Source organism: Calderihabitans maritimus, from assembly GCF_002207765.1.
Taxonomy (GTDB): Bacteria; Bacillota; KKC1; order Calderihabitantales; family Calderihabitantaceae; genus Calderihabitans; species Calderihabitans maritimus.
In genome coordinates, this window is the sequence record NZ_BDGJ01000168.1 from 1 (window position 1) to 57,671 (window position 57,671).

Annotated in this window: 59 protein-coding genes, 7 tRNA genes, 1 other RNA gene and 2 other annotated features (1 of these 69 running past the window's edge); of the genes, 35 read left to right on the forward strand and 32 right to left on the reverse strand. The window is 43.2% G+C overall.

What is annotated here, in order from left to right; translation table 11 throughout:
* Positions 1 to 271: 271 nt before the first annotated feature.
* From KKC1_RS12175 to dnaA, 29 genes are all read right to left on the reverse strand, one after another.
* Entirely contained in the window at positions 272 to 526 is a 255-nt protein-coding gene (locus KKC1_RS12175) for a 4Fe-4S dicluster domain-containing protein (RefSeq protein WP_088554717.1), read from the reverse strand.
* A gap of 30 nt (positions 527 to 556) precedes the next feature.
* Complete coding sequence (locus KKC1_RS12180; RefSeq protein ID WP_088554718.1) at positions 557 to 1,123, reverse strand: 2-oxoacid:ferredoxin oxidoreductase subunit gamma family protein; 567 nt, start codon at positions 1,121 to 1,123, stop codon at positions 557 to 559.
* A 3-nt stretch (positions 1,124 to 1,126) separates the two neighbouring features.
* A complete protein-coding gene (locus KKC1_RS12185; protein ID WP_088554719.1) occupies positions 1,127 to 1,885 on the reverse strand; it encodes a thiamine pyrophosphate-dependent enzyme in 759 nt (252 codons plus the stop codon).
* Between the two features lie 18 nt (positions 1,886 to 1,903).
* Positions 1,904 to 2,989: a ferredoxin oxidoreductase gene (locus KKC1_RS12190; protein ID WP_088554720.1), complete on the reverse strand. Its 1,086-nt coding sequence runs from the start codon at positions 2,987 to 2,989 to the stop codon at positions 1,904 to 1,906.
* 42 nt (positions 2,990 to 3,031) lie between these two features.
* Entirely contained in the window at positions 3,032 to 3,718 is a 687-nt protein-coding gene (locus KKC1_RS12195; protein ID WP_238134304.1) for a hypothetical protein, read from the reverse strand.
* A gap of 316 nt (positions 3,719 to 4,034) precedes the next feature.
* The gene (locus KKC1_RS12200; protein WP_088554721.1) at positions 4,035 to 4,310 is read right to left on the reverse strand and encodes a pro-sigmaK processing inhibitor BofA family protein; all 276 of its coding nucleotides are present in this window, start codon (positions 4,308 to 4,310) and stop codon (positions 4,035 to 4,037) included.
* 14 nt (positions 4,311 to 4,324) lie between these two features.
* Positions 4,325 to 4,597, reverse strand: coding sequence for a YaaL family protein (locus tag KKC1_RS12205; RefSeq protein WP_088554722.1), 273 nt, complete (start codon positions 4,595 to 4,597; stop codon positions 4,325 to 4,327).
* Between the two features lie 131 nt (positions 4,598 to 4,728).
* Positions 4,729 to 5,334 (reverse strand): recombination mediator RecR, encoded by a 606-nt coding sequence (gene recR / locus KKC1_RS12210; RefSeq protein ID WP_088554723.1) that lies wholly within the window; start codon positions 5,332 to 5,334, stop codon positions 4,729 to 4,731.
* Between the two features lie 12 nt (positions 5,335 to 5,346).
* Positions 5,347 to 5,655, reverse strand: coding sequence for a YbaB/EbfC family nucleoid-associated protein (locus tag KKC1_RS12215; RefSeq protein WP_088554724.1), 309 nt, complete (start codon positions 5,653 to 5,655; stop codon positions 5,347 to 5,349).
* A gap of 25 nt (positions 5,656 to 5,680) precedes the next feature.
* A complete protein-coding gene (gene dnaX / locus KKC1_RS12220) occupies positions 5,681 to 7,225 on the reverse strand; it encodes a DNA polymerase III subunit gamma/tau (RefSeq protein ID WP_088554725.1) in 1,545 nt (514 codons plus the stop codon).
* A 117-nt stretch (positions 7,226 to 7,342) separates the two neighbouring features.
* Positions 7,343 to 7,606: signal recognition particle sRNA large type (gene ffs, locus KKC1_RS12225), an RNA gene on the reverse strand.
* 76 nt (positions 7,607 to 7,682) lie between these two features.
* Positions 7,683 to 7,779: transfer RNA gene (locus KKC1_RS12230), tRNA-Ser, on the reverse strand.
* 69 nt (positions 7,780 to 7,848) lie between these two features.
* Positions 7,849 to 7,945, reverse strand: a tRNA-Ser gene (locus KKC1_RS12235).
* Positions 7,946 to 7,966: 21 nt separating this feature from the next.
* Positions 7,967 to 8,413 carry a tRNA adenosine(34) deaminase TadA gene (gene tadA / locus KKC1_RS12240; protein ID WP_088554726.1) on the reverse strand — a complete coding sequence of 149 codons (447 nt, stop codon included), beginning with the start codon at positions 8,411 to 8,413 and terminating at the stop codon, positions 7,967 to 7,969.
* A 45-nt stretch (positions 8,414 to 8,458) separates the two neighbouring features.
* Positions 8,459 to 8,535 (reverse strand) — tRNA-Arg (locus KKC1_RS12245).
* 39 nt (positions 8,536 to 8,574) lie between these two features.
* Positions 8,575 to 8,651 (reverse strand) — tRNA-Arg (locus KKC1_RS12250).
* Positions 8,652 to 8,654: 3 nt separating this feature from the next.
* Positions 8,655 to 8,750: transfer RNA gene (locus KKC1_RS12255), tRNA-Ser, on the reverse strand.
* A gap of 106 nt (positions 8,751 to 8,856) precedes the next feature.
* Positions 8,857 to 8,945 (reverse strand) — tRNA-Ser (locus tag KKC1_RS12260).
* Between the two features lie 86 nt (positions 8,946 to 9,031).
* Positions 9,032 to 10,315 (reverse strand): serine--tRNA ligase, encoded by a 1,284-nt coding sequence (gene serS / locus KKC1_RS12265; protein WP_088554727.1) that lies wholly within the window; start codon positions 10,313 to 10,315, stop codon positions 9,032 to 9,034.
* A gap of 57 nt (positions 10,316 to 10,372) precedes the next feature.
* Positions 10,373 to 10,623: a binding site (T-box leader), on the reverse strand.
* 56 nt (positions 10,624 to 10,679) lie between these two features.
* Positions 10,680 to 12,260, reverse strand: a complete 1,581-nt coding sequence (serA, locus tag KKC1_RS12270) for a phosphoglycerate dehydrogenase (RefSeq protein ID WP_088554728.1) — start codon at positions 12,258 to 12,260, stop codon at positions 10,680 to 10,682.
* The gene (locus KKC1_RS12275) at positions 12,241 to 13,419 is read right to left on the reverse strand and encodes a pyridoxal-phosphate-dependent aminotransferase family protein (protein WP_088554729.1); all 1,179 of its coding nucleotides are present in this window, start codon (positions 13,417 to 13,419) and stop codon (positions 12,241 to 12,243) included. The genes serA and KKC1_RS12275 overlap by 20 nt, the downstream gene beginning before the upstream one ends.
* 66 nt (positions 13,420 to 13,485) lie before the next feature.
* Positions 13,486 to 13,721 (reverse strand) — a binding site (T-box leader).
* Positions 13,722 to 13,798: 77 nt separating this feature from the next.
* A complete protein-coding gene (locus KKC1_RS12280) occupies positions 13,799 to 14,863 on the reverse strand; it encodes a glycoside hydrolase family 15 protein (RefSeq protein ID WP_088554730.1) in 1,065 nt (354 codons plus the stop codon).
* A gap of 74 nt (positions 14,864 to 14,937) precedes the next feature.
* Positions 14,938 to 15,519 (reverse strand): pyridoxal 5'-phosphate synthase glutaminase subunit PdxT, encoded by a 582-nt coding sequence (gene pdxT / locus KKC1_RS12285; protein WP_088554731.1) that lies wholly within the window; start codon positions 15,517 to 15,519, stop codon positions 14,938 to 14,940.
* 15 nt (positions 15,520 to 15,534) lie between these two features.
* Complete coding sequence (gene pdxS / locus KKC1_RS12290) at positions 15,535 to 16,419, reverse strand: pyridoxal 5'-phosphate synthase lyase subunit PdxS (RefSeq protein WP_088554732.1); 885 nt, start codon at positions 16,417 to 16,419, stop codon at positions 15,535 to 15,537.
* Between the two features lie 135 nt (positions 16,420 to 16,554).
* Positions 16,555 to 18,996 carry a DNA gyrase subunit A gene (gene gyrA, locus KKC1_RS12295; RefSeq protein WP_088554733.1) on the reverse strand — a complete coding sequence of 814 codons (2,442 nt, stop codon included), beginning with the start codon at positions 18,994 to 18,996 and terminating at the stop codon, positions 16,555 to 16,557.
* 38 nt (positions 18,997 to 19,034) lie between these two features.
* A complete protein-coding gene (gyrB, locus tag KKC1_RS12300; protein ID WP_088554734.1) occupies positions 19,035 to 20,951 on the reverse strand; it encodes a DNA topoisomerase (ATP-hydrolyzing) subunit B in 1,917 nt (638 codons plus the stop codon).
* Positions 20,952 to 21,177: 226 nt separating this feature from the next.
* Positions 21,178 to 22,305 carry a DNA replication/repair protein RecF gene (gene recF, locus KKC1_RS12305; protein ID WP_088554735.1) on the reverse strand — a complete coding sequence of 376 codons (1,128 nt, stop codon included), beginning with the start codon at positions 22,303 to 22,305 and terminating at the stop codon, positions 21,178 to 21,180.
* Between the two features lie 106 nt (positions 22,306 to 22,411).
* Positions 22,412 to 23,536 carry a DNA polymerase III subunit beta gene (dnaN, locus tag KKC1_RS12310; protein ID WP_088554736.1) on the reverse strand — a complete coding sequence of 375 codons (1,125 nt, stop codon included), beginning with the start codon at positions 23,534 to 23,536 and terminating at the stop codon, positions 22,412 to 22,414.
* 188 nt (positions 23,537 to 23,724) lie between these two features.
* The gene (gene dnaA, locus KKC1_RS12315; protein ID WP_272946676.1) at positions 23,725 to 25,083 is read right to left on the reverse strand and encodes a chromosomal replication initiator protein DnaA; all 1,359 of its coding nucleotides are present in this window, start codon (positions 25,081 to 25,083) and stop codon (positions 23,725 to 23,727) included.
* A gap of 614 nt (positions 25,084 to 25,697) precedes the next feature.
* Between dnaA and rpmH the strand changes: the two genes are divergently transcribed.
* The 16 genes from rpmH to KKC1_RS12395 all read left to right on the forward strand — a co-directional run bounded on the left by rpmH (position 25,698) and on the right by KKC1_RS12395 (position 37,578).
* A complete protein-coding gene (rpmH, locus tag KKC1_RS12320) occupies positions 25,698 to 25,832 on the forward strand; it encodes a 50S ribosomal protein L34 (protein ID WP_088554737.1) in 135 nt (44 codons plus the stop codon).
* A gap of 85 nt (positions 25,833 to 25,917) precedes the next feature.
* Positions 25,918 to 26,262 (forward strand): ribonuclease P protein component, encoded by a 345-nt coding sequence (gene rnpA / locus KKC1_RS17625; RefSeq protein WP_088554738.1) that lies wholly within the window; start codon positions 25,918 to 25,920, stop codon positions 26,260 to 26,262.
* A 6-nt stretch (positions 26,263 to 26,268) separates the two neighbouring features.
* Positions 26,269 to 26,478, forward strand: a complete 210-nt coding sequence (yidD, locus tag KKC1_RS12330) for a membrane protein insertion efficiency factor YidD (RefSeq protein WP_088554739.1) — start codon at positions 26,269 to 26,271, stop codon at positions 26,476 to 26,478.
* Between the two features lie 145 nt (positions 26,479 to 26,623).
* Positions 26,624 to 27,304, forward strand: a complete 681-nt coding sequence (locus tag KKC1_RS12335) for a YidC/Oxa1 family membrane protein insertase (protein WP_238134305.1) — start codon at positions 26,624 to 26,626, stop codon at positions 27,302 to 27,304.
* Positions 27,301 to 27,924: an RNA-binding cell elongation regulator Jag/EloR gene (gene jag, locus KKC1_RS12340; RefSeq protein WP_088554741.1), complete on the forward strand. Its 624-nt coding sequence runs from the start codon at positions 27,301 to 27,303 to the stop codon at positions 27,922 to 27,924. The genes KKC1_RS12335 and jag overlap by 4 nt, the downstream gene beginning before the upstream one ends.
* Positions 27,925 to 27,988: 64 nt before the next feature.
* Positions 27,989 to 29,374, forward strand: a complete 1,386-nt coding sequence (gene mnmE, locus KKC1_RS12345; RefSeq protein WP_088554742.1) for a tRNA uridine-5-carboxymethylaminomethyl(34) synthesis GTPase MnmE — start codon at positions 27,989 to 27,991, stop codon at positions 29,372 to 29,374.
* Between the two features lie 11 nt (positions 29,375 to 29,385).
* Positions 29,386 to 31,281 carry a tRNA uridine-5-carboxymethylaminomethyl(34) synthesis enzyme MnmG gene (mnmG, locus tag KKC1_RS12350; RefSeq protein WP_088554743.1) on the forward strand — a complete coding sequence of 632 codons (1,896 nt, stop codon included), beginning with the start codon at positions 29,386 to 29,388 and terminating at the stop codon, positions 31,279 to 31,281.
* The gene (gene rsmG / locus KKC1_RS12355; protein ID WP_088554744.1) at positions 31,278 to 31,997 is read left to right on the forward strand and encodes a 16S rRNA (guanine(527)-N(7))-methyltransferase RsmG; all 720 of its coding nucleotides are present in this window, start codon (positions 31,278 to 31,280) and stop codon (positions 31,995 to 31,997) included. The genes mnmG and rsmG overlap by 4 nt, the downstream gene beginning before the upstream one ends.
* A gap of 128 nt (positions 31,998 to 32,125) precedes the next feature.
* Positions 32,126 to 32,887 (forward strand): ParA family protein, encoded by a 762-nt coding sequence (locus tag KKC1_RS12360; RefSeq protein ID WP_088554745.1) that lies wholly within the window; start codon positions 32,126 to 32,128, stop codon positions 32,885 to 32,887.
* Positions 32,880 to 33,770, forward strand: a complete 891-nt coding sequence (locus KKC1_RS12365; protein WP_088554746.1) for a ParB/RepB/Spo0J family partition protein — start codon at positions 32,880 to 32,882, stop codon at positions 33,768 to 33,770. The genes KKC1_RS12360 and KKC1_RS12365 overlap by 8 nt, the downstream gene beginning before the upstream one ends.
* A 160-nt stretch (positions 33,771 to 33,930) precedes the next feature.
* Complete coding sequence (locus KKC1_RS12370) at positions 33,931 to 34,140, forward strand: hypothetical protein (RefSeq protein ID WP_088554747.1); 210 nt, start codon at positions 33,931 to 33,933, stop codon at positions 34,138 to 34,140.
* A gap of 83 nt (positions 34,141 to 34,223) precedes the next feature.
* Positions 34,224 to 35,360 carry an aminotransferase class V-fold PLP-dependent enzyme gene (locus KKC1_RS12375; RefSeq protein WP_088554916.1) on the forward strand — a complete coding sequence of 379 codons (1,137 nt, stop codon included), beginning with the start codon at positions 34,224 to 34,226 and terminating at the stop codon, positions 35,358 to 35,360.
* Between the two features lie 67 nt (positions 35,361 to 35,427).
* Positions 35,428 to 35,979: a DUF4446 family protein gene (locus KKC1_RS12380; protein ID WP_088554748.1), complete on the forward strand. Its 552-nt coding sequence runs from the start codon at positions 35,428 to 35,430 to the stop codon at positions 35,977 to 35,979.
* The gene (locus KKC1_RS12385) at positions 35,945 to 36,583 is read left to right on the forward strand and encodes a phosphoribosyltransferase (RefSeq protein ID WP_088554749.1); all 639 of its coding nucleotides are present in this window, start codon (positions 35,945 to 35,947) and stop codon (positions 36,581 to 36,583) included. The genes KKC1_RS12380 and KKC1_RS12385 overlap by 35 nt, the downstream gene beginning before the upstream one ends.
* A 42-nt stretch (positions 36,584 to 36,625) precedes the next feature.
* Entirely contained in the window at positions 36,626 to 36,868 is a 243-nt protein-coding gene (locus KKC1_RS12390; RefSeq protein WP_088554750.1) for a YkuS family protein, read from the forward strand.
* A gap of 50 nt (positions 36,869 to 36,918) precedes the next feature.
* Entirely contained in the window at positions 36,919 to 37,578 is a 660-nt protein-coding gene (locus KKC1_RS12395; RefSeq protein ID WP_088554751.1) for an HD domain-containing protein, read from the forward strand.
* 5 nt (positions 37,579 to 37,583) lie between these two features.
* On the opposite strand, the gene yyaC is transcribed toward KKC1_RS12395, so the two are convergent.
* Both yyaC and KKC1_RS12405 read right to left on the reverse strand, forming a co-directional pair.
* Positions 37,584 to 38,225 carry a spore protease YyaC gene (gene yyaC, locus KKC1_RS12400; protein WP_088554752.1) on the reverse strand — a complete coding sequence of 214 codons (642 nt, stop codon included), beginning with the start codon at positions 38,223 to 38,225 and terminating at the stop codon, positions 37,584 to 37,586.
* 139 nt (positions 38,226 to 38,364) lie between these two features.
* Entirely contained in the window at positions 38,365 to 38,805 is a 441-nt protein-coding gene (locus tag KKC1_RS12405; protein ID WP_088554753.1) for an Hsp20/alpha crystallin family protein, read from the reverse strand.
* 140 nt (positions 38,806 to 38,945) lie between these two features.
* Between KKC1_RS12405 and KKC1_RS12410 the strand changes: the two genes are divergently transcribed.
* From KKC1_RS12410 to KKC1_RS12465, 12 genes are all read left to right on the forward strand, one after another.
* A complete protein-coding gene (locus KKC1_RS12410) occupies positions 38,946 to 39,779 on the forward strand; it encodes an SDH family Clp fold serine proteinase (RefSeq protein WP_088554754.1) in 834 nt (277 codons plus the stop codon).
* 174 nt (positions 39,780 to 39,953) lie between these two features.
* Entirely contained in the window at positions 39,954 to 41,141 is a 1,188-nt protein-coding gene (locus tag KKC1_RS12415) for a M24 family metallopeptidase (protein WP_088554755.1), read from the forward strand.
* 79 nt (positions 41,142 to 41,220) lie between these two features.
* Positions 41,221 to 41,598, forward strand: a complete 378-nt coding sequence (locus tag KKC1_RS16875; RefSeq protein ID WP_088554756.1) for a PGRP and LysM peptidoglycan-binding domain-containing protein — start codon at positions 41,221 to 41,223, stop codon at positions 41,596 to 41,598.
* 135 nt (positions 41,599 to 41,733) lie between these two features.
* On the forward strand, positions 41,734 to 43,134 hold the full coding sequence (selA, locus tag KKC1_RS12425; RefSeq protein WP_088554757.1) for an L-seryl-tRNA(Sec) selenium transferase: 1,401 nt from the start codon (positions 41,734 to 41,736) through the stop codon (positions 43,132 to 43,134).
* 35 nt (positions 43,135 to 43,169) lie between these two features.
* Positions 43,170 to 45,092: a selenocysteine-specific translation elongation factor gene (selB, locus tag KKC1_RS12430; protein ID WP_088554917.1), complete on the forward strand. Its 1,923-nt coding sequence runs from the start codon at positions 43,170 to 43,172 to the stop codon at positions 45,090 to 45,092.
* Between the two features lie 224 nt (positions 45,093 to 45,316).
* A complete protein-coding gene (locus KKC1_RS12435) occupies positions 45,317 to 46,555 on the forward strand; it encodes an ABC transporter substrate-binding protein (RefSeq protein ID WP_088554758.1) in 1,239 nt (412 codons plus the stop codon).
* Positions 46,556 to 46,641: 86 nt separating this feature from the next.
* Positions 46,642 to 47,526, forward strand: coding sequence for a branched-chain amino acid ABC transporter permease (locus KKC1_RS12440; protein WP_088554759.1), 885 nt, complete (start codon positions 46,642 to 46,644; stop codon positions 47,524 to 47,526).
* 12 nt (positions 47,527 to 47,538) lie between these two features.
* Positions 47,539 to 48,519 carry a branched-chain amino acid ABC transporter permease gene (locus tag KKC1_RS12445; protein ID WP_088554760.1) on the forward strand — a complete coding sequence of 327 codons (981 nt, stop codon included), beginning with the start codon at positions 47,539 to 47,541 and terminating at the stop codon, positions 48,517 to 48,519.
* Positions 48,476 to 49,261, forward strand: a complete 786-nt coding sequence (locus KKC1_RS12450; protein WP_088554761.1) for an ABC transporter ATP-binding protein — start codon at positions 48,476 to 48,478, stop codon at positions 49,259 to 49,261. The genes KKC1_RS12445 and KKC1_RS12450 overlap by 44 nt, the downstream gene beginning before the upstream one ends.
* Positions 49,254 to 49,958 (forward strand): ABC transporter ATP-binding protein, encoded by a 705-nt coding sequence (locus tag KKC1_RS12455; protein ID WP_088554762.1) that lies wholly within the window; start codon positions 49,254 to 49,256, stop codon positions 49,956 to 49,958. Before KKC1_RS12450 ends, KKC1_RS12455 begins: the two co-directional genes overlap by 8 nt.
* A gap of 108 nt (positions 49,959 to 50,066) precedes the next feature.
* Positions 50,067 to 50,354, forward strand: a complete 288-nt coding sequence (locus KKC1_RS12460) for a hypothetical protein (protein WP_088554763.1) — start codon at positions 50,067 to 50,069, stop codon at positions 50,352 to 50,354.
* Positions 50,355 to 50,448: 94 nt separating this feature from the next.
* A tRNA-Sec gene (locus KKC1_RS12465) sits at positions 50,449 to 50,545 on the forward strand.
* A gap of 889 nt (positions 50,546 to 51,434) precedes the next feature.
* Here KKC1_RS12465 and KKC1_RS12470 read toward each other — a convergent pair.
* On the reverse strand, positions 51,435 to 51,749 hold the full coding sequence (locus tag KKC1_RS12470; protein ID WP_088554764.1) for a DUF6951 family protein: 315 nt from the start codon (positions 51,747 to 51,749) through the stop codon (positions 51,435 to 51,437).
* 194 nt (positions 51,750 to 51,943) lie between these two features.
* On the opposite strand from KKC1_RS12470, the gene KKC1_RS12475 reads away from it, so the two are divergent.
* The 7 genes from KKC1_RS12475 to cooS form a co-directional block, all read left to right on the forward strand.
* A complete protein-coding gene (locus KKC1_RS12475) occupies positions 51,944 to 52,663 on the forward strand; it encodes an ATP-binding protein (protein WP_088554765.1) in 720 nt (239 codons plus the stop codon).
* A 155-nt stretch (positions 52,664 to 52,818) separates the two neighbouring features.
* Complete coding sequence (locus tag KKC1_RS12480; protein WP_088554766.1) at positions 52,819 to 54,081, forward strand: hypothetical protein; 1,263 nt, start codon at positions 52,819 to 52,821, stop codon at positions 54,079 to 54,081.
* Between the two features lie 75 nt (positions 54,082 to 54,156).
* A complete protein-coding gene (gene ilvN, locus KKC1_RS12485) occupies positions 54,157 to 54,651 on the forward strand; it encodes an acetolactate synthase small subunit (RefSeq protein ID WP_088554767.1) in 495 nt (164 codons plus the stop codon).
* Between the two features lie 134 nt (positions 54,652 to 54,785).
* A complete protein-coding gene (locus KKC1_RS12490; RefSeq protein WP_088554768.1) occupies positions 54,786 to 55,037 on the forward strand; it encodes a putative Se/S carrier protein in 252 nt (83 codons plus the stop codon).
* Positions 55,038 to 55,173: 136 nt separating this feature from the next.
* On the forward strand, positions 55,174 to 55,392 hold the full coding sequence (locus KKC1_RS12495) for a DUF1858 domain-containing protein (RefSeq protein ID WP_192868235.1): 219 nt from the start codon (positions 55,174 to 55,176) through the stop codon (positions 55,390 to 55,392).
* Between the two features lie 189 nt (positions 55,393 to 55,581).
* Entirely contained in the window at positions 55,582 to 56,508 is a 927-nt protein-coding gene (cysK, locus tag KKC1_RS12500) for a cysteine synthase A (RefSeq protein ID WP_088554769.1), read from the forward strand.
* A 13-nt stretch (positions 56,509 to 56,521) separates the two neighbouring features.
* Positions 56,522 to 57,671, forward strand: the 5' portion of a protein-coding gene (gene cooS, locus KKC1_RS12505; protein WP_088554770.1) for an anaerobic carbon-monoxide dehydrogenase catalytic subunit. The gene runs 821 nt beyond the window's last position; only the first 1,150 of its 1,971 coding nucleotides appear in the window; the start codon lies at positions 56,522 to 56,524; its stop codon lies off the right edge, out of view.

Below are 57,671 nucleotides of genomic sequence, written 5' to 3' on the forward strand. Positions count from 1 at the left end.
TGCTTCCTTGACTGTTTCTTCGACGTTTAGCGACATTGTTTAATATACCACACCCCCGCTTCTCTTGTCAATAATTAAAATCGGACCGAATCTAGATGGACCAGAGTTTCGTTCACAGAAGTTTAAGAAGTTGAAAAAAGTATTGAAAAAGGTGGGTATCCCTGAGGTATTATTGGTGTGGTACAACAACAAAAACACCTCGAAGGGAGGACCCACCTTACTTGTTACGTACCCTAATAAGTTTACAAGAAGTTTACTCTAAGTTTACCCTTTACTTATTCTTGATCTTTTCAATCATTATGGCACAGTCGGGACATACCAGTTCACATATACCACAGGCAATACAGTCCTTGCCATGGCCCGGTTCCACAGACGGTGTACCGTAGACGCCCAGTTGTTTGGACCATCCAATGGTGTCGACAGGACATTTCTCTATACATAATCCGCAACCCTTACAGAGGTTGGGAAATAGATGAAATCTACCTTTACCGTTTTCGTAAGTTACCGCCTTAAATAAAGTGGTCACAGAACTCCCCCCTTTTTTTCAGGCAGATTATTACAGCAGTTCTTGAACCAATTGAATTCCTCTCTCCAACGCTTTATGATTAAGTTCTCTCAGCTTGGGATCCTGTTCAAATTTGTAGCCTAATTTCTTCTCTAACGCCTCTTTTGCTTTCTCAACACTCACGACACCGGTGGCTCCGATTACCGCTCCCATAATGATAACGTTAAAAACTCTTGGATGCAGTTCATTTTTGGCTACTTCTATGGCCGGAATAGCTAATATTTTACGCGCATTCTTCGGCAAATCTTCTTCTATACCTTCAATATCGGCATCATAGACAAACAAGGTCTGGGGGCCCACATATTTCTGCGTCCTTTTAACCGCCCGATCGCTAAGTGCTACCACTATATCTCCCGTTTTAAATTTGGGGGAACCTATAGGTTCGTCAGATATCTGTACGTAAGCTACAGATACCCCTCCCCGCTGTTCTACTCCAAAGTTCGGTATATACAGGGCCTCTTTGCCTTCTTCATATGCCGCTTCACTGATTATCATGGCCACCGACTGGACTCCTTGCCCGCCTTCACCTGCTATGGCTATCTTGGACCCTTTGGCCATCGTTTAACCCTCCTTCTTTTCGCCAGGCACTTTAAATTCCCCAATCGGAAAATATTTGCCCATCTGGTCTTCGACAAAGGCCCAGGTTTCTGCCGCATTGGTACGCCAGTTAGTGGGACAGGCCGAAAGAGCTTCTACAAAAGAAAATCCATTGCCCGCTATTTGGTTCTCCAGGGCTCTCTTGATAAATTTCTTCAACTGTCTCAGGTTAGCTATACTGCCCCTGGCAACATAAGCACCCTCATGGGCTATAGCCGCTACCATCTCCGGTCCTTTGGTAGGATATCCTGCTTCTTCTACGTCTCTACCATAGGGGGTAGTCTCAGTCTTCTGTCCTGGCAAAGTAGTGGGGGCCATCTGACCTCCGGTCATACCGTAATTGGTGTTATTCACCAGTATTACAGTAACTTTGTCATTCCGGGCCGCTGCGTTGACCAAGTGCTGCGATCCGATAGCGTATCCTCCTCCGTCTCCCATGTAGGCTATGCCTATGAGTTCAGGATTGGCCCGTTTGATACCTACCAGTACCGGCGTAGTCCGGCCGTGGTGTGTCTGAACAGTATCTACGTTGAAAAAGTCCCACGCCAGCAAGGAACAGCCTATGTCACAGCCAAATACTACTTTCCCCTGAATATCCAGTTCGTCTATAGCTTGACCTAAGGCTTTTAATACTAACCCGTGTCCACACCCCGGACAGAATTTATGTGGTTTGGTATCGGTCCGCCAGCTACGCGGCATTTGCGGGTTGATTCCAGCTCCCATTATTATACCTCCTCCCGACTAATCCAACTTCCTAACTTTCTCTACTATTTCTTCTACGGTTACGCCCTCCCCGGGCTTAAGCAGTGTCTCTATAGGAGTCGTGATACCGTATAGGGCATCCGTAACCAGGCGCTTCAACTGCCCTTCCGCCGATTCTACAATTAACAGTTTTTGGACTTTATCGGCCTTCTTCCGCAATTGCTCCACCGGGAAGGGACGCAAAGTCACCGGTCGGAAATGTCCCGCCTTAATTCCTTCTTGACGCAAGACTTTTATTGCCCCTTGAGCCGCCCGGGAAACCACCCCATGGGCCACTACAATTATCTCTGCATCGTCTGTATCATACTCCTTGTATTCTACTATCTCCGGTGCTACTCTCTGATAAGCGGCCACATGCCCTTTAACTACTTCGTACAGTTCATCCTCAAGGTTATAAGTATTCCGTAAGTGCGCCGGATCTCTGTCAATTCCTGGTATCCCAGACTTGCCTACATAAGCCTCAGCCGGTATTAATTCAATACCTTTTGCTTCCGGATCGTATATAGTTAAAGACTCCCTCATCTTGGACTGGTATCCGTCACCCAGTATAAAGGTAGGGAAACGATATTTCCAGGCAGTGTTGAAGGCTTTGATAGTGTAGTCAAAAAGCTCTTGATGCGAAGCTGTAGAATATACTATTCTTAATCCTTCTCCATTACCCCCGTAGCAGGTCATAGTCACTTCTTGCTGCGAGTATATAACGGTAGCGGTAGATGGTCCACCTCTCTGGGTAACTACCAGTACAGTCGGTATACGCATCATCTCGGCCATAGACATGGCCTCCTGCATCAGCGTGTTACCTGGTCCTGCCGTGGCTGTAAAAGCTTTTCTTCCGGCCAGCACGCCACCGACAGTGGTGAAGCCTGCTGAAATTTCATCTTCCGTTTGCAAGAACTTTCTCCCGTATTTAGGAGCTAAACGGGTCCAATAATGCATAATTTCATTTTGCGGAGTAATTGGGTATCCGTACATTATCTCTGCACCGGCAGCTAATGCAGCCCACGCCACTACTTCATTTCCCGTCATAAATACCTTCTTTTCTCCTTGAATAGGCTTATCTGCCATAAAATTACACCTCCTGTTTTTGTTAATAGCCTGAATTACCCGCTACCAAAAAGTTTGGGGCATGTATCGGTGCAATCTTCGCACCGGATTACCCATACAGTCAGAGGATCCTATAAGAGGAGCCAATGTTTCTTCTACTGCTGTAGCAACCACAGGCAAATTAAGTATTTTCGCAGCTTCCGTTACTATTCGAGCTCCGTCCTGCACAAATTCCAAAGTGGTCTCTTCCCCTAAATGGCTATTATTAATAAGTCCATCCGCCCTACCCAAATCTTTAACGTACTGTACAATATCTTCCACCGTACTGGTTAAAGGACGGGCAATATTGACAACTACCAACACTTTTAATTCTTTAGATTCCATGGCTCCTTCTATTAAATTTAGTGTCTTGGCCCCGGCAACTCCATAACCCACATCCAGAATAACATCGCCTTCTCGCCATAATGCCCATCGGCCTTCCGGCTTGATTCCTGAACCTGCTTCCCCTAATCCCATAGTTTCTCTAGTTTCCCATGTAATAACATCTATCCCCATATCAATTAGTTTTTTCTTAATGGGTCTTAACGTGTAAAAAGGTTCCACGATATCTACATCAACCAGGGTAACCCGCCGTCCCTCCCGAACAAGCTCTACCGCACGATTTACCGCATTTTCGCTTTTTCCGCTAGCATATTCTCCTATGTATGCTTCTACTATCCTAGATTGGTCAGGTTTTATTTTCCTCACCACCTGAGGTTATTATATCTTATTTTCCATAACATTTTTCTCTTAAAAAATAAAAATAAAAGACTATAAGCCATCATAATGACTACTATCACACACGTTTAGTATACTTCAACCGACTTAAAGCGTCAAGCAAAATGGGGGGTTACCTAACATTTCTACATTATTCCGCTACAGATGAACATACCACCTCCCTCTTACTTTTCTGGCGCTCATCCTCAATGTAATGCTCTCCCCTTCCAGCGCACAAATCAGTAAGAGCCCTAAACCCTAAAAATAAAAAGAGGCTAATTCGCCTCCTGAAGCAACCTTAGTAAAAATCTTATCCTTTCAACAATACCTGAAATAATAATAACAAAAAGAAACCGGGGATACCTAGAACACCTGTTACCGCAACAGTTGCTAAATTAACAGGTACTTTTATGCCAAAAAACAATCCTAAATAATTGCCTCCCAGTAAGACAATTAAGCCATAGAATCCATTATTGAAAACTTTTACCACTGTTTTTAACGGTTTTATCAACAGATGTCCTACCATAACCGTTACAAAAAGGAGTGCTAATATAACGAAAATTAGCGCTAATGCAAATAGATCCATCTTATCCCTCCTGCCTATTTTACGGAATAAGTCTTAAATATCTGTTCCTGTTTGGCTTGTCGCAGTAAATGCATGTATCTTTTTTCAGTAGCCTCAAGTCGATAAATAGCCTCATCTACTAAATCGGGATCAGTAACCTCTTCAAAAAAATTTTTTGCCGCCAGCCATTCGGCATGGGCTCGTTCGATCACTTCCGTGAGCGGCAGCAACTTTGGTGAAACTGTTTCTTGTTCAAACCCTCCTTTGCCGCCAAAAACTTCAAGCCACCACTTCCAGGTTTTTGCCATGAGGAATTCCTCCTCTCAGGCAATACTTTGGGGACTTTCTCTATTTTAAACTTATTAACCGTGGAGTAAATTATGATACCAACTTTGATATTTGGATAAAAAATAACAGCTTCGAAAGAAGCTGTTACCAATTATCCTTCAATCTCTCTTCTGCCTTCTAAGGCTCTTCCCAAAGTTACCTCATCAGCATATTCCAGGTCACCGCCTACTGGTAAACCATACGCGATCCGAGTAACTTTAATTCCCAAGGGTTTAACCAGCTTGGCCAAATACATGGCTGTGGCTTCACCTTCAATGCTTAAATTAGTAGCTAATACCAGCTCTTTTACTTTCCCCGACCGCAATCGATCCAACAATTCCTTTATTTTCAGATCCTCAGGGCCTATTCCATCCACAGGGGAAATAGTACCGTGAAGCACATGATATAATCCTTTATATTCTCTGGTCTTTTCCAGAGCCACTACATCCCGAGCCTCTTCTACAACGCAAATTATTGACTGATCACGGGTTTCATCTCTGCATATCCAGCAGGGGTCCATGTCGGTCAAGTTGCTGCATATTGAACAATAACTGATTTTTTCTTTAGCCTCTATTAACGCATTAGCCAGAGATATAACTTCCTCCTTGGGAGAATTTAACAGGTGAAAGGCCAGCCTTTGAGCTGTTTTAGGTCCAATACCCGGCAATTTATTTAGCTCGTTGATTAATTTGGCCAACGGGTCGGCAAAATATATCATGTTGGTCAGCCCCTAAAACAGACCTGGTAATTTCATTCCACCTGTTATTTTACTCATTTCTGCCGCTACCATTTCCTGCGCCTTCCGTAAACCTTCATTAACGGCAGCCATAATTAAATCCTCTAAAATTTCAGTATCTTCTGCATTGACTGCATCAGGCTGTATTTTTATAGATACCAACTCCTGTTTGCCGTTGACCACTACCTTAACCGCTCCTCCTCCTGAGCTAGCCTCAACCGTTTTCTCCTCTAACTCCTCTTGCAACTTAGCCATTTGAGCCTGCATTTTCTGTATTTGTTTCATCATTTTACCCATTCCCATACTGCTAAAATCCCCCTTGTTAATTTTAATCTTTAATCTCAACTAAGCTCCCGCCAAAAAGCTCTAGAGCTTTTTGTACCAACTGATCATCTTCGGAAGACTTTTTACTCTCTCTCTGAGGTTTATCGCTATTGATAGTTATACATTGTAACGTCAAATTACGCCCAAACACTCTGTACAACACTTTTTCAATTAGCTCTCTGTTTTCTTTTTCTTCCAATTTCTCCTTGTGAAAAGTACAGTCTTGATTAAACCCCACCAGGACGGTGTTACCTTTTAATTCTTGTACTTTCCCTTCTATTAAAAAGGCATAAACAGTAATTTTGGTTTTGCGGACTACCTCCAAAACTTCAGGCCATCTTTGTTTAATTTCAGCAAACGTTAGAGTTTGTGGATTCTCTTTTATACCGGAGTTGGATTCAACCCCTTTCCCCGGACTGGATTTGATTTTCGGCGAGGTGCTAACCGCACCTTCTACCTCCCCTACGTTCTTAATACCTTTTATTATGGCTAATTCCACCAACAGGCGGGGCTGATTACTCCATTTTATTTCTGCTTCATACTGACGGAATACATCAATTAGCTCAAACAATTGGGTCAAGGAAAACTTTTCTGCCTGCTCCCTAATTTTAGTCATCATTTCCTCGGTGGAAATAATCAGGGCTGAAGGATTCTGAGAGACTTTGGTTACCAGAAGATTGCGAAGATGCTCTAATAAATCCCATAGTAGAAGCCGAGGGTCCTTGCCTTTCTGTAAAACTTCATCCAGCAACTTTAAGGCTTCTCCTGGCCGCTGCTGTATAATTGTATCAACTAGCGCAAACAGAAAACTTTCCCCGGCGCTGCCGATCAATTCAGCTACATCCTCTTCTTCTATCTTATTACTGCAAAAGGCCATACACTGATCCAAAATACTTAAAGCATCTCTTAATCCGCCTGAGGCTGCCCGGGCAATTAAATTCAATGCTTCTGGGGTTATCTCAATCTGATATGCCTTTACAATCCGAGATACTTGGTCCATAATAAGCTGGTTGCTTACCCGGTGAAAATCGAAGCGTTGACAGCGGGATAAAATTGTTAAAGGAATTTTGTGGGGTTCAGTGGTTGCTAAAATAAAAATTACATGAGCGGGTGGTTCCTCCAAGGTTTTTAACAAAGCGTTAAAAGCTTCGGTAGTTAACATATGTACTTCATCAACAATATATACTTTATACTTCCCTTCCGTAGGAGCAAATTTCACCTTTTCGCGCAAATCCCTGATTTCGTCAATTCCCCTGTTAGAGGCAGCATCTATTTCAATAACATCCATAGAACTTCCCTCAGTAATACGTTTACACATAAAACAACGATTACAGGGTTCTCCTTCCGTTCTTTCCTGACAATTTACCGCTTTAGCCAGCACTTTAGCTGTACTGGTCTTCCCTGTACCCCGAGGACCACAAAAAAGATAAGCATGAGAAATGCGCTTGGCTACTAAGGCGTTTTGCAGCGTTTTGGTAACATGTTCTTGGCCAACTATCTCCCGGAAGGTTTGAGGTCTCCACTGCCGGTATAAAGCCAGATAACCCATAAAAACCCCACCTCGGAATATAATTTCTCTCTTTTTTCTGCTAATCCTTTTTCTATAAAATTTCCATAAAAAAAGATTATTCTTACTTGAATAACCTCAAATTAAAAAATAAATTGGCCGTGCACCTGCCTTCGAATTTGACCTCCAAGCGTTACCCCTGCAGTTAACTCTGACCAGGCGACCCTGCGGCACACAAGAAGCATCACTTACCGCTGCTTCCTTCCGGACCTGACGGGGTTCATGAGCTCTTGTTGCGCAGGACCCAGCCATCCTCGCCACTTACAGGGGGCAGGCCTCACAGGCCAAACCCTCAAGCAGGCTTCGACCCCGCTATAGCGGATTGCGGGTTACAAGGCACCGCTACCGCCCCGTCTAGCACGGCCAAAACTAAATTCTTGAAATCAAATTTTATTAAAATGGCCAGCTGCTCTCTGGCTGCTGGCCACTGAGTTTTCCATGGCGGAGAGAGTGGGATTCGAACCCACGAGACGGGTTTGTGACCCGTCTACTCGCTCTCCAGGCGAGCGCCTTCAACCAGACTCAGCCATCTCTCCGCAATCTGGTTCTCCCACTTAGTATCTCTTATTTTATGGCCATTATATGCCCTGATTACTCTCAAAATCTGGCGGAGAGAGTGGGATTCGAACCCACGAGGCGAGCTTTTAACCCGCCTACTCGATTTCGAGTCGAGCGCCTTCAACCAGACTCAGCCATCTCTCCACCTTAAGTAAAATTATTCGTTTATCTTAATTTGGCAAAAAACCGCTTAAGAATATCCCGGCTTTCTTCTTCCATCACACCGGCTATAACTTCTATTTGATGGTTTAAGCGAGGGTGGTTAGCTAGGTTAATTACCGAATCTACTGCTCCCGCCTTAGGATCGGCTGCTCCGTAAATCAACCGACTGATTCTGGCTTGCACCATAGCCCCTGTACACATGGGACAGGGTTCCAGGGTTACATACAAAGAGCAACCTGTTAGCCTCCAACTACCAATGGCAGCAGCAGCTTCTTGAATAGCCAGTATTTCAGCGTGAGCCACCGGGTTCTTTTTACTTTCTTTTAAATTGTGTGCTCGGGCAATAATTTTGTCTCCATAGGTGATTACTGCCCCAATAGGAACTTCGTCTTTAGCAAAGGCTTTCTCCGCTTCCACTAAAGCCTGCTGCATATATTCCCGGTGTTTCACTCCATATTACACCACCAGCAATTACGACTTCACCCTCGGGTAAATTGGTGCGCCCGGGAGGACTCGAACCACCGACACGCGGTTTAGGAAACCGCTGCTCTATCCTACTGAGCTACGGGCGCACATTTCTTCTGCTAGTATTTTTTTAATAATAAAAAGGTTGGCGCGCCCGGGAGGACTCGAACCTCCAACCTCCTGATTCGTAGTCAGTTACTCTATCCGATTGAGCTACGGGCGCACATGGCGGAGAGAGTGGGATTCGAACCCACGGTACAGGCTTTAAACCTGTACAATCGCTTAGCAGGCGACCGCCTTCGACCTACTCGGCCATCTCTCCGCAAACTCTTAAAGGCAGTCTTTATGAAGCGCATTATTTATTATACAATAGGCTACTAGAAAAATCAAATTTTTTACTTTCTTGTTCCCATCCTTATCTTGGAATCTGGCGGAGGGGGTGGGATTCGAACCCACGGCTCCCGGAGGAGTCACTGGTTTTCAAGACCAGCTCCTTAAGCCACTCGGACACCCCTCCCAAACAGGAAGTGAACTTTTCCTGCCTCCTATAAAGATTCAACTTTGAGTATAGCACAAGCAATTCTGCCCTGTCAATTAAAAGGCCTAAGATATTTTTTTCCTTATTACTTCCAACCCGTTCATGTAGGGGCGTAGTACCTCCGGTATAATTACTGAACCATCCTCCTGCTGGTAGTTTTCTAAAATAGCAGCTACTGTGCGTCCTACTGCTATTCCAGATCCGTTAAGAGTATGAACGTATTGAGGTTTGCCTTTCCCTTTGGGTCTATATCGAATATTAGCCCTACGAGCTTGGTAATCTTCAAAGTTACTACAAGAAGAAATTTCCCGGTATTCACTAAAACTGGGAAGCCATACCTCTAAGTCGTAAGTTTTGGCGGCGGAAAAGCCTAGATCGCCACTGCACAAATTTACTACCCGGTAAGGTAACCCCAATAACTGAAGCACTCTTTCCGCGTTACGAGTCAGTTTTTCCAGTTCCTCATAAGATTCTTCAGGCCTGGTAAACTTGACCAGTTCCACTTTATTAAACTGGTGCTGCCTTATCAACCCTCTGGTATCCCTGCCGTGAGCACCCGCTTCTGCCCGAAAGCATGCACTGTAAGCTACATGATATATGGGAAGCATGTCTTCATCTAGTATCTCATTGCTATACAGGTTGGTCACAGGAACTTCGGCCGTAGGAATCAGATAGTAATCCGTTTTTGCCACCTGAAACATATCTTCCGCAAACTTCGGTAATTGTCCGGTACCAATCATGCTTTCCCGGTTAACCAAAAAGGGAGGAAAAACCTCTATATACCCGTGTTCGTTTGTATGCAGGTCCAGCATGAAATTGATAAGCGCTCTTTCAAGCTTTGCTCCTAACCCCTTATAGAAAACGAAACGAGCTCCAGCCACTTTGGCTCCGCGAGAAAAATCAATAATGTCCAGGTTTTCAGCAATTTCCCAATGAGGCTTAGGCTTAAAGGGAAACTGTGAAATTTCTCCCCAGCGGCGAACTTCTACATTATCCTCCTCGTTAGCACCTTCCGGAACCGTTTCATGAGGGAGATTGGGTATGTTCAGTAAATAATTATAAATTTCACCTTCTACTTTCTTTACTTCTTCATCTAAGTTTTTAATAGTTTGGGATACTTCCCGCATTTCCACTACTAAGTTTTCAGCATCAGCCCCTGCCTTTTTCAGTTTTCCTATCTCTTGCGAAACTTCGTTTCGCTTCTTTTTAAGCTGTTCCACTTGAAACAAGAGCTCTCTTCTCCTGTTGTCCAAGTCAAGAAATTCGTCCAGGCTCATCTGAATGCCTCTTTTTCTCAAACCTTCTTCTACTAGGGTAGGATTATTCCTGACAAATTTTAAATCTAACATCTAAATCCCCCCAACAAAATTTTTCTTACAAAACAACAGCCCCTCGCCACCAAAAAACTTAGGGACGAGAGGCTCTCTCGCGGTACCACCCCAATTGGCTACCCACCTCTTGGCGAGGAAGGTAACCCTCTTTACCAGGCTATAACGGACCTGGCCCCGTCGCAGCTTACCACTCCGTAAAAACTACCGGAGGCTTCGGCCTGCCACTCAGGGAGGGATTCAACAGGAGCTGTTACCGGTTCGCACCAAACACACCGGCTCTCTGTTCAAACAGCCTCCCGCCTACTAGTTCCCTTCACCGTGTTTAATCTATATTTTTCCTTTTATTATAAAAGGTATACGATCTTCATGCAAATTGTCTCTTTTAGAGATGTACGTACTTCACGTCTAAAATTCCATCTATTTTTGCAATTTCCTTCAACGTTTCTTCCGGTACAGGGGCATCTATATTCAAAAACATTACTGCTTTGCCTCCAATTACCTTTCTACCGACCTGCATTCCGGCAATATTTACATCAAGAGCTCCGATCAGGTTGCCTACCGGACCAATGATTCTAGGTTTGTCAATATGGGGTATCACCAGCATATGTCCTTCCGGAACTGCATCAACGGTGTAGCCGTCAATACGAACAATGCGCGGTTCATTTTTCCCAAAAAGAGTACCGGCAACCGACTTTTCGCATTTATCGGTAGTTACCTTGACGGTAATCAAATTTGCATAGTCTTCTAACTCTACCGATTTGCTCTCATACACTTTGATACCCCGGTTTTTGGCTATCAAGGGAGCATTTACATAGTTTACAGCATCCTTTAATACCGGCCTCAGTAACCCTTTCAAAAACGTATTAGTGAGAGACGTTACGTCATACTGAGCCATTTCGCCGTTATACTTTATTTCTACCTGCTTAATATGTCCTTCCGAAACCTGGGATATAAATTTACCTAGCTTTTCCACCAAGTCAACATATGGTTGTATAACTTTCAATAACTCCGGTTTGATAGAAGGAATATTGACCGCATTTTTAACGGGTTCGCCCCTTAAGCCGGCAATAATATCATACGCCACTTCTACGGCCACATTGACTTGAGCTTCCTCCGTTGAAGCACCTAAATGAGGCGTAACAATAACGTTGTCCAGTTCAAATAAGGGACTTTCGGTTAGAGGTTCCTGTTCAAACACGTCTATGGCTGCGCCTGCTACCTTTCCGGACTTGAGCGCCTCGTAAAGAGCTTCCTCGTCAACTATACCTCCGCGGGCTACGTTGCAAATTCGTACCCCTGGTTTCATAGCTTCAAATTGTTGCCAACTGATCATATGGTAAGTTTCTTTGGTCAAAGGAAGATGTACGGTTATGAAGTCGGACTCCTTTATAATCCGGTCAAAGTCTACCAGTTCTACCCCCAGCCTTTGGGCTCGGTCTTCAGAAATAAAGGGGTCATAGGCCAGCACTTTCATTTCCATGGCTTTAGCCCTTTTTGCCACGCCACTTCCTATTTTCCCCAAACCAATGATACCCAAAGTTTTACCGCGCAGTTCCACCCCTAAAAATTTCTTTCGTTCCCACTTACCGTTCTTAAGCAACTGGTTGGCCTGAGGAATGTTTCTGGCCAGGGCTAACATCATGGCAATGGTATGCTCCGTAGCAGCCACGGTATTCCCTTCCGGAGCATTAACCACCACTATACCCCGCTCGGTAGCAGCATCCACATCAATATTGTCAATACCAACACCTGCTCGGCCAATAATTTTTAGCTGCCTGGCACTTTCGATAATTCTCCGGGTAACCTTGGTCTGACTTCTAACGACTAAAGCGTGATAATCGCCTATGATGTCTACCAACTCGTCTTCCGAAAGTTTGGTTTTAACGTCGACCTGATAACCTCCTTCTTTCCTCAAAATTTCTATCCCTTTTTCTGAAATAGAATCACTGACTAGTATGCGCATTTTCCCCACTCCTTTCCAGTAATACTCTCTGAGCAGCTCGTACCCCTACACCCAAATCAACTTTCAACCCTAGTTCAGTTAATACTAATTCCAGGGAAGCCAACGCGGCAAAAATATCAGTAGGCTTAACATAACCCAAATGACCGATACGGAAAATCTTGTTTTTTAGCTTGCCTTGTCCACCGGCTAAAGCCACGTTATATTTATTCTGCATAAGGCTTCTGATAGCGTTAACCTGGATTCCCTCCGGTGCAATTACCGCAGTTACGGCAGGAGAAGCTACTTCATCTGAAGCCAGCAATTCCAGACCTATAGCTTTAACCCCGGCCCTGACCATATCCCTATGTAAACGGTGCCGTTTCAGTATATTATCAAGCCCCTCCTCCAACATTAGCTGAAGCGATTCTTTTAGAGCATAAAAGAGAGAAATAGCCGGAGTCCAAGGTGTTTGTCCTTTGGACAAAAACTCCTTATACTGTTTTAAATCGAAGTAGAAAACCGGATTGGTGCTCTTTTGGGCCACTTCCCACGCTCGTTGACTAACACTGATCATAGCCAGCCCCGGAGGAATCATGAAGGCCTTCTGGGAACCACTTATAACTACATCCAAATTCCAAGCATCTGTCTTCAATTCCCCGGCTGCAAGTCCGCTGACGGCATCAACTATGAGTAGAGCTGGATGTTCACCTCTCGCCTCGCTCACAGCTTTAAGATCGTTAATAACCCCGGTCGAAGTTTCATTGTGCTGTAAAAAGATGGCTTTAATTTCCCGCTTCTTATCCTTATTTAACTTCTCCCTGATTACTTCCGGATCAATAGCCGTCCCCCAGGGAAAATCAATAAAATCTACGACCGTTCCGTAACGTTCACAAATTTTCTTAAACCTTTCTCCAAATGAACCTATGGAAGCCACCAAAACCTTATCCCCCGGAGAAGTGAAGTTAGCCACCGCTGCTTCCATCCCGCCGGTACCCGAAGCGGTTAAAATAAACACATCATTTTTTGTCTCCATGATCTTCTGTATTTGAGGAGTTACCTCTTCTAAAATCTCTTTGAAGGCCGGGCCCCGGTGATTTATCATAGGTGAGCTCATGGACCTCAAAGACTGTGGGGGAACCGGTGTCGGCCCAGGCAATAAGAAAATTTGATCTTCTCGCATAGTAAACCTCCCTTACACCATTGTTCAAACATTAAAAATAAAACCTCTCATCACCCGACTAATTCAATCAGGGACGAGAGGATTTTCCTTCCCGCGGTGCCACCCTTCTTGGACAGGACATAAATAGCCTGTCCCTCTCTGTATGCGTAACGGACATAACCGGAACGACTTAATTTAGCCATCAGGCTAATTTTTCGCCGCCCACTCCAGGGTGCCTTTCACCAGCAGGCGCACTGGTTTGCACCGACCACCAGCTCTCTGTAGACAACCTTGCTGGTTACTTTCCCTTTCATCGTGTTTGTACTATTAAGAACAATCAAGTTTTGCTAATTATATTACAATACTGCTACTAAAAAATCAACCTGTTTTTAAAAAATTTTTAGGCCTTCATAACAGCTAGTTTTAAAATAATGTACATGGCGTGGGACCAGAGTAAAGGTTTGGCAATGGGTCCCCATTTGTTAACCCATTTCCAGTAATGTTCTTCCGAATTAAGACAATAAGGTACCTGTTCAGGTAATCTTCCTTCGCCATCAAATTGATCTTCAACCCATTTCAGGCACCTTTTAGCTTTGTTCCATTCACCTACTTTACAATAGTACCAGCCCAGCCACGCAGTTAATAACACCCATTGCCCTCCCCCATAGTACGTGTCCGTGCGATATCTTTTCACCCCTCCATCGGTTAAATCTTCTTCGATTTTTTCAACTGTTCTGCGCATAAGAGGGTGCTGCGGCTCGATTACACCAAAAGGAACACTCAACCACAAAAGATTGGCATCAACTTCTGAAGATCCCGGCAACTTTACAAAATGGCCATCTTCAACATACTCCGTGAGTATTTTTTCCTTGATTTGTATTAAGACATTATTAACGAGATCTTTTTTATAATCAAAATCAATAATTATTTCCTTAAGGCCTCCATAAATACAACCTAAAGTAGAAGGATGTACCCAATTTTCATTTTCTTCCCAACAGTCAAAACATGGTACCCACCAGAATTTCAAAAGATAGTCGATTACCGTCTCAATGCTAGTCACCCAGAGAATTGGATTTTTTCCCGCCAACCGTATATGCTGTGATAAACCCCATAGGTAAGTTCCGTAACCATCTAACTGGAAATTCCCCCATGGTTCTTGCCCTTCTTCACCGGCCAAGGTGTAACGAGTATGAAAATATTCATCCGTACCGATAATTTCTTTGCGCAGCTGTTTTTCTATCAGGTTTTTATATTTATATGAATAACGCTTTAAGGTGCTATCAACCCAATTATAGAAGCGCTCGGATCTTTCATGTTCTCCTACCAGATCTAAGGCATAAGCTATAAAAGTACCGTCCCGTAGCCAGCAATACTGATAGGTTTTGAAATTTGGTGAAGCAGGGAAACTACCGTACTTCGATTGGCTCTCCTTAATGATCTCGACACTTTGCTGAAGAAAGTCCACTGTTGTATCCTCCCTACTGGTTTTACTATTAGGTTATGCAGTATAAAATGGGTTAAACAAAAAAACATCCACCGTTAGGTGGATGTGGCTTCCTCGACCATTTTTAAGAAATATTTATGGATTCTTAAATCTTTCGTCAGTTCCGGATGAAATGCGCTAGCAAGAAACTGCCCTTGACGGGCAAATATTATTTTATCGTCATATTTAGCCAACACCTCGATTTCCGGCCCCACCCGGGTTATATATGGCGCCCGGATAAAAACTCCTCGAAAAGGTGTATCTCCCAAGGCCGGAATCTGTAAGTCTGCTTCAAAACTATCTACCTGCCTACCAAAAGCATTTCTTTTAACTTCCATTTCCATTAAACCTAAACGAGGCTGATTGCTCCCTTCAATTTCCTTTGCTAAAAGTACTAATCCGGCACAAGTTCCGTATATAGGCATTCCTGCTGCTGCTTTCTTCTGAATAGGCTCCATAAGATCGTAATCAATTAAAAGCCTGCCCATGGTAGTGCTCTCGCCACCGGGAATGATAAGTCCATCAACCTGCTCCAATTCTTGTCTTTTTCGCACTTCTATACTGTCAACACCACATTCCTTTATAGCCATTCGGTGTTCTCTAAATGCTCCCTGTAATGCCAGAACTCCTATCAGCATTAAACATTCCACCCTTTACCAGCCGCGTTCCTGCATTCGTTCATGTTCAGGAATTGAAGCTATTTCCAATCCCGGCATAGCTTCTCCCAGATCCTTAGAAACCTCTGCCAAAATCTGAGGATCATTATAATGAGTTACTGCCGCTACTATTGCTTTAGCTCTGGCTGCCGGATTTTTAGACTTAAAGATTCCGGAACCTACGAAAACTCCATCAGCCCCTAACTGCATCATTAAAGCTGCATCTGCAGGGGTGGCAATTCCTCCGGCAGCGAAATTCACTACCGGTAGTCTACCCAATTCAGCTACCTGCACTACCAGCTCGTATGGAGCTCCCAGTTTTTTAGCAGCCGTCATGAGTTCCTCTCTGGGCATATTTTGTAAACTTCTTATTTCGTCCATCATCCGGCGCATATGCCTTACTGCCTCAACTACGTTACCTGTTCCCGGTTCCCCTTTAGTCCTGATCATGGCCGCCCCTTCGCCTATCCGTCTTAAGGCTTCTCCTAAATTACGAGCGCCACATACGAAGGGTACTTTGAAAGCATGTTTGTCAATATGATAATCTTCATCAGCCGGCGTTAAAACCTCACTCTCATCGATATAATCTACCCCCAGCGCTTCTAAGATCTGGGCCTCTACGAAGTGCCCTATTCTGGCCTTTGCCATTACCGGTATGGTTACGGCATCCATAATTTCCAGGATCACTTTGGGGTCAGCCATTCTGGCCACTCCCCCGGCCGCTCTGATGTCCGCCGGCACCCTTTCCAGAGCCATAACCGCGCAAGCTCCTGCTTCCTCAGCTATTTTGGCCTGTTCGGGCGTAGTCACGTCCATAATTACGCCGCCTTTTAACATTTCAGCTAAGCCTTTTTTCACCGTCCATGTCCCTTTTTCTGCCATAATACTGGATCCTCCCAAAAAATAAAATAAATAAACTGACCAAGACAGTTAACTTACTAAACATTCATTACATTATTCTACTATAATTCATCCCCTAAAACAAGCCAAAAGTAACCCTTTCAGTATAGCAAGAATCTACTCATCACCGTTGTCTCTAGCTACTACTTTAGCCATGGCTACAACTTTGTCATCATCCGCTAAACGCATCAGAGTGACTCCCTGGGTTATCCTACCCATACGGGGAATGTCCTTGACCGCCATGCGAATTATGTTGCCTTCAGCGGTAATCATCATTAATTCATCTTCTTCTCTTACTACTCTAATAGCTACCAAAGCACCATTACGCGGCGTTCGCTTTAAGGTTATTATTCCTTTTCCACCTCGCCCTTGAACCCGGTAGTCCTTGAGAGGTGTACGTTTGCCAAAACCTTTTTCCGTAATCACCATTAAGTCTTGTCCATCGCGGATACAGTCCATACTGACTACCGTATCCTCCGGCATAAGAGTTATTCCTCTCACTCCGCGAGCCGTCCGGCCCATTGCTCTTACTTCATCTTCAGCAAAACGAATTACCATGCCCTGGGAAGTACCCAACAGAATCTCTTCCTCACCGTTAGTGAGCTTGACTCCGATTAATTCATCGTTTTCTTCCAGGGTCAAGGCTATAATTCCATCTCTCCTGCTGGACGCATACTCCTGGAGGCTGGTCTTTTTTACTATACCTTTTTTGGTAGCCATAAATAGATAGCCTTCTTGTTCAAAATCCTTAATGGGAATAACTGCCGTAATCCATTCCTCCGGTTGCAGGTTGAGCAAGTTTACTATCGCCGTACCCTTGGCCTGTCTTCCCGCCTCCGGGATTTCATACACCTTCAGCCGATAGACCTTTCCCTTATTGGTAAAGAAGAGGAGATAATGGTGAGTAGTAGTGACAAATAAATGTTCAACAAAATCTTCCTCACGGGTAGTCAGAGCAGTTATACCTCTGCCGCCTCTTCGCTGACTGCGATAAGTTGCCAGCGGCAGCCTTTTAATGTAACCCCGATGGGTAATAGTTATAACCATGTCTTCATCGGCAATAAGATCTTCTATATCCAACGTTTCTTCTTCGAGTGTTATTTGAGTCCTGCGAGGATCGGCATACTTTTCCTTAATCTGCAGCAGCTCTTCTTTCACCACATTCATAATCATACGCTCATTCGCCAGCAATTCCGTATAATAAGCTATCTGTTTTATTAATTCCTTATATTCTTCTTCTAATTTTTGTCTTTCCAAAGCCGTTAAACGTTGTAGTCTCATATCTAGAATAGCTTGTGCCTGCTTATCACTTAATTTAAAATTATTCATCAAACGAACCTTTGCTTCTTCCGCGTTGGGTGATTGCCTAATGGTCTTGATAACGGCATCTAAATGATTTAAGGCTGTTCTCAGCCCTTCTACAATGTGAGCCCTCTCCTCTGCCTTCCTGAGTTCATAGCGGCTGCGGCGGGTTATCACTTCTTTCTGATGATCGAGATAATGTTCCATGATTTGTTTGAGGTTGAGTACTTTTGGTTCTCCATCGACCAAAGCCAGCATGATAATACCAAAAGTTTCTTGCATTTGAGTATGTTTATATAATTGATTTAATAACACCCGAGGGTTACTATCGCGACGTAACTCAATAACTATTCGAAGACCCGTTCTATCAGATTCATCCCTCAGGTCAGCTATACCATCTATTTTCTTTTCTCTAGCCAAATGAGCAATTTTTTCAATTAATTTTGCCTTATTAACCTGATACGGTATTTCAGTTATAATTATTTGGCTCTTACCGTTCTCTCCATGCTCAATTTTCGCCTTGGCCCGAACTTTTATGGTGCCGCGACCGGTAGTATAGGCCTCCTTAATTCCCTGCCTTCCCACGATGATACCGCCCGTGGGAAAATCAGGGCCTTTTACTTTTTTCATTAATTCATCGACACTTGTTTCCGGTGCGTCAATTAACATTACCAATCCGTCAATTACTTCAGCCAGATTATGAGGTGGTATATTAGTAGCCATTCCCACTGCAATTCCTGATGAACCATTTATTAGTAAGTTAGGTACTTTAGCCGGTAATATTACCGGTTCTTTCAAAGTTTCATCATAATTAGGAACAAAATCTACAGTTTCTTTGTTTATGTCCCGCAGCATTTCCATGGCGATTTTGGACATACGTGCTTCCGTATAGCGCATGGCAGCTGCGGAATCGCCGTCAATAGAACCAAAGTTTCCATGACCATCGATTAAAGGATAGCGGGTAGAAAAATCCTGTGCCAGTCTAACGAGCGTATCATAAACTGCAGCGTCACCATGGGGATGATAACGCGCTAAAACGTCACCTACCACTCGAGCCGACTTTTTATGAGGTTTATCAGGTGTCATACCTGCTTCATACATGGCGTAGAGTATTCTCCGGTGAACAGGCTTTAATCCATCCCTGACGTCGGGAAGGGCTCGTCCTACTATAACGCTCATAGCGTAGTCAATATAGGATTTTTTCATTTCTTCTTCAATGTTGATAGAAATTACTCTATTCGCGCTCAATTCAGCCACTTTTCATCCTCGCTTTCTTTTTACCTGGTTTTAACAACTTACACATCCAGATTACGAACTTCTTTCGCATGAGTCTTAATGAATTCTCGCCTTGGTTCTACCTTATCCCCCATGAGAATACTAAAAATTTCATCGGCTTTAACGGCATCTTCCATAGTTACACGATAAATAGTGCGGGTTTCCGGATTCATGGTAGTTTCCCAGAGTTGTTCGGGATTCATTTCACCCAAACCTTTATAGCGCTGAATGCTATAATTATCTCGTCCTAATTCGGAAAGAATCCGGTCTAACTCTTCATCACTGTAGGCGTAGTATTCTTTTTTGCCTTTACTGATTTTATAGAGAGGTGGCTGGGCAATATATACATATCCAGCTTCTACTAGTTTTCTCATATAGCGATAGAAAAAGGTTAATAACAAAGTACGAATGTGAGCACCATCTACATCAGCATCAGTCATGATAATTATTTTATGGTAACGAGCCTTCATGATATCGAAATCGTCCGCAATACCAGTACCCAAGGCTGTAATCATAGCCCTGATTTCCTCATTGTTTAAAATTTTATCCAGCCGGGCCTTTTCAACATTTAAAATTTTACCGCGTAAAGGCAGAATCGCCTGAAACTTTCGGTCTCGTCCCTGTTTGGCCGACCCGCCTGCAGAATCGCCCTCTACCAGAAACAATTCAGCATAAGCCGGATCTTTTATAGAACAATCAGCCAGCTTGCCCGGTAACGATGTTACCTCCAAAGCGCTCTTACGACGCGTTAGCTCGCGAGCCCTACGGGCTGCCTCTCTGGCCCGGGCTGCATGAATGGCTTTTTCCACTATCTTCTTAGCTATGGAAGGATTCTCCTCTAAGAAATTACCTAATCCCTCCGTTACGATAGAATCAACTATTCCCCTGACCTCGGTGTTTCCTAATTTAGTCTTGGTCTGTCCTTCAAACTGAGGTTCTTTAACCTTAATACTTATAATAGCCGTTAAACCTTCCCGGATATCTTCCCCCGTTAAATTATTGTTATTCTCTTTCAATAAATTGTGTCTTCGAGCGTAATCATTAACTACTCTGGTAAGCGCCGTTTTAAAACCTGCTTCATGAGTACCGCCTTCCGATGTATGAATGTTGTTGGCATAGGAAAAGATAGTTTCAATATAGCCGTCATGATACTGCATAGCTACTTCAACCTGAACCTCTTCTTTTTCGGCTTCAATATAAATTACTTTGTTATGAATAGGGTTTTTATTTTTATTCAAGTGTTTAATAAAATTAACTATGCCGGCGTTATGGTAAAAAACTTCTTTATAACCTGTCCGTTCATCTTCGAGAGTAATCTTTAAACCTCTGTTTAAAAAAGAAAGTTCTCTTAACCTGTTAGACAATATTTCATAATTGAATACAGTTTCTTCGAAAATTTCTTGATCCGGTTTAAACGTAATTTGAGTACCTGTTCCCTTACTTTCTCCAACAATCCTTAGATCTGAAACGACTTGGCCCCGTTCATAACGCTGGTGATAAACCTTTCCGTTTCTTTTAACTTTAACCTCTAACCATTCTGACAAAGCATTAACTACTGAAAGTCCTACTCCATGCAATCCGCCAGCAACTTTATAGCCGTTACCTCCGAATTTTCCGCCGGCATGAAGCATAGTCAAGGCCACTTCAACTGCCGGCTTTCCGGTTTTTTCATGTATATCTACTGGAATTCCCCGACCGTTATCAATTACGGTTACACTATTATCCTGGTGAATAATTACTTTAATACGGTCACAATAACCGGCCAGGGCTTCATCGATACTGTTATCTACGATTTCATAAACTAAGTGATGTAGACCCCTAGTACCGGTACTTCCAATATACATTCCCGGTCTTCGGCGGACGGCCTCTAGCCCTTCTAATACTTGTATTTGGCTGGCATTGTATTCTACATCTACTTTTTCCAATCGACGGGTCATTAATGTAACCTCCTGTCTAAAACTCCCTAATAGGATATTATATCATAAAAACATTTTTTCCCACAAATAAAACAAATTTCAATTACACCTACTTGTCGCTAAAATAGATCTAAACTTTTTCGTTTTCCCTTAAAAAAAACCGTGGTTACAATACCACGGTACTACCTCTAAAATCTGTTCCTTAGGAATATAATGAACTTTTTTAAAATATTTTAAAAGCAATCTATTATAAGCTTTCAATTTTCCCTTCTGTGACCTGAAACCATTTACCGGAGCAACCTTTTAGTTCCGCCTTTGACAAATCGGTGCCGGTAATAAAAATTTGGAGATTTCCCATAATCTCTTCAATCAAAAAAGACCTTCTTCTCTGGTCTAATTCAGAAAACACATCATCCAACAAGAGTAAAGGATACTCGCCTAACTGACCTTTAAGAAATTCAACTTCGGCCAGCTTTAAAGCAAGGATAGCCGTACGGTACTGACCCTGTGACCCGTATACTTTAAGATCCCGTCCATTGACCAAAAGATATACGTCGTCCCTATGGGGACCAACCACAGAAAAACCCTTCTTTATCTCTTCCTTCTCAACCTTAGCAAGTTTCTCTGTAAAAATTTCTTCTATTTTCTCTTTCTCAACCTTATCCCACAGAGTACCGGTTATACTACTGTAATATTTTATGCTTACCTCATCTTTTTCACCGGTGATTCGTCTGGAAATTAGACGAATTAGAGGTTTTAACTGTTCTAATACCTCAACTCTTTTTCGCAAGATTCTACTTCCATACTGCACTAAAGGTACAGTCCAAAGCTCAAGTTGTTTAGAATTAGAATTTGTACCTGTTTCCCTGAGTTTTTTTAATATATTATTTCTTTGTTGTAAAGTTTTCTCGTAGCGAACTAAATCATAGGTATATCTAGAACTTATTTTGGAAATTATATCATTAAAGTACCTTCTACGATATGCGGGTCCACCTTTAATCAACCAGAGATCGTCCGGACTGTATAAAACGGTTTGTAATTGATCAGCAATACTATTTAACCTTTCTCTTTTTTCACCGTTAACCTGCAATATTTTATTTCCTTGTACTTCGTTGTAATAGAAAGCTATATTTAACTGACCCTTTTTATTTTGTACTGTGCCCTTAATTAAAAAGAAATCGCATCCGAAACGAATTAACTGAGAGTCGTTACTACGCCGGAAAGTTTTTGCTCTACTAAGATAATAAATAGCCTCCAGCAGGTTCGTTTTACCCTGAGCGTTGTCTCCGGTAATAAAATTTTTCTTATCATCGAAATCTACAGCCGTATCTTCATAATTACGAAAGTTTTTAAGTTCTATTCTAGATAGTTGCAAGTACTACACTCCTTAAATCTCACCTTAAAATCCAAAAATTAAGCCATTTTGTCATCCTGTTTATCGAGTGACCTCAAAAAATAGGGGTCGCAACTAAACCCGCCTTTTAATCCATTCTTACCGGCAGTATCAGGTACAAATAACCATCACTTTCACGAGGCTTAATAACCCCTGGGCTTAAAGAACCTGACAAATCCATTATTATTTCTTCAGCTTCAATTACTTTAAGCACATCCGATATGTATTTCGCGTTAAAAGCTATTTCTGTCATTTCTCCTTCTACCGAAGCTACTACTTCTTCATGGACCCGACCTAATTCGGGAGAAGCACCATCTATAATCAACCCGCTATCTGTCGTCTTAAGTTTTATAACGCTGAAACCCTGATGATCTTCATCCCGAGCAAAAAGAGAAGCCCTTTCAACAGCTTGTAAGAAAGTAGAATTTTCGATTGTGATCCTAGTATTTCGTTCTTCCGGAATTACCTGCCGATAATTAGGAAAAGTTCCTTCAATTAATCGAGAGACCACTCTAATATTTTCAAAAGAAAACATAGCCTGGCTTTCCGTAAAGATCAGTTGAACTTCGCCCGCTTCTTCGTTTAGGAGGCGGCTCAATTCCATCAGCGTACGGCCAGGGATTATAAAACTCGTTTGTTCTAATCCACTATAATGTTCATTGATCTGACCCTGCCGTAAAGCTAAGCGATGAGTATCAGTGGCAACCATATTTAATAAAGATTGTTCAAATTCAAACAATACCCCGGTGAAAATGGGACGAGATTCATCTTTAGAAATAGCGATGGCTACTTGTTTGATCATATTCTTAAGCAAAGAGGCATTCAGAATAACCTTATTTTCTTCTTTAACTTCTGGCAGACTTGGAAATTCTTCAGCATTAAAAGTGTTTAACTGAAGCTCTGATTGATTATAACGTATTTTGACAGAAGTACCCTCGTTTTCACTTTCGATATAGATAGGACCTTGAGGTAACCGTCTTACTAACTCCGAGAATATACGTGCCGGCAATACAACGCAGCCTTCTTCCTCTATTTCTGCGGTTACGGTACATTCTATACTTAACTCAAGATTAGTTGCTCTAAAACTCAGGGAGTTCTCCTTTGCTTGTAAAAAAATTCCTCCCAAAATAGGCATTGTATTTTTATCAGAAACGGCTCGTTGTACCATATTAACTCCGTGAGTTAAGTTTTCTTGCGAGCAGGAAACTTTCATTTTTTGAGCCTCCTTGGAAATTTCACGAGTTATAAAAAGACAACTACCTAAATATAATTATAGATAGTCATATTCGTCTTAGAGGCTGAGGATAATGTTAAGAACTTTTTATAAAGAGCGCTATTAAAGATATTACGGGTGGGGACAACCTGTGGATAAGGTTGGATGAAGATGAATATAGTTTATGCTTATTGGTTAATAATTTTTATTATCTTTTTGATAGTTTCATTTAAGGTATGATCATTCTCGAGATCTTTAGATATTTTTTCGTGGGCATGAATGACTGTTGTGTGATCTCGGCCACCAAATTCTTCACCAATGCGGGGTAGAGACAAGTCAGTGAGTTCGCGACATAAATACATAGCAATTTGGCGCGGAAATGCTACGGAACGGGTACGTTTTTTTGCTTTTAAATCTTCTACTTTTAAACCAAAATAATCGGCCACCGTCTTCTGAATTAAAGCCGGGGTAATTTGTTTGGGCTTTTCATTTGGAACAATATCTTTAAGTGCTTCTGCAGCTAACTCAGGGGTTAGTTCTTTGTTTATTAGAGCGGCATATGCTGCAACTTTAATTAACGCTCCCTCCAGTTCTCGAATATTAGATTGAATTTTTTTGGCTATATAAATCATTACATCATCAGGTAGATTCACGTTTTCTAAGGACGCTTTTTTACGTAGGATAGCGATCCTGGTTTCTAAGTCTGGCGGTTGAATATCGGTAATAAGCCCCCATTCAAAACGCGAGCGAAGACGGTCTTCAAGGGTCGGGATTTCTTTTGGCGGTCGATCGCTGGAAATAATAATCTGTTTATTAGCTTCATGAAGGGCGTTGAAAGTATGAAAAAATTCCTCTTGGGTTCTTTCTTTTCCGGCTAAAAATTGGATGTCATCAATTAATAACACATCTACATTACGGTATTTATTGCGAAATTCTACCGTAGTATCATCTCTAATGGCGTTAATTAACTGGTTGGTAAATTTTTCAGAAGATACATAAACTACGCGGTATTGAGGTAGTTCTGCCATAACGTGATGTCCTATAGCGTGCATAAGATGGGTTTTACCGAGGCCAACGCCCCCATAAATAAATAAGGGATTATAAGCTTTAGCGGGAGCCTCCGCAACAGCCAAGCAGGCTGCATGGGCAAAGCGATTGCTGTTTCCTACAACGAAAGTTTCAAAGGTATATTTTGGATTGAGAAAGGAATAATAATCTTCCGTATTGTTCTCATCGTTAAGCCGAGGCTTCTTGGCGGACTTTTTCTTTTCCAGGGTCTTTATTTTATGTATCTCGTGAGGAAGTATAAGTACTAGCTTTACATTTTTATCCAGTACTAAACGAAAGGTGCTTTGGATAAGGTTAAAGTACCGGTTTTCTAACCAGCCTTTAGAAAACTCATTTGGGACACATAAATAGACTGTATCTTCAGTGATTTCGATGAGTTGATTGGACTTGATCCAGGTCTCAAAACTGGGTCGGCTTAATTCTTCCTGCAAGATTTCCAAGACCTGATCCCATATTTCGTTAAGCATGACGGGCGTCATAAATAAGACCTCCCGTTTTTTGTTAATTTGTTTTTTAAATAAGTTATCCACAAGAGGTAAATAGTGAATAACGTGAAGGGCAGAAATTAATAATAATAAGGCTTTTATTACTACGCTTCAATCGAGAAAGATGTTTCTAACAGGACTTTATCCACAAAATTATCCCCAGGAAAAAGATAAGTAATATCGTCTTTCAGGATACTATTCCCCAATAATCCACAAAAAAAAAGACGGTGTTAAGGGTAGATAGTAGAGAGATGATAATGGCACTATATATGATTGAGATCCAATGATAATCAAGCTTTTGAGGGATAAATAAGTATAGAATTAATTATCAAAATCCCCATAATAGAGAAATTGGTAATTGTGGATTGTGGGTAAAAATTATTAATTAGGATAAGGAAAATCTAGTTTTTAAAACCTTTTGGCACCATTAATAATAGCAAAATTTATCCACAATATCAATATGGTTTTGGGGATAATATGTGGTTAAGAAAACAAGGTCTAGACGCGTGCGGGATGAAAGGCTTGTTCTTGACATAAATGGGAAGGTTATGCTACAATTTCCATATGTCCTTGGAAGAGAACAGATGGATGAATAGGGGGAACTGGTAATGAAAAGGACATACCAACCCAAGAGACGGAAGTATAAGAGGGTCCACGGTTTCCGTCGTCGTATGGCAACCAAAAGTGGAAGGAACGTGTTAAAAAGGAGACGCCGGAAAGGAAGAAAGAGACTCTCAGCTTAAAGGCCCGTGGGTGGCCTTTTACCTTTACTTGGACCTTTTTTAAATCCGGTGAGTTGGTGTATTGAAAGGGATATGGAGGTTATTCATGCTACCGAAAGACAGACGGCTTAGAAAGCGCGCGGATTTCCGCAAAGTGTATCAACACGGACGTTCTCTGGCCGGCAGATATTTGGTGGTTTATTATCTGAATTCAGGAAAAAATAAAACTAGATTTGGGTTTTCTATCTCCAAAAAGATAGGTAAAGCCCATGAACGCAACAGGATTAAAAGAACTCTTCGGGAGGTTTGCAGGAAAAATCTGAGACAATTTAAGGAAGGTTTTGATATAATTTTTATAGCGCGATCTAAAATAAAAGGAATCAACTACCATGGGGTCGAAAAAGACTTATTAAAGCTATCCCGTAGGGCTAATATATCGGATAAAAGGTGAAGTAAATTGCTAGCTAGGTTGTTAATTATAATCATAAAAATTTATCAAAAAACGATTTCTTGTTTTCTTCCTTCACGCTGTAGGTTTTATCCTAGTTGTTCTCAATATGCCATCATAGCCTTACATAAGTTTGGTTTCTGGAAGGGCATTTATTTGAGTGTAAAGAGAATTTTAAGGTGTCATCCTTTTAACCCGGGGGGATACGATCCTATTTGATATGTGGTAATTTTTCTTTGGGAAAGAGAAGTAGACGCCATGCAGTATCAATTTAATAGCCAAAATATTAAGACAGGAGGTGAAACCTGCCGCACAACCCATTATTGTTTTCAGGTCTTTAATGGGTTTTGGTGCAGGGGTCAAATTGTTCAGTAGTTTAGTCGATTTTATTTCGCAATCAATACAATTTTTTTACATAATAACGGATAAAATCGGTATTCCTAATTACGGTTTGGCGATAATTCTTTTTACCGTTGCCGTTAAGATAATTCTCTATCCGTTAACGTATAAACAAATGAAAGCAATGCGCAAAATGCAGGAGTTACAGCCTAAGGTTAAGGAAATTCAGGAAAAATATAAAAAGAATCCTCAAAAATCCCAGGAAGAACTGATGAAACTCTATAAAGAACACGGAGCAAACCCTTTTGCCGGGTGTTGGCCGCTTCTAATTCAAATGCCGATTTTAATTGCTTTGTTCAGATCTTTGCAAGTTTTCTTTGATCCTACCAAACATCCCGATTATGTGAACTTAGCCCATGCTAAGTTTTTATGGATTGACAATTTGGGTAATCCCGATCCGTTACTATTACCTATTTTGGTAGGGGTCACTCAATATTTGCAGCAGAAGGTGACCAGCCCGAATATTCAAGATCAGACCCAAAAAACTATGCTCTATATGATGCCTATAATGCTAGCAGTCATAAGCAGAGGTTTTCCGGCAGGCTTGTCTTTATACTGGGTTGTTTTCAGTGTAGTTGGTGCTGTGCAACAAATTATCATCAACAGGCAACCCCTGGCGGTAAAGGAGGAAGTTAGGGCCAAATGAAAAGCATTGAGGTAAGCGGGAAAACTGTTGAAGAAGCGGTGAATATGGCTCTGGAGGAGTTACAGGCCGAAAGGGAAGAAGTTGAGGTGGAGATCTTAGAACATCCTAGTAAAGGGTTATTTGGCCTCATAGGTAGTAAATTGGCGAAAGTAAGAGTTACCCTGAAAGAAGATCCGATCAGAATTGCGCAGGAATTTCTCTTGGGACTAATTCGACGAATGGGTGTTCACGCCGATATTTCGATCGCTCAGAAGGACGAATATACATATTTAACGCTTACCGGTTCCGACTTAGGAATTTTAATTGGGAGAAGAGGAGAGACCTTAAATGCATTACAATACCTTGTGAATCTGGTGGTGAATCGGAAGGTAGAGAAAAGGATAAAAATTATTTTGGATGTGGAAGGATATCGCTCCCGCCGGGAACAAACTTTAATACGGCTGGCTCGTCGGTTATCAGAAAAAGTTAAGCGGACGGGAAATCGAATCGTCTTGGAACCTATGAATCCTCATGAAAGAAGGGTCATTCATACGGCGTTACAAAACGACAACAGTGTTTATACTTACAGTGAAGGGGAGGAACCATACAGAAAAGTAGTTATTTCACTGAAAAATAAATAATAAGACCTTGAAAAACCCAGTATAATTACTGGGTTTTTATTAAGTTTGCGAGAGGTGAAATTTGTTGATTTATGATACGATAGCCGCTATATCTACTCCTTTGGGTGAAGGCGGCATTGGGATAGTTCGGGTAAGCGGAAATGAAGCTATAAATATAGTGGAGAAAATTTTTCGTTCTCAGCGGGGAGTCAAGCTTCATGAGGTAGGCTCTCATACCTTATCTTTAGGATATATTGTAAATCCTGAAAATGGAGAAGTGGTAGACGAAGTACTGATTTCAGTAATGAGGAAACCGCGGAGTTATACGGCGGAAGATGTAGTTGAAATTAACTGTCACGGAGGCATAGTCCCCTTAAGAAGAACGCTAGAACTGGTACTTAGATCTGGGGCCAGGCTTGCCGAACCGGGAGAGTTTACCAAGCGAGCCTTCCTAAATGGTAGGATAGACTTAGCGCAGGCGGAATCGGTTATAGATATAATCCGTGCTAAGACTGATGCAGGCTTGGACTTGGCTTTGAATCAATTACAAGGAAAATTATCCGAGAAAATTACCAACCTTCGGTCAGAATTGTTAGAAATCCTTGCCTTTGTGGAGGCTAGTATTGATTTTCCGGAAGAAGAAATTGAAGAATTGTCCGAGGGTGAACTGGTAAGCAGGTGTAAAAAGGTTAAAGAAGAAATTTCCAAATTAATACGGGAAGCGGACAAAGGTAAAGTCTATAGGGAAGGGTTGAGCACGGTCATCATCGGTAGGCCAAACGTTGGTAAATCTAGTCTACTAAATGCCTTGCTTAAAGAAAAACGGGCTATAGTGACTGATATTCCAGGCACAACGCGAGATATAATTGAGGAAATTATTAATGTCGGCGGTATTCCTTTGAGGATTATTGATACTGCCGGCATCCGAGAAACAGAAGACGTGGTTGAAAAAATGGGAGTGGAACGATCGAGAGAGTTTTTTGCCAAAGCTGATTTAGTACTTTTTGTGCTGGATGCGTATACCGGAATTACGAAAGAGGATATTGAGATTGCCAACATGCTGCGGGATAAAAAAGCTATTGTCCTGATCAATAAAATTGACTTGGATGAGGGAAGGATTGATCCTGCTGAATTAAGGAAACTGGTAGGAGACAAGCCGTATCTGAAAATATCGGCGACGGAAGAAATCGGACTAGAAGAACTGGAGAATAAAATATTAGAAATGGTATTTGAGGGAGAGGTACAGGTAGGAGAAAAAACGCTGGTGACCCGCTTGCGACATAAAGAGGCATTGCAGAAAGCGCAGGCCCACATCATGGATGCTTTGAAATCCATAGAAGAAGGCATGCCTGCCGATTTATACGCTATTGATTTAAAGGCGGCCTGGGAGGCGTTGGGCGAAATTACAGGGGAAACAGTTGAAGAAGATATTTTGGACCGTATTTTTGCTGAATTCTGTATCGGGAAATAGAGGTGTTGCCCATGGAATATCTTGCCGGTAAATATGACGTTATAGTGATAGGAGCTGGTCATGCCGGTTGTGAAGCGGCTTTGGCATCCGCCAGGATGGGTTGTCGTACACTGTTGTTAACTTTGAGTTTAGATAATATTGCTCTTATGCCGTGTAACCCTGCGGTTGGTGGTCCGGCTAAAGGGCATCTAGTGCGAGAAATAGATGCCCTTGGGGGAGAAATGGGGATTAATACCGACAAAAGCTATATTCAAATCAGAATGCTAAATACGGGAAAAGGACCGGCGGTTTATGCACTTAGAGCGCAGACGGACAAAAAACTATATCAAAGGGAAATGACTTTAACCTTGGAGCGGCAAGATAACCTGGATGTTAAACAAGCCATAGTTGAAAAAATACTGGTCAAATCGGGTAGAGTGGAGGGAGTTTTAACCCGGACGGGGGCTAAATTCTTGGGACGTGCAGTGGTAGTTACCACTGGGACTTATCTTCGCGGCCGTATCATAATTGGAGATGTTTATTATAGCGGCGGACCCAACGGTCAGTTTCCTGCGGTAGAGTTGGCTCAAAGTTTGCGGGATCTCGGTTTGGAAATGGGAAGATTTAAGACGGGAACTCCGGCCCGGGTTGACCGCCGCAGTGTTAATTTTGATGTCATGATTGAGCAACCAGGGGATGACCGACCTCTATTCTTTTCTTTTTTAAGTACAAACATTGAACGCCCGAATGTACCTTGTTGGCTGACTTACACTAACGAAAAAACCCATCAGATAATCAGAAATAATTTACATCGCTCTCCCCTGTACAGTGGAATTATTGAAGGTGTAGGTCCTCGGTACTGTCCTTCCATTGAAGATAAAGTGGTTAGGTTTGCGGACAAAACGAGTCACCAAGTTTTTTTGGAGCCGGAAGGTCTCCATACGTATGAAATGTATGTACAGGGGATGTCTACCAGTCTTCCGGAAGATGTGCAGTTGGAAATGCTTCGCACTATCAAAGGATTAGAAAATGTGGAAATGATGAGGGCAGGATATGCTATTGAGTATGATTACGTAGTACCTACGCAATTAAAACCGACCTTAGAAACCAAAGAAATTGGCGGTTTGTTTACTGCAGGACAGATCAACGGGACTTCTGGGTATGAAGAGGCGGCCGCACAGGGATTGATGGCCGGAATTAATGCAGCGTTACAAGTTAAAGGAGAAGAGCCTTTAGTTTTAAAACGTTCGGATGCTTATATAGGTGTTTTGATCGACGATTTGGTCACTAAGGGTACTAATGAACCGTACCGGATGTTAACGTCACGGGCCGAATATCGCCTGTTATTGCGCCAAGATAATGCCGACTTACGGTTAACGGAAATAGGATATAGAGTTGGATTGGTTTCGAAGGAAAGGTACGAGAAATTTCTTCGTAAGAAAGAACAGATTGAAAAAGAAATTCAAAGACTCCGGAATTCAGCGGTGGATCCTACGAATCAAAAGGTTAAGGAGATTCTCGAGGCTAAAGGAAGCAGTCCAATAAGACAGAAAACCAGTTTAGCTGAATTGTTGAGAAGGCCGGAATTGAACTATGAGGATATCGTGGCTATGGGAGAAGAGAAGCCGGAACTACCTCTTGAGGTCAGGGAACAAGTGGAGATACAGATCAAGTATGAAGGTTATATTAAAAAACAAATGGCTCAAGTGGAACGGTTTGAAAAGCTAGAAAAGCGACGTATTCCTGGGGACATTGACTACCGGGAAATTAAGGGTCTTTCCTTGGAAGCCAGACAAAAGCTGGATCGTATCAGGCCGACCTCCATCGGACAGGCCAGTCGGATCTCAGGAGTTTCTCCTGCGGATATTAATGTTTTGCTGGTATATCTGGAACAACGCAGGCGGCAATCAGGGGATGAAGGACAGTGAGAACCGGGGAAGAATTACTCTTACAGGTCGCTGAAGAGGTAGGAATAAAACTTGCGGAAGAACAGGTTAAAAAACTTCTCATTTACAAGGACTTGCTAAAGACTTGGAACAAGAAGTTTAATTTGACTGCCATTACCGATGAGCAAGGAGTGGTAATAAAGCATTTTATAGATTCTCTGCTCAGTATTAAGGCAGTCGATTTTCCACCCCGGGCGAAGGTTGTAGACGTTGGTACAGGGGCTGGTTTTCCCGGAATACCGCTCAAAATTTGGGAACCTCGATTGTTTTTAGTGTTAGTAGACGCTTCGAAGAAACGAATCACTTTTTTACAAGCAGTTATTAACCAATTGGAGCTAGAAGAAGTAAAGGCGGTTCATGCAAGGGCTGAGGATTTAGGCCAAGAGCGAGGGTTTAGAGAAGAATTTGATACGGCTGTAGCCAGGGCTGTTGCCCCGTTAAACGTTTTAGCTGAATACTGCTTGCCGTTGGTACGGTTAAATGGTGTTTTTTTAGCCTTGAAGGGTCCGGAAGGTGAAATAGAATTAAAGCAGGCGGAAACAGCGTTAGAAGAGTTAGGAGGTAAAGTAGAAAAGGTAGAAAGATGTATTCTCCCACGGATGAGGGAGAAAAGAACGTTGATTGTAGTTCGTAAAGTGTTAAAAACACCGGAGAAGTTTCCCCGTAGAGCCGGAATTCCTGCCAAAAGGCCTTTGTGAGGCTGCAGAAATCCGGCTTTTATTCTGTGTGTTTACTGGAATTTTAACTCCTAGAGGGAGGGAAGTTGTGTCCTGTTGTGGAATATATTTAGGCAAGTCAAGCCGGGGCAGTACAGGTGGTGAAAAATATGGCAAAGGTTATAGCAATTGCGAATCAAAAAGGGGGAGTGGGCAAGACAACTACGGCCGTAAACCTAGGGGCTTGTCTGGGGACTCTGGGGAAGAAGGTGTTGTTAATTGACATTGACCCCCAGGGAAATGCCAGCAGCGGTTTAGGTTTTAACCGAATGGAAGTAGAACGGTGCATTTATGACGTAATTATTAACGGCTTGCCTCTAAAAAGTGTTATCCAGGAAACCCGGGTAGAAAATTTACACTTGGTTCCAGCTACCATACAGTTAGCAGGAGCGGAAATTGAGTTGGTAGCTGCCATCTCCCGGGAAATGAAACTGAAAAAGGCATTGTCACCGGAAAAAGAGAATTATGATTACGTTATTATCGATTCTCCTCCCTCATTAGGATTGCTCACTATTAATGCCCTCACTGCAGCGGACAGTCTCATAATCCCCATACAATGCGAGTACTACGCCTTAGAAGGGTTAGGGCAGTTAATGAATACGATACAGTTAGTACAGAAGCATTTGAATCCCCGGCTCCAGTTAGAAGGCGTCCTTTTGACTATGTTTGATGCGCGGACTAATCTTTCCATCCAGGTGGTAGATGAAGTTAAGAGTTTTTTTAAAAATAAAGTCTTTAGGACCATAATACCTCGCAACGTTCGGTTAAGCGAAGCACCTAGCCACGGGTTGCCGGTTATTATGTATGATCCCAAATGCAGAGGATCGGAAGTTTATTTTGAGTTGGCAAAGGAAGTGATTGAAAATGGCTAAGAGAGGATTGGGAAAAGGATTACAGGCTTTGATACCTAGTGTTCCTTCTTTGGAAGGCAAAGGTGATAGAGGACAGGGAGAAGTGGTTGAATTAAAGGTAGAATCCATCAATCCTAACAGGTATCAACCCCGGAAAGAATTTGATGATGCAAAACTGGAAGAACTGGCGAATTCAATTAAGCAGCATGGAATAGTACAGCCGGTTGTAGTTAGGCCTTTAGGAAATGGAAATTATGAATTGGTGGCTGGAGAACGCAGATGGAGAGCTTGCTGCAAGCTGGGAATGAAAACTATTCCGGCTATAATTAAAGAAATGTCTGATCGAGAAGCCACAGAAGCAGCACTGATTGAGAATGTTCAGCGGGAGGACCTAAATCCTTTAGAGGAAGCCTGGGCGTATCGAACGCTTATTGAAGAGTTTAAGTTAACCCAAGAAGAAGTCGCTCGACGGGTGGGCAAGAGCAGGTCTTTCATTGCTAATACTTTGCGACTTTTGAGTTTACCCTGTTCTGTACAGGATATGGTTTCAGAAGGCCTGCTAACAGCCGGACATGCTAGGGCTTTGCTTGCGGTAGAAGACAGTGCGGTGCAGGAAGAATTAGCGAACAGGGTGGTGGCGAAAGGATTATCGGTACGGGAGACAGAGGCCCTGGTGAGGAAGTTTAAGGAACAGCAAACGGAAAAAGGAGAAGGGCGAGATAGCAACAGGGGGGCCAGATTAGATCCTGTCTATAGGGATATTGCGGAGCGACTGGAAAGCTTTTTGGGTACCAGGGTGAAAATAAAACAACGCGGGGAGCAAGGGAAAATAGAGATAGACTTTTATAGTCAGGAAGATTTGGGGCGAATTGTTGAGCTTATTCTCCCGCAAGAAGAATTTTAAAGGATGGTGTTTCACGTGAAACATTTTTAAACTGACAAAAGACCGGAGATAATGTTTCACGTGAAACACTATAGAGATAATAAATTGAAGGGCACGAATATTTCTGAAAAATAGAGAAAGATTAAAGTATAGAGAGAAATTTACATTGAGGAGGTATCAAATGCCCAAAAAATACTATTTAAAGTATGGCGGGATTCGATTTACGGCCAAAGTACCACCTCAAGATATCAACCGCTTCGTTCAGAAACTGCCAGAAGAAAAAAGTTCTTTGTATGAAGTGGCCAAGGAATTGGCAGATAAAGGCTTAATAGAAATTCATCAGGGAGAATTTAGTAGTATAGACCAGGATATGTTGCCTTATCAAAGGTGAGCAGGGGAAACCCTGCTCGTTTTTCGCGGGACAAAATGCTGTCTGACGCAGGGGCAGGGGAAAATGTAAAGGGGGAATATGCATTGATTTACTTGGATAATGCTGCTACAACCTGGCCGAAACCTCCTGAGGTATGGCAGGCAATGGAGAATGCCCTGAAGATTAGCGCTAATCCGGGTAGGGGGGGCCACCGCCTGGCTCTGGATGCCGGGCGGATAGTCTTTGAAGCCAGAGAGAAACTTGCGAACTTCTTCGGGGTGAAAGACCCTAATCATATAGTTTTTACCTCCAACGCTACCGAAGCCCTGAATTTAGGAATTAAAGGCCTTTTGCGCCCGGGCGACCATGCTATCACCAGCAGTATGGAGCATAACTCAGTAATTCGCCCCTTAAATGAGTTAAGAAAGAAAGGTGTAGAAGTTACAGTCGTTGAATGTGATTCGCAAGGGAGCTTGGATCCCGAAGATATACGGAAGGCCATTAGACATAATACTAAGTTAATTGCTTTGACACATGCTTCAAATGTAACGGGAACCATTATGCCTGTAGAGGAAGTTGCTAAAATAGCCCGGGAGAAAGATATCGTTTTTCTTGTAGATGCCGCCCAAACGGCCGGTTCTTTGAAGATTAATTTGGAAGAAACTCCTATAGACCTATTAGCTTTTTCGGGGCACAAAGGTTTGCTGGGGCCTCCCGGTACTGGGGGACTATATATCCGGGAAGGAGTAAAACTGGAACCGCTAATAACAGGGGGTACTGGAAGCCAGTCGGAATTGGATTACCAGCCGGAAGTATTGCCGGAGCGTTTTGAAAGCGGCACCCTGAATACGGTAGGCATAGCCGGTCTGGCCGCTGGAATCGATTTTATTGAAAAAATAGGGTTAGAAAATATACGTCGTCATGAAAAAGAACTTCTGACCCGTTTATTATCGGAACTGGAGAACATTCCCGGAATAAAGGTATACGGGCCGAAGGATCCAGAATTACAGGTTGCCGTTGTATCTTTAAATATCGAAGACAGGGACTCAGGGGAAATAGCCTTTGTTTTAGACCAGGTATTCGACATAGGGGTTAGATCGGGTTTACACTGTGCACCAAGGGCCCACCGGACTATTGGAACTTTTCAACAGGGTACCGTTAGAATAAGTTGTTCTTATTTTAATACGGTAGAGGATATAGAGGCCTGCCTAAATGCCCTGAAGGAGATCGTAACAACCTAAGAAGGAGGATTTTAACCGAAACGTATGGAATCTAGAGACATTTACAAGGAGTAGAAGGAGGATAGCTGTGGACTCTGGGATAATAGGATTAATAGAGAAGAATATCGGTCTCTGGTTTGCCATCCAATCTGTTATTATCGCAGTTATGCTCTTATTTCTCATAATGCTCGGATTACGCTTCCGCAGTTTGAGATACCGATACGAGAGATTAATGAGGGGAGCGAAGGGAATATCTTTGGAAAAAAGAATCGGTGAATATGCCGATATTGCAGTTGAGAATAAAGAAAAAACGGAAAATCTTGAACAGCAGTTGTTGCACATTAAACAGACTCTGGCTCGCAGCGTGCAACACATAGGTCTGGTTAGGTTTAACGCTTTTCCAGAAGTAGGGAGTAATTTGAGTTTTGCCCTGGCGTTGCTAGATCAAGAAGGTAACGGTGTAGTAATCAGTAGTATTTATGGACGGGAGGAGACTCGAATTTTTACCAAACCAGTCGTTAATGGAGATTCCATCTATCATCTGAGTGAAGAGGAAAAGCAGGCCATCAACGAGGCCATGGTCGGAGATATAGGAGGCTACAGGAATGATCAGGTTCAAAAACCGCGAAGAAGCAGGTAAAATGCTGGCCCAATCTATTCCTCCCCTTCAAGGAGATATCTTCGTGTTAGGTATCCCCCGAGGGGGAGTGGTGGTAGCTGCTCCTGTTGCTTCAATGCTTCAGGCTAATTTAGACATAATTATTACGCGAAAAATTGGAGCCCCTTTTAATCCGGAGCTGGCCTTGGGAGCCATAACTCCTGACGGGACCACACTGTACAATGATGACCTGGTTAACAAATTTAATATTTCCAAGACAGAGTTGAAGCGGGTGGAAGAACGGGAATTGGAGGAGATTAAGCGGCGGATGAAATTATACCGGCAGAATACAGAACCTCCCGATGTTCATAATAAAGTTGTCATTTTAGTAGATGATGGAATAGCTACGGGATTTACGGTACAGGCTGCTCTCCAAGGTCTAAAAAAGCAAAAAGCCCGAAGGATAATCCTGGCGGTTCCCGTCGCACCCCCGGATACCGTGAGTATGCTGAAAGAGCAGGTAGATGATTTGATTTGCCTGGCTTCCCCCGAGCCTTTTTACGCAGTAGGGCAATTTTACGAAGACTTCAGGCAGGTAAGTGATGAAGAAGTAATTGAGCTTTTGCAGAATAATCAACGGTATTAGGGAACATAATATCCCCGTAAGCTCAAAAAAAGGGGTGTCTTAATGGCCAGAGTAGTTGGGGTGGAAGAAGGGTTGGAAAACGTAAGGCAGGCATTGGAAGCTGCAGGATTTAAAACGGTGACCCTGGGACAGGGTAAGGGGGAGGAGATAACCGCGGCAGTTATTAGTGGTACAGACAGGGACCTGATGGAGATGGAAGATATAAAGCTTGCCGTGCCGGTAATTGACGCCCGTGGGAAATCGGCGGAGGAAGTGTTGGAAAACGTAAAGCGTCTACTTCACTAGATATTGCACCCGCAGGGGTGCAATATTGATGTACCGGGGGAGGGTATATATTGATTAAGCTGGCAGATATAGTAAATAATGAGGAAATTAATGCGTACATGAAGAAAGCCCATGAATATTTAGGGCATATGGGTGCGATAGAACACAGCTACCGTCACGTAGAGATGGTTTCGGCCAACAGTTATCGCATCCTAAAATCTCTGGGATACCCGGAAAGGGAGGCGGAATTGGCGGCTATAGCGGGATACCTTCATGATTTAGGCAACTTGGTAAGTCGGTATGAACATGGACGAATCGGTGGCTTTATTTTATATGAGATTCTTAAGAAAATGGGGATGCCTGCGGAGGAAATTGCTGTCATAATGGGAGCTGTGGGCAGTCATGAAGAAAAAAGTGGATACGTGGTAAGCGCCGTATCGGCTGCGGTAATTATTGCCGATAAGGCTGACGTACATCGTACCCGTGTGCGGAAGTTTGATAAAGCGGCGTTTACACCTCGTGACCGGGTTAACTACGCGGTGGAAAAATCCTCTCTGGAAATAGATTCCGATAATCGAATAATTCGTATCCGGCTGTCTATTGATACCACTATTTGTCCGGTGATGGAATATTTTGAAATGTTCCTAACTAAAATGTTAATGTGCCGTAGGGCTGCGGCTTTTTTAGGATGTCAACTGGAATTGATCATAAATGAGGCTCGATTATTATAAAGTATTTACTGAATTTTTTCCGAAGAGATACCTGCTCTGGTTTTAACCGGCTGTAGCTGAAGACAACCGTGATAAATACTCAAAGCTATTTTGTTGGCCATTTTCATGACTAGGTTAAGCCGGGTATTCTGCAAGACAAAGTATTCCATATATCCTCCAACATTTACAGTACCGGTAAAATGAACATGTCCCACCGGGGGCAAATTCTTGTGCACACCGGCTCCCGGTTTCAGGGAACCGGGAGCCAAGGTTATAAAACCTATGTTTTCGCTAAGGCCGAGGCATGCATCAACGGCAATAATAAGAGGATTATCATAATTCGCGCCTATTTCTTTTAGTTTCTGTTCCAAATTGCTCGCATGAACCGGCTCATCTAAAGAGCCATAAATAGTTAGATCTTTGGTCATTTCTTGTAATTTGGTGCCTACCAAAGGACCCAAGCTATCGCCGGTTGAACGATCGGTTCCAATACCAAGGACGATAAGAGGACGATTTTGCTTAGGATCCAGTACTGCCAGGTGTTTTTTTAATGTTTGGCTAAGGTTATATACAACGTGGGGGTCTTCGTAATGATACTTAATTTTTGGGGGGAGACGAAGTTCAGGTGCTGAATGTCGTCGAAATATAAAAGATGAAAAACTAGACATTTTAAACCTCCCTCACACGACTCTGTACGGCTAGAGTATATGCTGTTAGCGGAATTTTTATACAAGACATCTGAAAAAAGTTTGCTTTGAGAGAGAAAAAAAGACGGTTCTTCATGGCGGAAGAGCCGTCTTTTGGTAGCTAATGAATGTCTACTGGAATAATCTTTTTCCTGGTGTCTCCCACCTTGGGTATTCGCACCTCCAAAATCCCGTTTTTATAAAAAGCTTTAGCTTTGTCTGGTTCTACCCTGGCAGGGAGAGGAATGGTACGGGAAAAGGTGCCAAAGAAGCGCTCTGAGCGATAGAAATTTTGTTCTTTGATCTCACTTTTTCTTTTTAATTCTCCTTGGATGGATAAACTGTCCTCGGTAACGGAAACTTGGAGGTCTTCTTTGTTTTCCAATCCCGGTATTTCAGCCGTAGCTATTACCTCTGTGTCGGTTTCGTAAACATCAAGTTTCGGTTCGTAGGCTTCATAGCGTTGTAACATAAAGGGGTCGTATAAACGCTCAAATACTTGATTCATCTGGTTTCTCAATTGGCTTAATTCTCGAAGTGGATCCCAACGGACGAGAGCCAAAGAAAAGTCCTCCCTTCTGGAAGTTTTGTCTCATTAATATTTTTGATTGCCTGGTTGCAAAATATTCATAGACATAGACCTAAATAAGAGCATTTAGGATGAGTTAAACATAAAGGTATAGAAAAAGGAGCGAAAATAAAATGTCTGGGTTTGACCTTTTTTGGACCATATTTATTATTCTAAGTCTTTTGCCGTTATGGAAGCAGCATCAACTGAGGGCAATGAGAGTCAAACTTATACGCAAAATAGAGAAAAAGCGAGGCTCCAGGGTAATTACCATGATACATCGCCAGGAATCCCTTAGTTTTTTGGGTCTGCCCATTAGTAGATATATTAATGTTGAGGATTCGGAGCAGATTTTGAGAGCCATTCGTCTTACTCCTGACGATATGCCTATTGATTTGATATTACATACACCCGGCGGCCTGGTATTGGCAGCAGAACAGATAGCTCACGCGTTACAGAAGCACCCGGCTAAAGTTACGGTTTTCGTGCCTCACTATGCCATGTCAGGGGGTACTTTAATTGCCCTGGCTGCCGATGAAATAGTGATGGATGAAAATGCTGTATTAGGTCCTGTAGATCCTCAGTTAGGACAGTATCCTGCCGTATCCATTTTAAATACGGTCAGGGAAAAGGACGTTAATAGAGTAGAAGATAGAACGCTTATTCTAGCTGACGTGGCTCGCAAGGCCGTGGCTCAAGTAGAAAATTATGTGTTTACTCTGCTGAAAGAAAAAATGTCCGAAGAAAAAGCCAGAGAAATTGCTAAAGCCTTAACCGAAGGCCGGTGGACCCACGACTACCCCATAACTTGTGAACAGCTTGAAAGTTGGGGGCTGCCAGTTAGCAAAAAACTGTTCAAAGAAATATATCTGTTAATGGAACTTTATCCTCAGCCTCCGCAGCGCCGTCCTTCGGTCCAGTATATTCCTCTCCCTTATGGAGAAGAAAATGAGAGAAGAAATAGTTAACTGCCTTTCGGGAGCAGACAGGGATTTTAAAGAAAAAAGGAAAGAGAAAAGAAAATGAATTTTAAAAAGGGAAATGGTTCTTCTAAATTTAAAATAACCTTTAAGAAGGTTATTTTTTTATGATTGGTGAACAAAACTGCTTCCAGTAAGCTGCAGACAGAAGGAGGATTGATTATGGAACATACACCGGCCGAGGAATGTTATCGGCGTATAGAAAAGCTTCAACATGCCTTGCAAGAACAGAACTTGGATGGTGCTTTAATATTGTACAGAGCAGACCTATTTTATTTCACGGGAACGGCACAACAGGCTTATCTTTATGTACCGGTTACTGGAGAATCCCTGCTAATGGTCAAGAAAGATTTTGAGAGAGCACAAAAAGAATCTCCTCTTCGTCATGTGGTTTATTTGCCCAGTCAGAGAAAAGTGATCGAGATAATGAAAAGTTTTGGTTGTTATCAACCCAAGGCACATATAGGAATGGAGCTTGATGTTTTGCCTGTTCGCCATTTCCGGTGGTATCAGGAACATTTTCCTGAGTGGCAAATTGTTGATATTGGTTCAACTATCCGGGAGATACGTATGATTAAATCGCCTTACGAAATTGACTTATTAAAGCAATCGGCTCGATTACAGGAGAAGGTGTTCAGCAATATTGCACAGGAGTTGAAACCTGGAATTTCGGAATTGGAACTGGCGGCAAGAATTGAGTTCTTTGCGAGGCGGTCAGGTCATCAGGGGGGCGTACGACTTAGGGGTTTTGATCAGGAACTCTTTTACGGAAACCTTATGTCTGGGAAAAGCGGAGCCGTAAAAAGCTATTTTGACGGACCTACCGGTGGACCGGGGCCTTCTCCCGCCTATCCTTTAGGTGCGGGTTGGAAAATTGTAGAAGAAAATGAACCTATATTTATTGACTATGTTGGACTCTATAATGGGTACATAGTCGATATGACCAGAATCTTTGTTATCGGTTCCTTACCGGAAAAACTGGTTAAAGCTCACCAAGTCGCCTTGGAAATTCAAGAGGCTTTGGTAGAGGCTGCTCGTCCAGGGGCAGTATGCCAGGACCTGTATCAAATGGCTCTGGATATGGCGGAAAGTTCAGGTTTTGGAGCCCACTTTATGGGTTATGGAGAAAAAGTGTCTTTTGTTGGACATGGGGTAGGACTTGAACTGGACGAGTTACCGGTCATAGCCAGAAAGTTTCCTGTTTCTCTTCAGGAGGGCATGGTTATTGCTTTGGAACCCAAGTTTATCTTTCCCGAATACGGAACGGTAGGTATAGAAAATACTTTTGTGGTACGAAAGAACGGATTGGAAAAGTTGACTCAGTTTGAGGAACAGATTATTCAATTATAACGTGAACAAGTTGTTAACCCTTTCCTACTCCCAATCATAGAATAGGTTAGGAAAACTTTGGAGTAGGGGAGGCTTTTACATGCAGTATGTAGTACAGCCAGGGGATACTTTGTCGAGTATTGCTCGTCGGTTTAATATTAGCTTGGCTCTCCTAATAGCTGCTAACCCTCAAATTAGTGACCCGGATTTAATATTTCCTGGACAAATAATTAATATCCCTATCGGTGCTCCTGGAGTCGATTTCTTTCCAACGTTAAGGCGAACCTCTCGTGGTCCGGCGGTCAGAGTGCTTCAACTATTGCTGACCAGAGCAGGATTTGATCCAGGCCCTATTGACGGTATATTTGGTCCCCGGACAGAAGCAGCAGTCAAAGCGTTTCAGAGACAAAAAGGACTTCCCGTTACCGGCGTAGTAGATACTAATACCTGGATTGCTTTAATCAGGGATGCTGTTTGATTATCCAGAGCCCAAAGAGGCTCTTTTTTTTTAAACACTACCTTAGGGCCGATGTTTTACAAAAAAAATGATTTAAGGTAGAATACATTAGAAAAAAGACATAAATAATATCCACCCTGGGAAAGGTGGGCGATTATGGACGGTCAAAAACAAAAGTCGTTGCAGAGAATTCCTGCGGTTGAACAAGTGCTTCAAAACGAAAGAATTAAAAATTTACTGGAGGATTATCCTCGTACTTTGGTAGTAGAAAGTGTGCGGGAAGTTTTGGATGTATATCGGCAGAATTTGATTGCCGGTATGAAAGCCGAGGAAACCTTAACAATTGACGAAGTTGTGTTGCGAACGGAGAAACTAGTAATTAAAAAAAGCCAGAGCAATTTGCGGCCGGCTATCAACGCTACAGGCGTAATTGTGCATACTAACCTAGGCAGGTCTGTATTAAGCCCCAAAGCTCAGGAGGCAGTGAGGAGAATCGCTTCTACTTATTGTAACCTTGAGATAGATTTGGAAAAAGGGTCGCGGGGTTCCCGGTACGAACATGTTGAAGACTTATTGACTCGTTTAACCGGGGCGGAAGCGGCCCTGGTTGTTAACAACAATGCGGCCGCCGTATTATTAGCGCTCAACACCCTGGCCAACGGTCGAGAAGCTATAGTCTCAAGAGGCCAACTGGTAGAAATAGGTGGCTCGTTTCGCATTCCGGAAGTTATGAAACAGAGCGGCGTGAAATTAGTAGAAGTAGGAACGACTAATAAGACTTATATACAGGACTACGAGCAGGCCATTACAGAGAACACGGCTCTTCTTTTGAAAGTACATACCAGTAATTACAGGATTGTAGGTTTTTCTCATGAAACTACTGCGTCAGAATTAGTGGAACTGGGGAAAAAATATAACATTCCAGTTTTAGAGGATTTGGGAAGCGGTTTTCTGATAGATCTACAGCAATATGGTATTAAGGACGAACCGCGGGTTCAAGACAGTGTTGCGGCAGGGGTAGATGTGGTAACCTTTAGCGGGGACAAGTTGTTGGGCGGACCCCAGGCAGGGATTATCGTAGGGAAAAAGGACTATGTAGCAGCCATGAAGAAAAATCCGCTGACCAGAGCTCTAAGAATTGACAAACTTACCTTGGCGGCGCTGGAAGCCACTTTAAGAGAGTATTTGGATGAGACAAAGGCAATAGAAAACATTCCAACGTTAAGAATGCTAACCATGCCGGAGGAATTAATTGCCGTTCGGGCTCGAAAGCTGGCGGGAGAGTTGAAAAAAGAAATAGGCGATAAAGCAGCGGTATTCCTAACCGATGGTTTTTCCCAGGCAGGAGGAGGAGCCCTTCCCACGACTGAGCTGAAGACAAAATTGGTTTCGGTGAAGCCTAAATTCCTTTCGGCGGAGAAAGTAGCAGCTTGTTTGCGGACAGGAGATCCAGCGGTACTGGTCAGAATAAAGGACGATTGTATAGTTCTGGATTTGAGAACGGTTTTCGAAGACGAGATAAGCTTGTTGGTGGAACGGCTCAAATCATGTCTGTGATTTCAGATGTTTTACAACTCAAAGGGGGAATCTTGGTGGACTACATCATTGTGGGTACTGCCGGCCACATAGATCACGGCAAAACAGTGCTTGTCAAAGCGTTGACCGGAGTGGATACGGACCGATTGAAAGAAGAAAAAGAAAGAGGTATCTCCATTGAGTTAGGTTTTGCTCCTTTGGTTCTTTCTAACGGCCTTAAACTAGGGCTGGTAGATGTGCCCGGGCATGAGCGTTTTATAAAACAAATGTTGGCGGGAGTAGGCGGTATTGACTTGGTCTTGCTGGTCGTTGCTGCCGACGAGGGAGTTATGCCTCAGACCCAGGAACATTTGGATATTATTGATTTGCTTCAGATAAAGCGGGGGATTATTGTTATTACTAAAAAGGACCTGGTAGATGATGAGTGGCTGGAGCTCGTTCAAGAAGAGGTAAGAGAAACGGTCAGGGGGACGGTGTTAGAACATTCGCCGATGGTAGCGGTATCAGCCTTGACAGGAGAAGGTATTTCAGAGCTCCGCAGACTGCTGGAGGAGTTGGCTGAAACTACTCCTCCTAAATCTTCAGAGGGGTATGTCCGATTGCCTATTGACCGGGTGTTTTCCGTTACCGGTTTTGGCACGGTGGTAACCGGAACCCTTTGGAGCGGAAGCATCCGCACGGGAGATGAATTAGAGATTTTGCCCCATGGCTTGCGGTCGAGAGTTAGAAACCTACAAATTCATGGAGAAACAGTTTCTTCTGCACTGGCCGGCCAGCGGGTAGCGGTCAACCTGGCCGGACTAGAGGTGCATCAGGTTGAGCGGGGAGATGTTTTAGCAACGCCGGGCGTATGGCAACCTTCCTATCGTATGGACGTTAAGTTACATTTGTTAAACAGAATGGAGAAGCCTTTGCAACACCGGGCGAGGGTGCGTGTGCACCTTGGTACCAGCGAAATATTAGGGAGGGTTGTGCTGCTGGATCGCGATGAATTGTTGCCTGGTGAGACGGCTTATGCTCAGATGGTCATGGAAAAGCCGGTAGTGGCAGCAAAAAATGACCGGTTTGTGATCCGCAATTACTCACCCATGTATACCTTAGGCGGAGGCACTGTGGTGGAACCGGTGGCTGCAAAACACAAAAGATTTCGTCCAGAGATCATAAAAGCTTTGGACACTAAATTGACTGGGACTCCTGCCGAATTAGTCCTGCAGGCTGTTAAGTCCCATTCGGTTCCCTTGATAGAACTGCAGGAGGTTGCTAAAAAAGTAGGAATGTTAAAGGATGAAGTACTTAAGGCTGCTAACAAGTTAAAAGACAAAAATTTAATACAAATAATTTCTGGGGAGACGGAAACTTTTTTAGTGGACGCTCAACAATTAAAGATTTGGGAGAAGGATGCTCTGGAGCTTTTGGAGGATTATCATAGCCGTTTTTCTTTGCGGGAAGGTATTCCGAAAGAAGAATTGCGTTCTCGCCAGTTTGCCCTACTGTCCGCAAAAGCCTTCAATCTTTTATTACAGCATTGGGCGCAGCAGGGAATAATCCGGATCAAGGGCAATTTTGTAGCTAAATCTGATTTTCAATGTATTCCTGATCCGAAACAAAGACGAATATTAAATCAGATTGAACAAATTTTCAAAGAGAATTTATTTCAACCTCCCAGTTTGGCGCATATACAAGATAGAATAGGAATTACTGGTGAACAACTGGAAGAGCTACTGCGCTATTTATTGCGTACCGACAAGCTAGTCAAAGTAAGTGAAGATCTCTTTTTTCATGCCGATGCTGTAAAAGTAGCTCAAGAAAAGATTGGCAATTATCTTTCAAAGCATGAACAGATTTCCCTGGGAGAAGCCAGGGATTTGCTCGAAAGTTCCCGTAAATTTGTACTTCCTCTGCTAGAGTATTTTGACCAAGTGAGATTTACCCGGAGAGTAGGGGATATAAGGGTTTTATATAGTAAAAACCAAGGGTGAGTTTTTTAGAATGCATAGTTGTCAGGAATTGACAGAAGAAGGGCTGCAGTATATAATATAGTAAGCTTGTACTGTAAGCATGGGGTGAATATGAAGAAGGATTCGAGCCGGACTTACCGAAATAAGAGTAGCAGTTTAGGTAGGCCAATTGGGGGTGGGAGCAGGGACAAAGAAGGTTAGAGCCATTGTTTCCGAAAACCAGACTGCTTAAGGAGGTCTATAACATGAAGTTTGGAAAAAAGCTAAGTCTGCTTTTGGTTATATTGTTAATTGCCGGTCTAGTTGTTGGGTGTACTACCCCTTCCGGTGAAAGCGGAGAGAAGAAAGAGGGAACGTCTGAAAGCGGAGAACCAGCTAAAGAAACCGGAGAAGCGGCTAAAGTTGAAGAGATCAAGATAGGGGTTAATTATGAACTCTCCGGCGACGTAGCAACCTTCGGCAAGCAAACAGTCAATGGGATATTGCTGGCTTTTGAAGAAATTAATGCCGCAGGAGGCGTTCTCGACGGCGCTACTATTAAACCGATTGTTTTGGATAACAAATCCGATGCTGCCGAATCGACCAGTGTTGCCACTAAATTAATCACCCAGGAGAAAGTGGTTGTTCACTTGGGTGCAGCTACCACTGGTGACACTTTGGCAGCGGTACCAGTAGCTACTCAATACAAAGTTCCTCTTGTGACCACTTCTGCTACTAATCCGAAAGTTACGGTGGATGATAACGGCAATACTAGGGAATATATTTTCCGTACTTGCTTCATCGATCCGCCGCAAGGGATTGTCGGGGCTAAATTTGCATACGATGACTTGGGAGCACGGAAGGCAGCAATTCTTTATGATACCACTAATGACTATAGCAAAGGATTGGCTCAAGTCTTTGCAGAGGAATTCGAGAAACTGGGTGGAGAAGTTGTTGCTGAGGAAGGATTTGTCAAAGAAGACCAGGATTTCCGGGCTGTCTTGACGAACTTCAAGAATGCTGGAGCCGACATTATTTACGTCCCGGCTTACTATGAAAAAGTGGGCAAAATTATCAGCCAAGGTCGGGAGTTGGGAATCGATGCTCCTTTCCTCGGCGCTGACGGATGGGATAGCCCGGTATTGGTAGAAATTGCTGGCGCAGATGCGCTTAACAACACTTTCTTCACCAACCATTACAGCCCTCAAGACCCCAGCGAAAAAGTACAAAAATTTGTCAAGGCTTACGAGGAGAAGTATGGAGAAACACCGAGTTCTTTCGCCGCTCTTGGTTATGATGCCGCCTATCTGATTGCCGATGCTATCGAGCGCGCCGGTGCAGCAGACCCCGAAAAGATTAAAGACGCTTTAGCAGCTACCAAGGATTTTGATGCTGTTACTGGTAAGCTAACTTTTGATGAGCAGCACAACCCCGTAAAAGAGATTGCGATAATCGAGATGGTAGACGGTAAGCAACAGCTCAGGACTAAGAAAATGCCTGAATAATTTTGGAAAATACCCGGGTCGAATGGAGGGGGTCTTATACCCCCTCCTTTCCCTTTGTATCTCAAGACTGGATGGGAGTGACATAATTGGCAGAATTTTTACAACAAGTACTCAACGGAGTTTCGCTTGGAAGCATATATGCCTTGATAGCCCTGGGATACACTATGGTCTACGGTATTATCCAATTGATTAACTTTGCTCACGGAGAAATACTCATGGTGGGGACCTATATAGGTTTTTTTTCGATCACTGTTTTGGGGCTTGATTTATTCAGTTCGCTAATCTTATCCATGGCTGGAGCTGCTGTTTTAGGCATGTTGATTGAACGGATAGCTTATAAACCATTAAGGAACTCCACGCGCTTAGCAGCATTAATTACGGCAATAGGAATGTCGCTGTTTTTACAAAATACGGGTTTGTTAGTGTTAGGGGCTGAATACCGTTCATTTCCGCAGGTTATTCCAAATATACAATACAGGTTTTTTAACGGGCAGGTGGTTATAACCAGCCGTCAGATCTTAATTTTTGCTGTAACCGTTGTCATGATGGTTATGCTCCAGTATATCGTAAAGCGAACTAAAATGGGCAAAGCAATGCGAGCAGTTTCACTCGATAAGGATGCGGCTCGACTGATGGGAATTAATGTAGATACCACCATTTCCTTCACTTTTGCCCTTGGGTCCGCCTTAGCTGCGGTAGCAGGGATATTGTTGGGCATTTACTATAACACCATCCATCCTCTGATGGGGTTGGTTCCGGGTCTAAAAGCTTTTGTAGCGGCAGTTTTGGGAGGAATTGGCGTTATCCCCGGGGCCATGGCCGGAGGGTTTTTGCTGGGCATAATTGAAGCGTTGGTAAGTGGCTATTGGAGTTCCATGTTTAGGGACGCAGTGGCGTACGGGATACTAATTCTGATCCTTCTGGTGAAGCCCTCGGGGCTTCTGGGCAAAGACGCAGGAGAGAAAGTGTAGGTGGGAAACTTTATGAAAAAGGCAGGAAGAGTGGCGAAGGAGACAGTTCTGATCGTAGTTGCGTTGGTGGCAGTATATTTTTTGGTATCCGTAGCCATCAGTAAGAATTTGATTAACCCGTTTCAGCAGGTTAATTTGTTTTTGATGGGTATCAATATAATCATGGCTACCAGTCTAAACTTGATTGTTGGCTTTACGGGGCAACTGGCCTTGGGGCATGCCGGTTTTATGGCAATCGGCGCCTACATCTCCGCGGTTCTAACTATGAAGTTCGGACAGCCGTTCCTGTTGGCCACCGTGGTTGGGGCAATTGCGGCTGCGATTATGGGTGTGCTGATTGGAATACCTACATTGAGGCTGCGGGGAGATTATTTGGCCATCGCTACGTTAGGTATGGGAGAAATTATAAAGGTTATTCTCTTGAACATCGAATACGTAGGGGGAGCAGCTGGTTTGATCGGCATTCCCCAACTGACCAACTGGAACTGGCTATTCCTTTATACGGTTTTAACGGTGGTAATTTTACGTAATTTTATTAATTCTACGCACGGGCGAGCTTGTTTAGCGGTAAGGGAGGACGAAATTGCTGCGGAAACTATGGGCATCAACACCACCAAGTATAAAGTTATGGCATTTTCCATTGGCGCTTTTTTTGCAGGGGTAGCCGGCTCTTTATACGCCCATTATTTCTTCTTGATTCAACCGAATACCTTTTCTTTTCTGAAATCCTTTGACGCTCTGGTTATGGTAGTTCTAGGTGGGCTGGGAAGCCTGACGGGTTCAATTATAGCTGCCGTAGTAATTACAGGTATTAATGCCTTACTACAGGATCTAGCCGCCCTTCGCATGGTTATATATTCTGTTATTCTGCTGGTAGTGATGATTTACCGTCCACAGGGACTAATGGGAACAAAGGAATTAAGCTTTGATTTATTCCGCAAGAACAGGAGTGAAAGTCGTGGAACCGGTACTCAAAGTGGAACAACTGTCTAAGGTCTTTGGCGGACTAACGGCTGTATCTAGATGTCAGATAGAACTATACCCAGGGGAACTGGTAGGACTGATTGGGCCTAACGGGGCAGGTAAAACCACCATTTTTAATCTTCTTACCGGCGTATACCCTCCTACCGAAGGAAATATATATTTTGCCGGCAAAAACATAACCGGAAGCAAACCGTACCAGATTACCGCCATGGGTATGGCCCGTACTTTCCAAAATATTCGTCTTTTTGCCGACCTAACGGTGTTAGATAATGTCAAGATTGCTTGCCACTGGCACGGTCAATATGGATTGTTAAGTACTATTTTGCGCCTGCCGGGTTTTAATGCCGGAGAAAAGATTATGACCGAAAAAGCGGAAGAACTTTTAAAAATATTTCGATTAGATCATAAAAAAAATGAACTTGCGAAGAACTTGCCCTACGGAGAACAAAGACGGTTAGAAATTGCCAGGGCTTTAGCTGCTCGTCCTCGCTTGTTACTACTTGATGAACCTGCGGCAGGCATGAACCCTCAGGAAACCAGAGAATTGATGAATTTGATTCGCTGGGTAAGGAATGAGTTTGATTTAACTATACTGCTCATAGAACATGATATGTCTTTAGTAATGGGTATATGTGAACGCATCTATGTGTTGGACTACGGAAAAGTTATAGCTCATGGAACCCCGGAAGAGATACAGAACGATCCCAAGGTTATAGAAGCTTACCTGGGAGAGGAGGTCAAGCGTGCTTAGGGTTGAAAATATCGATGTAAAGTATGGCGCAATCCATGCACTGAAAGGGGTTTCCCTAGAGGTAAAAGCAGGTGAAATTGTTACCTTAATAGGAGCTAATGGAGCAGGTAAGAGCACTACCTTGCGAACGATTTCCGGGTTGTTGAGGCCTCAAAACGGCAATATTTTCTTCATGGATAAAGATATAACTGGAATGCCTGCCCAGCATATAGTTAAACAAGGTATTTCCCATGTGCCGGAAGGCCGACGGGTATTTGCCAACCTCACTGTGATGGAGAATTTGGAATTAGGCGCTTATCTAGAGAAGGACAGGAAAAAAATTAAGGAAAGTTTTGAACGAGTTTTTACTAGATTTCCCCGCCTATATGAAAGAAAAAACCAGTTAGCGGGAACGCTGAGCGGCGGAGAGCAGCAGATGTTAGCTATCGGGAGGGCATTAATGTCCAAGCCTAAATTGCTTCTATTGGACGAGCCTTCTATGGGACTGGCACCTATTTTAGTTCAGGAAATATTTGAGATTATTAATGAAATCAACAAGGCAGGGACTACAATTCTGTTAGTTGAGCAAAATGCCCATATGGCCTTGTCAATTGCGCATAAGGGATATGTGTTGGAAACAGGCAGAATCGTACTGCAAGGTTCCGCTAAAGAACTGGCCGAGAGCGAAGACGTTAAGAAGGCGTATTTGGGCGGTTAAATAAGATATGTTTACCGGTTGGGTTGGCTGGCTGGGAAAAGAGTATAGAGGTTTTGCTTCAGGAGAGAATAAGAAGGAGAAGAAAACAATCCGAAGGAGGCTTTATCAATGGGGATAAGACTAAACCAGATTCAGCAGTACGTTGAGGCCAACAAACCGGTGTTAGTACAAGGATGCTTTGGGAACGATATGGAGAGTGCATGGCGCATTACGGTACAAAATACTAAACAAGATGGGATGAAACATATCTTATTATCATCTTTTGACAGCAGTTTGATTTTGCAGGAGGAAGAAATAGCCAATATAGTCCCGGGCGACCAGTATAATTCGTTAATGGTGAGACTTGATAACGGGCAGGAGATCTATATCAGCCCTCAAAACCCTATCGGTCGATGATGAAGACTTTTGGGCAATGCAAGTAGAACTTCGTTCCAAAGGTTAACTTTTGCAAACAGTTATGACTCGTGTTAAAATAGATAGTGCCGGTTGTGGGGGTGGATTGGGCCTGGTGGCCTGCCTGGACTTCAAATCCAGTGGGAGGCGGTGATCCCGTCTTCGGTGGGTTCGATTCCCACACACTCCCGCCAAAAAGATATTAAACTGGTTTGTATATTACTTAACCCATAAAGTGGCCAGATTGGCCACTTTATGCTTGTAAAAGATACTAGTAATCTTTTAAATCATTAGGGACGACGTTGAACTGACCCTTTTAAAGTAGGTTGCACACGGGAAATTATATTCCCGTTGACCTTTGGGTTAAGGGGATTGTTTTTGGGTGGCCATTTTTTATTTAAGGTGTAGGCAGTGGAAGTATTTTTTAAGCAAAGTAATAACTCATGTCTCAAAAATAAGATACAGACAGTTTCAAAAAAATTATTGAAAAAATTGTTGACAAATGTTTGCAATTTACGATTTAATAGTAATATATAAATATTGCTATGTCTGATACCCGGAATGGCGCAGTAACTTCTTACACTGCGTAAGGTATAATAATAGGTTGGGCCCTGGGAATTAAAAATGTTACATGTTCTATCGGTAATTTAAATCCGCCTTTCGATGATGCAAAGCTTGAGAAGGAGGTTATAATTGTGAATATGAGTAAACGCTACCAATGTACAGTCTGCAACCATTTTTTTCAGGTGTCGTACAGTGCGGGTAATAACAGGAAGCGGATGCCCTGCCCCCAGTGTGGCGGTAAGGCCCAGAGGAGATATCAGCAGCCAACCGCTTGGAGGCAGCGAATAGTTAGTTCCGGATGGGGAAGAGGGGGGCCTCAAGGACGGTCCAAATACTAAGCGGCATAGATATCCTCTGCTACCGGGAGATTAAATCTACAGAATTAACCTGAACCAGAAACCTATCAGCTTTCTGGTTATTTGGAATCAATAAGCCGGTGATTAACTCACCGGCTTTTAATTAGGCTACCTTGCTACCATAGCATAATTTTAGCAGGCTAAAATTTACAAGAAATTTTTTTTATTTTTGGCTGAAGATTATTTCCGCGTTTTTGGGAACGGCTAAGCCCGCAGCTACTTCCGTAGCTTTAATAATAGCCGCCGGGACCGGACAGCCGGGGTGTTTCAAGTGTCTTCCTGCCAGGATGAATACGGGGTTATCGAGAATTTTTGTAAAAGCAATTTTGAAAGTTTCCCCCTGCGTCAGTTCTGCGGCCAGTTTCTGCACGCTGGGACACTGGGTTTCAATGTGAAAGTTCGCTTCTTTTTTTCCGGCCTGGACTTCAATAACCGTGGAGAAACCGCAGGCACCGGCGTGTACCTGAACTTTAGTCATTTAGTGTTCCCTCCTAAGACTAGATAATTTCGTATTTACTGTTTCTGTGTTTCGTTGTCACTTCCTCTCTTTATAGGAAAGAAATTTAATTACGGAGTGAAAAACTTAACAGTAGCTATGTGAAGCAGGTCACAGTTTATAATTATATTTCAGATTACAATTAAATTAAATCAAATTTTAGGGAGGAGATAGCTATGGCAATTAGAAACATTGTCAAGATAGATGAAGATAAATGTAACGGCTGCGGTCTCTGTGTACCGGCATGTGCGGAGGGCGCTATCCAAATTGTTGATGGGAAAGCGCGATTAATTGCTGACCGTTACTGCGATGGTTTGGGGGCATGTTTGGGGCACTGTCCCAACGACGCTATAACCATTATAAAGAGAGAAGCAGAGGAGTTTGATGAAGAAGCAGTTAAAGAACACCTGGCAAGCAGGAAACAGTCTTCCCACATGATCGGCAGTTGTCCGGGAAGTAGAGTAATGTCTTTAGAAAAGACAAAGCGCCTGGAACGGGAAGCTGAATCCGGTGATCTAAAAATCAGCATTCGTTCCCAGCTTACCCAATGGCCTGTGCAGTTGATGCTGGTTCCGGCCAATGCTTCTTTCTTGCAAAATGCAGATCTGCTTTTGACTGCCGACTGCGTTCCTTTTGCCTATGCTAATTACCACTTGGACTTGTTAAAAGGAAAAAAAGTCTTGGTCGGCTGTCCGAAGTTGGACGACTTACAATATTATGTGGGTAAATTGACGGATATCTTCCGGTTGAATGATTTGCGGAGTATAACCGTAGCTTATATGGAGGTTCCCTGCTGTTCCGGCTTAGTAAGGGCCGTCAGGGAAGCCATGAAAAATGCCGGAAAATCGATACCAATCGATTTGGTTCAAATAGGCATAGACGGTCAAAAGCAATAGCTAATTCGACAATCCCGGGAACTTTCAACTCCCGGGGTTTTTTTATTATTGTAACTTGAAAAAATCTCCTTCTCATACAAGAAGCAACAATTTTCTTCCAGAAATTGTCTTATAATTAAGTATAGTATGGCCGTGTCCAAAGGAGGGGTATTTCATTGAAAGATAATCGATATGTTGAAATAGCGGGAAATCTTTGTTCTCTGACCGACCTATTGAAACAAAAATTATATTATAGCTGCGGCGAAGGCTTAACCAATTTGGTTGAATGGGTCCATTCGAAGATGCTTCGTGACTATTTGCCGGAAAAGGTTGAAGAAACCGTGCTGACCTGTTTGCAGAACAATCCCTGTTTTAAGCAAGGGGAGGATAACCTATGGTATCTTAACAAAGAAGGAAATAAGGATAATGACTGGGTGTACAAGCTGCTCCAAAAAGCAAAAAAACCCTTGAGTATAGAGGAATTGGCAGGGAAGGGTGCCAGAGGAGGAAAGGGAAAAAAACAGTTAATTAAAAATATGAAGTTGAGCTCCGACGGAAGATTCATTCAATTGGAAAATGGGAAGTGGGTCCTGGCTGATTGGCGCTTACTTAAGGAGATAAGAGATAAAGATGTAGATAAAATCTACGAGTTAATCCAGCAATGTAAATGTCCAGTTTCTTTGAGAGAAGTGGCGCAACAGCTATTTAATTTAAACTTAGAAGAAACCAATATGTGGGAAAAGCTGGAGAACAATGAACGTTTTATTTGGATAGATGAGGATCGGTGGTTCTTAAAGGAACTGCTGTTACCAGAGAAAAATAATAAAACTCCGTACCTGAAACACTTGAAAGAAATGAGAATCTTACCTGATATCGCCTTACAACAGGAAAAGTGGGAGAAAGAGCGGGCGGCGCTTACAAGAGAAGTGAATGAGCTAAAAGCTTCGTTGGAGGAGGCTCACAAGGCCCGTGAAGAAGCTGCTGCCACTTTAGCTCAGCAGATAGCCATGGGCAACCACCTGAAACTGCTACAGAGACAGAAAGAAAAACTGGAAGCCAAAGCAGCATCCATTTTACGCCAATGTCGCCTGTGGGTTGACAGAGCAAGACGGTTGGAGGAGGAAAAAGCAGGTTATGAGGAAACGATAAATGGACTGCAGCAAGAGATCAATAAGTTATATCAGAAAATGGAGCGATTGCGACAGGAAGCAGAGGACCGTCAAACTCGCCTACAGGCGGAGCTGAATGATATCAGTGGAGAGCTGGCCAAGGTTTTACGCAGTAATCATCAACTGGAACTGGCTTTGGATGCGGCGCAAGAAACCAAGAAGAAGTTGGAGGAAACTGTTCATAAACTAAAATCAAAAACACGCCATCCTTTGGTACGGTGGACTCTGTACATACTTACCTGGTGGGAGCGTTTATGGGGGATAAAATAGTTATTTTCTTAATTGACAATACCCCTCAGGAAAAATATAATACACTTAAACTAGCGGAGCTTGAGGGGGTTTACTATGAAGCATACTTTGGCATTACTGGTGGTCAACCGGCCCACGGTACTTTCTCATATCTCCGGCCTGATAAGCAGGAGGTTTTACAACATTGAGAGTATTGCTGCCGGCCCTACCGAAGATCCTAAAGTAACTAGGATTACGTTGGTGGTTGAGTGTGAGGAGCATGAGATAGATCAAGTTATTATGCAAATATCTAAACTGGTAGATGTAATTAAAGTAACCAACCTTACCTCGGTAAAATCGATTACCCGTGAGCTTGCTTTAATCAAGGTTAAGGCGGTTCCGGAGAAGCGAACTGATATTGTGGATATTGTTAATATTTTCCGTGCCAAGATTGTAGATGTAAATCGGGAGACTATGGTTATTGAACTGACTGGGGAAACGGACAAGATTGATGCCCTTTTGGACGTGTTGCAGGAACATGGAATTGTTGAGATTGTCCGAACAGGAAAGATTGCTCTGTCTCGAGGGCCGGAATCGGCTAAAGAATTATAGTTTAGTTGCTTTGTTCGAGAAATAATACGGTGAAAAGTCTGGCTAAAAGACCAGACTTTTTCATTGCGTTTGGTTAATCAAGTTGCAAAAACATTTTATGTTTGAAGCTAATCAAGAGTGATAGGAGAGATTCGATGGACAGGAACTTGTTAAATTTAAAGGAGTTTTGGGTGATTACTTTTTCTTCCACGCATGATGCTCTGCACGCGGATAAGGTTCTCCGGCAGCAGAATCTTCCTTATCTGCTGATACCGACGCCCCGGGAAATTTCCAGAGGCTGTGGAATTTCGGTCAAGCTTTCCGGTGCGGACCTAAAACAAGTTCTAAGAATTTTAGAGGACCATAAAGTACAATTTCGTGAAGTTCACTGTATCAAACGAAATTAAGTTACAAATCATAATAGAAGCAAAAAGAACATAGAAATAACCCTTTGGGTAGCGTCACTGTTTGCTACTTGTTTCCCTTTACAGACGGGACAGGGACGGTTATAATGGAAACTAACAGGTTATTGGGGGTGATAATTTGCAGATTACTAAGGACATGAGTATCACGGAAGTGGTTTCCAAGTATCCGCAGACGGCTCGTGTTTTTATGGAGCACGGCATGGGTTGTCTTGGTTGTGCTGCGGCTCAGTTTGAAAGCATTGCCCAGGGAGCGGCGGTCCATGGTATTGACGTGGATGCTCTCGTAGCCGACCTCAACAAAATGGTTGAAAAAATTGAGAAGTCGGCAGAAAGTTAAGGTAAAAAAAGCAAACTGTTGACAAAGCGGGTAACCCTGATGGCAGGGATACCCGCTTTTTTATGTTTTTAAAACCAATCAATTTAATAGGATATAAACCTATTGACAGCTTTCAAGTATTGGACTAAAATACACTTAACATAATTTTGAGTAAACCGATAGGATTTCATAAGCTTAGGGGGTAGGAAAATGAAACGAATTCATGAAAACATAACCGAACTTATTGGCAATACGCCGATGCTGCGTCTCAACAAAGTCAATGACACGGAAGCCGAAATAATTGCCAAGCTGGAGGCCTTTAACCCCGGAGGAAGCGTAAAAGACCGTATAGCCTTAAGTATGATCGAAGCTGCGGAAAAGGAAGGAAAAATTAACAAAAATACGGTGATAATTGAACCTACCAGCGGAAATACAGGTATTGGTCTGGCTCTGGTTGCAGCAGCTAAAGGCTATCGCCTAATATTGACCATGCCTGAAACTATGAGTTTGGAGAGAAGAAATCTCCTAAAAGCTTTTGGGGCGGAACTGGTCCTGACCCCGGGAGCGGAAGGAATGAAAGGGGCCATTCGCAAGGCGGAAGAACTGGCCCGGGAATATTCGAATTCTTTTATTCCTCAACAGTTTGAAAACCCGGCCAACCCGGAAATTCACCGTAAAACTACCGCGGAAGAAATCTGGCGGGATACCGGAGGTAAGGTGGACATAGTGGTTGCCGGTGTGGGAACTGGCGGAACGATAACCGGTGTGGGGGAGGTTTTAAAACAGTATAAGCCGGATGTCTATATAGTAGCGGTGGAACCGGCAGATTCACCGGTTCTTTCGGGAGGACTGCCGGGTCCCCATAAGATTCAGGGAATAGGGGCCGGCTTCATACCGGAGATCCTTAACATCGAAGTGTTAGATGAAATCGTACAGGTAACTGACGAACAGGCCATGGAAGCAGCCCGCCGTCTAGCCAGGGAAGAAGGAGTACTGGCAGGTATTTCTTCGGGAGCGGCTCTCCATGCTGCTTTAACAGTGGCCAGAAGACCGGAAAATAAAGGGAAACGAGTGGTGGTAGTCCTTCCCGACACAGGAGAACGTTATCTTTCCACCAGCCTGTTTAAGGGAATCTAAAGGGGGAAATGGCATGAAGTATTTATACCCGTTATTGAACGCGGAAATGCCCGGACGGGAAGATGTACTAGAACTCACTCCCAACCGGGCGTCGAAGGAAATGCTGGAACATTTGGCAGAGCAAGGAGTGGAAACTTTTCTGGATAGATTTGAAGCCCAACAGCCCCAGTGTGGTTTCGGGCTAAGAGGTCTTTGCTGTCGCATGTGTCAATGGGGGCCCTGCCGGATCAGCGAAAAGGCACCCCGGGGTATTTGTGGCCGGGATCTAAATTTGGTTGTTATGAGCAATATAGTCAGGGCGCTGGTGGCAGGGTTAGCAGCTCACGGCAGGCATGCGCATGAAGTAATCCTGACCATCATTGAGGCTGCCGAGGGAAGGGCCAATTTTAAGTTAAAAGGGGAGCAGAGGGTCTGGGAACTGGCTGAAAAGTTTCAGTTGGATACGCAAGGCAAAGACCTTTCCGCCGTGGCCAAAGAAGTCGCCTTCTGCCTTTTGGAAGATTTGGGAAGGATGACGGCTGGGCCTATGTATATGCTGGAGGCATATGCGCCTCAGGAACGCAAGCAAATCTGGAAGCGCCTGGGAGTGTTACCCCGCTCAGCCAGCTATGAAGTTATGGAAACACTACATATGACTACGCTGGGAGGATGTTCCGACTGGACCGCCCTGGCGGAACAAGAACTGCGGTCGGCTTTGGCGTACTGCTACAGCACCCTCTTCGGTTCATCAATGGCCACGGAAATTTTGTTCGGTATTCCCAAACCTAAAATAACCCAGGTCAACTACGGCGTGCTTAAAGAAGATCATGTCAACATTTTGGTCCATGGTCATTCTCCCGTTATGGTGGAGAAGATTCTGGAAAAGATTAACTCGCCGGAAATCCAAGAACTGGCCCGCACAGTAGGGGCTAAAGGGATAGTAGTGGGCGGAATGTGTTGTACCGGGGATGAACTACTGGCCCGTTACGGTATACCTACGGTTACCAACATTATGGGACAGGAGCTGGCTCTCGGTACGGGGGCAGTAGATGCCGTAGTGGTGGATATGCAGTGTGTTATCCCGGGTTTGAAGATTGTAGCCGATTGTTTTGGTACGGAAGTCATTACTACTTGTAATTCCAACCGGATTCCTGGAGCAACTCATATTCCTTTTGATGCGGAAA

Excerpts from the sequence above, each read along its gene's own strand:
- KKC1_RS12390 (WP_088554750.1), top strand. The coding sequence starts at position 36,626 with ATGGCCAGAGTAGTTGGGGTGGAAGAAGGGTTGGAAAACGTAAGGCAG.
- mnmG (WP_088554743.1), top strand. The coding sequence starts at position 29,386 with ATGGAATATCTTGCCGGTAAATATGACGTTATAGTGATAGGAGCTGGT.
- gyrB (WP_088554734.1), bottom strand. The coding sequence starts at position 20,951 with ATGACCCGTCGATTGGAAAAAGTAGATGTAGAATACAATGCCAGCCAA.
- KKC1_RS12215 (WP_088554724.1), bottom strand. The coding sequence starts at position 5,655 with ATGGGAATGGGTAAAATGATGAAACAAATACAGAAAATGCAGGCTCAA.
- rnpA (WP_088554738.1), top strand. The coding sequence starts at position 25,918 with ATGCTACCGAAAGACAGACGGCTTAGAAAGCGCGCGGATTTCCGCAAA.
- dnaN (WP_088554736.1), bottom strand. The coding sequence starts at position 23,536 with ATGAAAGTTTCCTGCTCGCAAGAAAACTTAACTCACGGAGTTAATATG.
- KKC1_RS12435 (WP_088554758.1), top strand. The coding sequence starts at position 45,317 with ATGAAGTTTGGAAAAAAGCTAAGTCTGCTTTTGGTTATATTGTTAATT.
- rpmH (WP_088554737.1), top strand. The coding sequence starts at position 25,698 with ATGAAAAGGACATACCAACCCAAGAGACGGAAGTATAAGAGGGTCCAC.
- jag (WP_088554741.1), top strand. The coding sequence starts at position 27,301 with ATGAAAAGCATTGAGGTAAGCGGGAAAACTGTTGAAGAAGCGGTGAAT.
- KKC1_RS12360 (WP_088554745.1), top strand. The coding sequence starts at position 32,126 with ATGGCAAAGGTTATAGCAATTGCGAATCAAAAAGGGGGAGTGGGCAAG.
- KKC1_RS12200 (WP_088554721.1), bottom strand. The coding sequence starts at position 4,310 with ATGGATCTATTTGCATTAGCGCTAATTTTCGTTATATTAGCACTCCTT.
- KKC1_RS16875 (WP_088554756.1), top strand. The coding sequence starts at position 41,221 with ATGCAGTATGTAGTACAGCCAGGGGATACTTTGTCGAGTATTGCTCGT.
- KKC1_RS12460 (WP_088554763.1), top strand. The coding sequence starts at position 50,067 with ATGGGGATAAGACTAAACCAGATTCAGCAGTACGTTGAGGCCAACAAA.
- dnaA (WP_272946676.1), bottom strand. The coding sequence starts at position 25,083 with ATGACGCCCGTCATGCTTAACGAAATATGGGATCAGGTCTTGGAAATC.
- dnaX (WP_088554725.1), bottom strand. The coding sequence starts at position 7,225 with ATGGGTTATCTGGCTTTATACCGGCAGTGGAGACCTCAAACCTTCCGG.
- KKC1_RS12365 (WP_088554746.1), top strand. The coding sequence starts at position 32,880 with ATGGCTAAGAGAGGATTGGGAAAAGGATTACAGGCTTTGATACCTAGT.
- KKC1_RS12190 (WP_088554720.1), bottom strand. The coding sequence starts at position 2,989 with ATGGCAGATAAGCCTATTCAAGGAGAAAAGAAGGTATTTATGACGGGA.
- KKC1_RS12385 (WP_088554749.1), top strand. The coding sequence starts at position 35,945 with ATGATCAGGTTCAAAAACCGCGAAGAAGCAGGTAAAATGCTGGCCCAA.
- yyaC (WP_088554752.1), bottom strand. The coding sequence starts at position 38,225 with ATGTCTAGTTTTTCATCTTTTATATTTCGACGACATTCAGCACCTGAA.
- KKC1_RS12185 (WP_088554719.1), bottom strand. The coding sequence starts at position 1,885 with ATGGGAGCTGGAATCAACCCGCAAATGCCGCGTAGCTGGCGGACCGAT.
- serA (WP_088554728.1), bottom strand. The coding sequence starts at position 12,260 with ATGCGCATACTAGTCAGTGATTCTATTTCAGAAAAAGGGATAGAAATT.
- KKC1_RS12475 (WP_088554765.1), top strand. The coding sequence starts at position 51,944 with ATGGCAATTAGAAACATTGTCAAGATAGATGAAGATAAATGTAACGGC.
- KKC1_RS12370 (WP_088554747.1), top strand. The coding sequence starts at position 33,931 with ATGCCCAAAAAATACTATTTAAAGTATGGCGGGATTCGATTTACGGCC.
- KKC1_RS12410 (WP_088554754.1), top strand. The coding sequence starts at position 38,946 with ATGTCTGGGTTTGACCTTTTTTGGACCATATTTATTATTCTAAGTCTT.
- ilvN (WP_088554767.1), top strand. The coding sequence starts at position 54,157 with ATGAAGCATACTTTGGCATTACTGGTGGTCAACCGGCCCACGGTACTT.
- recR (WP_088554723.1), bottom strand. The coding sequence starts at position 5,334 with ATGATATATTTTGCCGACCCGTTGGCCAAATTAATCAACGAGCTAAAT.
- KKC1_RS12445 (WP_088554760.1), top strand. The coding sequence starts at position 47,539 with ATGAAAAAGGCAGGAAGAGTGGCGAAGGAGACAGTTCTGATCGTAGTT.
- KKC1_RS12205 (WP_088554722.1), bottom strand. The coding sequence starts at position 4,597 with ATGGCAAAAACCTGGAAGTGGTGGCTTGAAGTTTTTGGCGGCAAAGGA.
- pdxT (WP_088554731.1), bottom strand. The coding sequence starts at position 15,519 with ATGCTGATAGGAGTTCTGGCATTACAGGGAGCATTTAGAGAACACCGA.
- KKC1_RS12490 (WP_088554768.1), top strand. The coding sequence starts at position 54,786 with ATGGACAGGAACTTGTTAAATTTAAAGGAGTTTTGGGTGATTACTTTT.
- selA (WP_088554757.1), top strand. The coding sequence starts at position 41,734 with ATGGACGGTCAAAAACAAAAGTCGTTGCAGAGAATTCCTGCGGTTGAA.
- KKC1_RS12415 (WP_088554755.1), top strand. The coding sequence starts at position 39,954 with ATGGAACATACACCGGCCGAGGAATGTTATCGGCGTATAGAAAAGCTT.
- pdxS (WP_088554732.1), bottom strand. The coding sequence starts at position 16,419 with ATGGCAGAAAAAGGGACATGGACGGTGAAAAAAGGCTTAGCTGAAATG.
- KKC1_RS12470 (WP_088554764.1), bottom strand. The coding sequence starts at position 51,749 with ATGACTAAAGTTCAGGTACACGCCGGTGCCTGCGGTTTCTCCACGGTT.
- cysK (WP_088554769.1), top strand. The coding sequence starts at position 55,582 with ATGAAACGAATTCATGAAAACATAACCGAACTTATTGGCAATACGCCG.
- serS (WP_088554727.1), bottom strand. The coding sequence starts at position 10,315 with ATGTTAGATTTAAAATTTGTCAGGAATAATCCTACCCTAGTAGAAGAA.
- KKC1_RS12180 (WP_088554718.1), bottom strand. The coding sequence starts at position 1,123 with ATGGCCAAAGGGTCCAAGATAGCCATAGCAGGTGAAGGCGGGCAAGGA.
- KKC1_RS12275 (WP_088554729.1), bottom strand. The coding sequence starts at position 13,419 with ATGCGAGAAGATCAAATTTTCTTATTGCCTGGGCCGACACCGGTTCCC.